Genomic DNA, 57,671 nt, shown 5'->3' with positions numbered 1-57,671 from the left:
ACACGCGCTGATGTCCGAACGGACCCGCGACGGGCTAGCCGCCGCCCGGGCACGAGGGCGCACCGGTGGGCAGAAACCAAAACTCGGTCCCCGCCAGGTCAAGCTGGCAAGGGAAATGTATGAGGAAAAGGATGCCGACGGGAAACGTGCCCATACCGTCGAGCACATCGCCCAGGAATTCAGCGTCAGCCGTCCCACCATCTACCGGCACCTGGCCAAACCATGACTCGCGGGCATGGCTCTCCGCAGCAGCGCGAGGACAAGACCGTACTTCGTGGCCTTCCAACTAACTAAGGATTTCTAACATGGTCCTTCGTTCCTTGCTCACGACTGCCGAACGCGGCCAAGTCCTTGAAATCCCCACCGGTGCCGGGGTCCTCGCTGCCCACTACACACTCAGCGAAGCAGACATGTCGTTGATTCGCCAACGACGTGCGGATGCCAACCGGTTGGGCTTTGCCATCCAGCTGTGTCTGCTTCGGCACCCGGGTATCGCGTTGGCCGACGACACCGAAGTGCCCCCTGAAATGATCGATTGGGTCGCGGCCCGCCTGGCCATCCCGGCCGAGGCCTGGGATGAATATGGGACACGTGGGGAAACGCGGCAAGAACATGGACGGGAGATTCGCGCGTACCTGGGCATGTCCGCATTCGGTATCAAGGACTTCCGTCAGATCGTGGAACACGTCGACGAGGTGGCCGCACAAACAGACAAGGGCCTCGTCTTGGTCGAAGGCGCGCGGGACTTCCTGCGCTCAAGGAAGGTTGCCTCGCCCGGGGTGGGGGTCATTGAAAGGGCCTGCGCGCAGGCCCTGACCCGGGCGAACCGGCGAATCTACGCCATCTTATGCGACCAACTCTCCCAGGAGCACCGAGGGCGTCTGGATGGTTTGTTGCTTCGCCGCACCGATAGTTCCTTGACCGAAATCGGCTGGCTGCGGCAGGCACCACTGCGACCCAACGCACGGTCGATGAACGAGCACATCGACCGACTCACGACCTGGCGTGCACTTGACCTGCCCTGGGACGCCGGCAAACTGGTGCACCGGAACAGGTTGCTGAAGTTGGCCCGCGAGGGCGCCTCGATGACCGCGGCAGATCTAGCCAAGTTCGAGCCCGGACGCCGGTACGCGACTCTGTTCGCCATGTCCGTGGAAAGTATGGCAACCGTCACCGATGAAATCATCGATCTACATGACCGAATTATTGGCCGGATCATTCGCACCGCCCGGAACAAACAAAACCAGAACACCTTGGCCTCCCGTGCAACCGTCGCAGCCATGATGCGCCTGCACTCCAAGCTCGGCGATACCCTGATCGCAGCCAAGGAGAACGGTGAAGATCCCTTCGCCGCGATCGAAACTGCGATCGGTTGGGAGTCCTTGGCTGAAAGCATCGCCCAAGCCAAGGACCTGACCCGGCCAGCCCTCGAGGACCACCTCGCGCTCGTCAGCGCCCACTTCACCACGCTGCGCCGCTACACCCCGGCATTTCTTGCCGTCCTCGACCTCCAAGCAGCCCCCGCCGCCCAAGACCTGGTGGCCGCAATCACGGTCATCCGCACAATGAATACCACCGGAGCCCGAAAGATCCCGGAGGATGCACCCACGTCGTTCATCCGGGCCAGGTGGAAGCCACTGGTGTTTACCGAGAACGGCACAGACCGTGGATTCTACGAGTTCTGCGCCCTGGCGGAACTCAAGAATGCGCTGCGCTCAGGAGACATGTGGGTCACCGGCTCCCGGCAATTCCGTGACTTCGATGACTACCTGCTGGCCGGCTCCGACTACACGGCCATGAAGAACGCCGGGGACCTTCCCCTGGTCACAGCCAATGGCGGCGAAGAATATCTCAAGAACCGTCTTGCCCTGCTTAGTGAACGGCTGCACCAAGTCAACGCCCTGGCGTCCCGTGATGAGCTGCCCGGGGTGCTGATCACGGCCAGCGGCGTGAAGATCACCCCGCTCGAGACGATCGTGCCACCACACGCCCAACCCCTGATCGATCAGGCCAGCGCCATGTTCCCGCGAATACGAATCACCGACCTTTTGATGGAAGTCGATGGCTGGACGGGCTTCACCCGCCACTTCACCAACCTCAAGTCCGGCCAACCCTCCAAGGACAAGCAGCTCCTGCTCACCGCAATCCTGGCCGACGGAATCAACCTGGGCCTGACCAAGATGTCAGAGTCATGCACCGGCGTCACCTACGCCCAGCTCGACCGCCAGCAGGCTTCCCATATCCGGGATGAAACCTACAGTGCCGCCCTGGCCGAGCTGGTCAATACCCAGCACGCACACCCATTCGGCGCGCACTGGGGCGATGGCACCACCTCTTCCTCGGACGGGCAGCGCTTCCGCGCCGGTAGCCATGCCGAATCCACCGGGCATGTGAACCCGAAATACGGGTCCGAGCCCGGACGGATGATCTACACGCATGTCTCTGACAAATATTCGCCCTTCCACAGCAAACTGATCAATGTCGGGGACCGCGACGCGACCTACGTCTTGGATGGGCTGCTGTATCACGAGTCCGATCTGGCGATCCAGGAGCACTACACCGACACTGCCGGGTTCACCGACCATCTCTTCGCCCTCATGCACCTGCTCGGATACCGGTTCGCACCCCGGATCCGCAACATCGGCGACACCCGCCTCTACACACCCACCAACGATCCGGGACTGTCGACGTTAACTCCGTTGATCGGCGGCACCATCAACACCAAAACCATCACCGCACACTGGGACGAAATCCTTCGCCTGGCCACATCCATCAAAACCGGCACCGTGACCGCCTCCCTAATGATGCGCAAACTCGGCGCCTACCCACGCCAAAATGGCCTCGCTACCGCACTGAGGGAACTGGGCAAACTGGAACGAACTCTCTTCCTGCTGGACTGGCTCCAAGATCCCGACCTGCGGCGCAAGGTCACAGCCGGGCTGAACAAGGGAGAAGCACGGAACACCCTGGCCCGTGCCGTTTTCTTCAATCGTCTGGGAGAGATCCGCGATCGATCCTTCGAGCAACAGCGCTACCGGGCCTCGGGGCTGAATCTTCTCACCGCGGCCATCGTTCTCTGGAACACGGTCTACCTCGACCGCACCATCACCACCTTGAACCAGGAGGGCAACGCCACGGACCCCGACCTGCTGCGGTTCCTCTCACCCCTGGGATGGGAACACATCAACCTCACCGGCGACTACACCTGGCCCCGCAACAACCAGATCAAACGCGGCAAATACAGACCACTACGGCGCTCGACAAAACCTTAGCGTCGGATATTTCACTTTTTCACAAGCCACCCCGTATTGACGCCGAAACGCATACCTGCAGTTTGCAAGAAGTCCTCGCTGGATTGGGCAGGCCGGGGGAGTTGGCAGCTAGCTACGCCGAAGGGGAGCATACTTCTGGGCCGTTGTGGGGAACGGGGGTAGCCGCAGCCATGATCATACTCTTGGCTTACTGGCTGTTCTTTTCCACCTTCGTCGCCGGAATGTTGGCCATTGTGGGACAAACAGGAGGGGAATTTGAGGCTCATTTCTTGTTCGTCAAAGTCCTGGCCTTCTCAGGGGACAACGGAGTGGGCATTGGCTGGAGCGGAAAAGCTGCACTATGGGTTCCTCTCATTCTTGCCGCGGCGGCCTTCATCCCCACAAGCCGGTTCTGGCGCATCTTCACACGTCGACGCTAGCTGCACCGCTTCTTGGTTTCGCCAGTCCCGGGCCGAGGAAAGCTAACCGGGCCATACCCCTGGATCCGGCAAAAAAGTAGCACCTGCAGACAAGCCATCCCACGAACTGGTGCACTGTAGTTGGGCACTGAGGGGATTAGGCTGGTGCCATGGATGCACAAGAAGTACAGCTTGACAGCTACCCGGACGGCACCGTACAGGCACGGCATTTTCGGATCGAAACGAGGCAAGTCCCGGAGCCCCATGAAGGGCAAGTGCTGGTGAGGCTGCGCAGGCTGGGCCTGAATGCCGGGCTCGCTAACAGGATTGGGGGTCCGGACACCCCCTACGGGCCAAGCATCAAAGCCGGAGACGTGCCCGCCAGTGACGGCGTGGTGGAGGTCTTGGAATCCCGCAGCGCGGCGTTTAAACCGGGCGATTTGGCGGTGCGAAAATCACCGTGGCGCAGTATTGACATTGCAGCAGAGGATGAGCTGCGCAGTATTCCAGCCCTGGGGTCCGGCATTCCGTTGGAGGCCCACCTGACAATACTTGGACATACCGGCTTCACCGCGTACACCGGAATGATGCGCTTTGGTGAGGTACAAGCGGGGGATTCGGTCTTTGTCTCCGGGGCGGCCGGCGGAGTGGGCAGCTGCGCCATGCAGTTCGCCAAAGCCGTTGGCGCCACCGTCATTGGCAGTGCGGGTTCACCCGAGAAAGTTAAGCTCTTGGGCACCTTGGGCGCCGATGCCGCTTTCAATCACCGTGACGGCGCGGTACTGGATCTGCTCAGTGCTGCGGCACCAACTGGGATCGATCTATTTTATGACAACGTTGGTGGGGAAGCGCTGGAAGCCGCGCTGGAGCACCTGCGCTTCGGTGGGCGCGCGGTGATCTGCGGTGGCGCGTCGCAATACGCGAGGGGGAGTGAAGTCAAGGGCCCCTCGAATTACCTGCGCATGGTCTACCAGCAGCTGACCATGCGCGGCTTTGACGTGACATCAAACGAGGACTTGCGCCCAGAATTCGAAGCCGAGGTTGCCACCTGGTTACGCGCAGAAAAGGTTCGCAGCGTCCACACCCTCGTCATTGGATTCGCCAAGATCCCTGAGGCGTTCGCTTCTTTGCTTACTGGCGGCAATAGCGGGCGCATGATTGTCGATTGCGATAGCTGAGAGTCTAAGACTGAGCCAACGGCGACGATCACGTAAGTGCCCATAGTTGCCGTCCAGACTCCAGCACGCCCCTGGACCTTGCCATGCAGCTAAGCTGTAGCGTTCAAAGGGTGCTCCTGCGCCGGTCTCGACCCACGAGGTGTGCATTTTTTCGATCCACCCTGTATCCACCAGTTACCGGTTCGGAAGGTGCGATTTGACGTTACTTGACATAATGTAGATTATCGGCGCAATATTGCGAGTGCTGAAATGTCGGGTTTTCCAGGTAAACCGAGCACTACCTGTGGTGAAACCATGCCTGCAGGACAACCGTGTCGTCATCCTGCACAAGATAGCCGAGGCGGCGCTCCTTGGTGATTCTCCTGGACCATGCGGTGCGAGGACCAACCTGATTCACTGAGCTCAGGCTCTTTTAAAATACCCGCATTTGACTGCTGGCGACTTTCGCTCAGGCGGCTTGCATTCGCGGGCACCTTGAGTAGGTGGACTGTCTGCTCAAGTGCGTCATATTCATCCCGAGACAAAGGGACGGCGTCACCCTTTCTCGAAGTGATTTGCACTGCCATACGGTCATTGTTGACCTGTTCAATCAGCGGGAAAAGATTCTTCCAGACTTCAGCAGCCCGTCCCGGTTACTCCCCCACGTACGCTGCCAAATGCTGGCCAGTCAGCGTCTGCCGCGAAGCCACAAGCTCAGCAGGCGTTCCCTGAAAAACTATTGATCCGCCGTCGTGCCCGGCACCGGGACCAATGTCAATAATCCAGTCAGCATGAGCCATAACGGCCTGGTGATGCTCAATGACAATGACTGATTTGCCCGAATCCACCAGACGGTCCAGCAGGCCCAACAGCTTCTGAACATCCGCTAAGTGCAGGCCTGTGGTGGGCTCGTCTAGGACGTAAATGCCGCCCTTCTCCCCCAGGTGCGTGGCCAGTTTGATGCGCTGGCGCTCACCTCCGGACAGCGTGGTCAGCGGCTGTCCCAGCGTGAGGTAGCCAAGCCCGACGTCGGACAAGCGCACCAATATCTTGTGGGCCGCAGGCAGCTTGGCATCGCCGTCGGCAAAGAATTCCGCGGCCCGGTCCACGCTCATGGACAGCACCTCGCTAATGTTCTTCCCGCCCAGGTGGAATTCCAGCACGGCAGCCTGGAAGCGGCGGCCTTCACACTCCTCGCACATGGTGGAGACGCCAGCCATCATCCCAAGATCTGTATAGATGACGCCGGCGCCGTTGCAGGTGGGGCAGGCGCCTTCAGAATTAGCACTGAACAGGGCGGGTTTGACGCCATTGACCTTGGCAAAAGCCTTGCGGATAGGCTCAAGCAGTCCCGTGTAGGTGGCGGGATTACTGCGCCGGGAGCCGCGAATGGCGCCCTGATCCACCGTCACTACGCCTTCACGCCCGGATACGGAGCCGTGAATGAGGGAGCTCTTGCCCGAGCCGGCCACTCCTGTGATCACCGTCAGAACGCCTAAGGGAATGTCTACGTCCACGTCTTTTAAGTTGTTTTCACTGGCGCCGCGGACCTCCAGCACACCACCCGCATTGCGGAAGGATGCTTTCAACCCCACCTTGTCATCCAAGTGCCGCCCGGTGATGGTGCCACTGGCGCGCAGACCTGCAAGGTCTCCTTCGTACACCACCTCTCCCCCGGAAGAACCGGCCAGCGGTCCCAGGTCAACCACATGGTCGGCAATGGCGATGGCTTCGGGCTTGTGCTCCACGACCAGCACCGTGTTGCCTTTATCGCGCAGTTGCAGCAGGAGCTTGTTCATGCGGGCGATGTCGTGCGGGTGCAGGCCGATCGTCGGCTCGTCGAAAACGTAGGTGATGTCCGTCAGGGAGGAGCCCAGGTGGCGGATCATCTTGGTGCGCTGCGCCTCTCCCCCGGACAGCGTTCCGGCGGGTCGGTCCAGGGACAGATACCCTAGGCCGATCTCCACGAAGGAATCAAGGGTCTCCCCCAGCGCCTTCAGCAGCGGGGCCACCGACGGGTCCTTGACCGAACGCACCCAAATGGCTAGGTCGCTGATCTGCAGGGCACAGGCATCGGCGATACTCACGCCGTCGATGGTGGAATTACGGGCGTGCTCCGCCAGCCGGGTGCCTGCGCATTCTGGGCAGGTGGTGAACACCACGGCACGTTCCACAAAGGCGCGAACATGCGGTTGCATGGCGTCCACGTCCTTGGACAGCATGGACTTTTGCATCTTGGGGATGAGGCCCTCGTAGGTGACGTTGATGCCCTCGGCCTTGATCTTGGTGGCCTCCTTGTGCAGGAGATCGTGGAGCTCTTTCTTCGTGAACTTTCCCAGCTTCTTGTCCATGTCAAAGAAGCCGGAGCCGGCGAAGATGCGCCCGTACCAGCCGTCCATGCTGTACCCGGGGACCAGCAGAGCGCCTTCGGACAGTGACTTGCCGGCGTCGAAAATGGCGTCTAGGTTGAAATCGTTGACCTTGCCCATGCCCTCGCAGCGCGGACACATGCCGCCGGTAATGGAGAAGCTGCGCCGCTCCTTGACCTTCTCCCCCGCCCTCTCAATCGTGACGGCGCCCGCGCCGGAAATCGAGGCAACATTAAAGGAGTAGGCCTGCGGTGAGCCGATGTGCGGCTGGGCTAGGCGGCTGAAAACGATCCGCAACATCGCGTTCGCATCCGTCACGGTGCCCACGGTGGAGCGCGGATTGGCGCCCATCCGCTCTTGATCGACGAGGATGGCGGTGGTCAGGCCCTCTAAAACATCAACGTCGGGGCGCGCCAGCGTGGGCATGAACCCCTGCACGAACGCACTGTAGGTCTCATTGATCATCCGCTGGGATTCCGCGGCGATGGTGCCGAACACCAGTGAACTTTTACCCGAACCTGACACTCCCGTGAACACCGTCAGCCGGCGCTTGGGTATCTCGATGCTCACGTTCTTGAGGTTGTTCACCCGCGCACCCCGCACCCGGATCATCTCGTGGCGATCAGCCGGATGCACGCCATGGGAGGAAGCGGTGGAGGACGTGTGCATGGATTCTCGATTCACTGGGTCAGGGTGCTTGGAATGTGCGACGGCGGCCGGCATCTTCCATTGCCGGCCCTAGTTTACATGTGGGGAGCCGGCGCTCACTTCTCCAGTCCTGCCCGGTGCAGGATGCCTGCAATCACTGCGCTTTTCGCGTTGGAGTAGACGTTCATGTCCGGCCTGTCACGACTGACCAGGATCCGCTTGGTCTCCTCATACACCCTGCGGTCCGCAGGGTCGCTGCGCAGCCTGTTCCGCAACAGCAGGTAGGCGTCGGCTGCGGGAGCGGCCGCTTCCATGACGTGGACGTGCACATCCAGAGCGGACGTACGCACCATGCGGTGACCCGGTCCCCGCACCCGCACGTTGGCGTCTTGCAACACTGCGAGGATCTTTTGCTCTTCGAACCGGTAGCGGTCAGGCCGCTTCAGATCATAGTCAACTACGGCGATTTTGCGCTGTTCCACCCCACCAATATGTTCGGTCCGGGTGACGTCGGGCTGGCGCCGGTACTCAGCCACGGCTTTCTCCCCCGTCCACCAGCGACGCCAGCTGGGCTGCGTCGCGAAGGTACGCTCCGGCGTCGTCCGCCAGTGCCGGTTTGCCCAGCTCCCGCAGGCGGATGATAGCAACGTGCAGGAGCTCATCCTAGGTGGCGCTGGAGCCGTAGGAGTCCAGCAGCAATCCGACACGCCTGCGTGCGTGGTCCATTTGCGGGGCGAAGTCGTTGTGGGAGATAACCTCGGCGGGCATCCTGACCGGTGACTGCTAGTGGGCGTCGTCGGTCAGGACGGTGTCCTGCCACACCCAGCCCACCCACCGGCCGCGGCCACGTAATCCAAATAGCGGTGCACCGGGGGCGTCCACGGGCCGGCGTTGCGCAGTACGGTGTCGCCATCGCGTTCGATGGCGAACGTGTTTCCAGGTTGCTGGGTGGGGTGGGTGATCAGGACGCGGCGGTCGTGTTCTCCACCACGAACAGCTCACAGGTGTCGTTGTAGTACTTCTTCGTAGTGCCCTTGTGCTCCATGCCAATGCGCCGGCAGACACTTTGGGAAGCCGTGTTCGCGGAGTTCGTCACGGCCACTACTCGCTCCAGACCGGAGGCAAAACCATGCTCAAGGACAGCCTCTGCCGCTTCCGAGGCGAAGCCATTGCCCCAGTGGTCGGGGTGGAAGTGCCAGCCGATCTCCACGTCCCCGGACGGTTCCGTGGGCTCCTCGCCGGACTTCGGGATGGGCTTGAGCAATAACGTGCCAACCTGCACGCCGTCATCCTTGCGAGTCACGGCCCAGATGCCGTGCACTGGATGGTCCAGGGCCTGAAAACTTTTGAGCTTCGCCACTGCCTGGGTACGGCTGTCCATGACCGTCGGCTCAGTTCCAATGAACCGCTGAACTACCCACCGGGAGTACAAGTCAAAGACAAAGTCAACATCGGTTTCTTCCCAAGGACGCAGGATAAGGCGTTCGGTACTAATAGCTTTTGTCATTAACACATTATGCACGGCTGATCGAAAACTGCTGGTGTGCTGCGGATTCATGGGTAGGCGCTTACGTAACAAAAGCCTCAGCGGCAGAGGCAGTGGCAGAGGCGCAGGCAAGCCACTTATATTATGCGCACGGCAAGAGCCCCATCATGCGCCAGTGAATAAGTGGCGCCTTCGTAGCAGACGGGCCGGCGCAGACAGAACGCCACTGCGGGACGTGGCGGTTACGCCTCCAGTAACTGACGCAATACGTACTGCAAAATACCGCCGTGGACGTAGTACGCTTCCTCGGCAGGTGTGTCGATGCGCAACCTGGTGGCGACTTCGCGGGTTTCCCCCTCTGACTCGATGCGCACCGTGACCTCGCGCGGCAACGGGTTGGCACCAGCCAAGCCCGTGATCGAGTACGTTTCAAAGCCTGTCAGGCCCAGGGACTCTGCCGTCTCGCCTTCCTTAAACTCCAGAGGCAGCACGCCCATGCCAATCAAGTTGGAGCGGTGGATACGCTCAAAGGACACGGCAATGACGGCCTTGACCCCCAGCAGCATGGTGCCCTTGGCAGCCCAGTCACGCGAGGAGCCGGATCCATAGTCAGTCCCCGCAATCACCACCAACGGCGTCCCCTCAGCCTGGAAGGTGTTGGATGCCTCGAAAATGGTCTCCGTGTCCCCGTTAGGTGAGCGCTTGGTGAATCCACCTTCGACGCCAGGCACCAGCTGGTTGCGTAGGCGAATGTTCGCAAAGGTGCCACGGATCATGACGTTGTGATTGCCACGGCGTGAGCCATAGGAGTTGAAGTCGGCCTGGGCAACACCGTTCGCCTGCAAGTACTGACCGGCAGGAGAGGACTTCTTAATGTTCCCAGCCGGGGAGATGTGGTCCGTGGTGACCGAATCCCCCAGTAGAGCCAACACCCGCGCGCCCACGATGTCCTGAACAGGTTCCGACTCCCGTCCCATGCCATCAAAGTACGGTGGCTTGCGCACATACGTGGACTCGTCAGACCAGGCGAACATGTCGCCCTCCGGCACCTCCATACCGCGCCAGTTTTCATCTCCGTGGTACACATCCGCGTAGCCGTCCGTGAACATTTGCGCCTCAAGGCTGGCGTTTACCACGGACTTGATCTCCGCCGTCGTTGGCCAGATGTCCTTCAAGAACACCGGTTCCCCCGAGGAGGAAGTTCCCAGTGGCTCCTTCAACAGGTCCACATGCATGGAGCCTGCGAGCGCGTACGCGATGACCAACGGAGGTGAGGCGAGGAAGTTCATCTTCACTTCGGGGTGGATGCGGCCTTCAAAGTTACGGTTTCCGGAGAGCACGGCGGAAACGTTCAGATCCTTGCTGTTCACGCCAGCGCTGACTTCGGGGATGAGTGGTCCGGAGTTGCCGATGCAGGTGGTGCAGCCGTATCCGACCAGGCTGAACCCAATCTTGTCCAGGTACGGGCTGAGCCCTGCCCGGTCAAGGTAGTCGGTGACGACGCGGGATCCGGGGGCCAGTGTGGTCTTCACCCACGGCTTGCGGTCCAGGCCAAGTTCCACGGCCTTTTTGGCGAGCAGCCCGGCGCCGATCATGACGGAGGGGTTGGAGGTGTTGGTGCAGGAGGTGATGGCGGCAATGACGATATCGCCGTGGTCCAGGTTGTGCTTCACCCCGTCGAGCACAATCTCAACGGGGTCGCTGGGCCATTCGAGCCCTTCCCCGGCGTCGTCCAAGTACTGGTGGGGCGGTTCATCGCGCTGGATGCGAGCGCTGATGGCCACGGGGTCGCTGGCGGGGAAGGATTCATCTCCGGCGTCGTCGAGTCCGCCTGCCATGACTGCCACTTCCTGTGACTCCCCCGCAAGCAGTCCGCGCACGGCACGTGCGGCGCTGCGCAGCGGGATCCTGTCCTGTGGGCGCTTGGGACCGGCAATGGAACTCTCCACGGTTGAGAGGTCAAGTTCCACCACCTGGCTGTAATCCGGGGTGTGTTCTGGATGGTGCCACATGCCCTGTTCCTTGGCGTAAGCCTCCACCAGCTGGATCTGGTGTTCGCTGCGGCCGGTGAGGCGCATGTAGTCAAGGGTCTCGGCGTCGATCGGGAAGATGGCGCAGGTGGAGCCGTACTCGGGGCTCATGTTGCCCAGGGTGGCACGGTTGGCCAGCGGCACATTGGCCACGCCGGGACCGAAGAACTCTACGAACTTGCCTACCACACGGGTCTTGCGCAACAGCTCGGCCACGGTGAGCACCAGGTCCGTGGCGGTGGTGCCCTCGGGCAGCTCACCGGTGAGTTTGAAACCCACCACCTGCGGGACCAGCATGCTCATGGGTTGGCCCAGCATGGCGGCCTCCGCCTCAATGCCACCCACTCCCCAGCCCAGCACGCCCAAGCCGTTCACCATGGGTGTGTGTGAGTCCGTGCCTACCAGAGTGTCCGGGTAAGCCTGCTTCACGCCGTCGCGCTCGCGGGTGAACACCACGCGGGAGAGGTATTCCAGGTTCACTTGGTGGCAGATCCCCGTATCTGGCGGCACCACCAGGAAGTCGGCGAATGACTGTTGGGCCCACCGCAGCAGCTGGTAGCGCTCCTGGTTGCGCTGGAATTCAAATTGGGAGTTCTTCGAGACAGCGTCGGGGCGGTTGAAGACATCAGCAATGACGGAGTGGTCAATGACCAGCTCGCCGGGGATCAGCGGGTTGATCTTGGCCGGGTCCCCGCCCAGCTCCGCCATGGCGTCACGCATGGCCACCAGATCCACCACGCAAGGGACGCCGGTGAAGTCCTGCATGAGTACCCGGGCCGGCGTGTACTGGATCTCCTTGCTCGCCTCGGCCCCCGGATCCCACTCCCCCACGGCACGGACCTGCTCGGCCGTGACCAGGAGCCCGTCCTCGTTGCGGAGCAGGTTCTCCAGCAGGACCTTCAAGCTGTACGGCAACCTGGCCGAGCCGGGAACCTTGTCCAAGCGGTAGATCTGGTAGCTCTCACCGTCAACGGTGAGTTCACTACGTGCATCGAAACTGTTGGAAGACATGACAATCCTCTGATCTCTGCGAGCCCTTTAAGCCACCATAGCCCTCACCCACGCAATGGCAAGGGGGTGGGCAAAGGCTTGACACAATGAGATGGTGAATAATCCACTGGAGGGCAGCAACATGAGGCATGTTTTGACCGAGGAGTACCTGCGCGAATCTATTGCCGCCGTGCTGGAATCCGCTGGGCTGCCCGAGATTGTGCAGGCAGGCCACCCCACCCTGCGTGCCCGCGCCCTTCCCTTCACGGGTCAAGTCAGTGACACGGATCTTGCCCGGCTCATCGAGATCATGCGAGCTACCATGCATGCAGCTCCAGGGGTTGGATTGGCCGCACCCCAGCTCGGCATACCGCTGCAACTAGCCGTAATCGAAGATATGTTCGAAGTCAGTGCGGAGAATGCCACCGCCCGGCAGCGCGAACCTCTAGAACCATTCACTCTCATCAACCCTCGCTACACGCCACTTGGCACGGAGTTGGCGGCCCACTACGAGGGCTGCCTGTCCATGACGGGGTGGCAGGCGGTGGTTGAGCGCCCCAGCGCTGTTGAACTGAAGTACGACGACGTGCACGGCACTGCGCAGACCCGCCAGTTTTCGGGGTGGCAGGCGCGCATAGTCCAACATGAGAGTGATCACCTCTTCGGCACCCTCTATATAGACAAGGCACACACCCGCTCGCTCGCCAGCAACGCCCAATACAGTCAGCACTGGGCCAATCCGGACATTCTTGCCGCCAGGGAGGGGCTGGGGTTCTAGGGTGGCACCCCTAAGATTGGAGCCATGGAATTCTCTGCACTGAACGCACTGCTCTGCCCCCACTGCGGAGGTGGCTTCACAGCCCCCGAAAAGTGGGAGGGCGCCCTCTGCTGCGAGCGCGGCCACAGCTTTGACATTGCACGCCAGGGATATCTGAATCTACTCACGGGCCATGGCACCAAGTTTGTTCCGGACACGGCCGCCATGGTGGCGGCCCGTGACGCTTTTCTGGACGCCGGCCACTACGGCCCTCTCGGCGACGCGCTGGCGAGTACTATCCGCCGGCTCCTGCCAGGGCCCGGGCCGCACATGATTCTGGACGCCGGCACCGGCACCGGCTGGTACCTTCAACAGATCCTGGCAGCTTTCCACCCAGAAACTGAGAATTCGCCGGCTGGGAACCAAGATCACCACTGGCCAAAGGGCGGCTGTGAGAATTCCGGCGGCGCTCGCAGCCCGTTCGCGGTGGGCATGGACATTTCAAAGTTCGCATTACGCCGGGCTGCTCGGCGTAACCCCGAAGCACTGAACATCGTGTGGGACCTGTGGCGTGCCTTGCCGCTGGGAGCCAACACGGCCGATGTGGTTCTGGTGGTCTTTGCGCCCCGCAATGCCAAAGAGTTTGCCCGCGTACTCAAACCCGGTGGCACCTTGGTGGTGGTGACCCCACTGGCAAGTCATCTTGCCGAGATCGCCCAGGAGGCGTCTCTGCTAGGAATTCAAGAAGACAAGGAAGCCGCGCTCAACCATTCCCTCGAGGCTCATTTCACCCCGGCAGGGAACTGTGAGTTAGTCGTTCCCCTGCAGCTGGGCCCGGCGGACATTGCCAATGTGGCCCTGATGGGCCCAGCCGGCCACCACCTAGAGGCCAAGGAGGCCAGTACGCACCTTGCTGGCCTGCCAGCACTGAGCGCAGCGACTGCTGCTTTCCGAATCTCCACATTTACGGCCAAGCAAAACTAAGTTCACTGGAAAGCAAAACTAATCCGCCGGCAGAGGCTCCGGCTCGGCGCCTTGTTGCCGCCGCACGTCCCGTTCTCTTTCACGACTGTGCAAAGAGGCGGATTCAGAGGCAGGGGCAGGGTCGGTTTCAGAGGCAATGTCAGGTGCAGGCGCAGGGGCAATGTCAGGTGCAGGCGCAGGGGCCGCCGCCGTCACGGCGCTGCCCGGGGTCTTGGCGTGCAGGTCAACATGGAGCCAACGCAGCGTCACCTGGGTGAGTGGCCCCACCCCTAGCGCAAACGCCGCCGTACCTGCCCCCACTACCCCGCCGAGCAGGAAGCCAATCACCACCACCGAAAACTCCAGGCCGGTCCGGATCAGCCATACTGGCTTTCCGCTCACACGAACCAGTCCCGTCATCAGCCCATCCCGCGGGCCCGGGCCTAGGCCAGCTCCTATGTACAGTGCGGTAGCAAAGGCAATAAGGCACAAGCCGGAGCTGAAGGTGAGTACCTGTAGCGCCCAGTGATGAGCCTCCGGGATCAGAAACAGGCCTACATCAGCAAAAGCCCCGACCAGAACGGCGTTGGCAATGGTACCGACCCCCGGGCGCTGCTTCAGCGGAATCCACAGCAGCAGCACCACCCCACTGATAATGATGGTGCACATGCCAAAGGAGATCTGTGTTGTACGGGATACGCCCTGGGCAAAGACATCCCACGGTGAAGCGCCTATATTGCCCCGAATCATCAACGCCATCGCCACACCGTACAAGAGCAAGCCGGCCACGAGCCGCACAAGCCGGGCAGAGAGTCTTTGAGTGGTGAGAAAAGATGCGGATGAAGAATTCATACTGCAAGTCTAGGCAAAGTGGCCTGACAAGATAGATCCAATTCAACTAATGTGGACTCATGAACACTTTTGTCACGGGTCACCGGCTAGCCCGAGAACTGGGCGAGTGGCGCGGCAACGCCCCCGCCTACCAGTCACTGGCCGAACGCATCAGGGTTCTGCTCCTTGACGGACGGTTGTCTAGTGGTGCGCGCATGCCTGCTGAGCGGGAACTGAGCCAGGCACTGGATTTGAGCCGTACCACGGTTGCGGCCGCCTACTCAAAACTCCGCGAGGACGGCTTTTTGGAGAGTGTTCGTGGTTCCGGAAGTACCCTGTGCCTGCCCGGCATGGAACGGGGCGAGCATTCTTTACACTCCGGCCTGCCTTTTGACTTCACGAAGGCAACAGCGCCCGCCTACCCAGGTCTGCAGTGCGCCTATGCATCCGCCTTGGCCGAACTTCCCAACTATCTCTCCCATGACGGTTTTGACATGGTTGGCCTACCGGATCTGCGGGAGGCCATCGCTCAACACTTCGCTGACAGGGGCCTGCCCACCTCGGCGGATCAAATCATGGTCACCATTGGGGCCCAACACGGGCTGAATCTAGTGGCCCGCACCCTGTACTCCCCCGGGGAACGGATCCTGGTTGAGCAACCCACCTACCCTCATGCACTGGATACCTTCACCTCTCTCGGCGCACGCATTCTCGCCTTCCCCGTCCGGGCGGAAAGCGGTTGGGATGTGCAGCAGGCGCTCCTGCAAATCCGTCGCGCGGCTCCCAGCATGGCCTACCTGATGCCGGACTTTCACAACCCCACAGGACTGAGCATGTCCATAGCCGAAAGGGAGTTCCTAGCAGCCGCCGCGGATAGAGAAGGAACAATTCTGGTTGTCGATGAAACCACTGCCCTGCTGGACATCAACCGCGGGCCGCTTCCCCCCATGGCGAGCTTCTCCCCCAACATCATCACGCTGGGCTCACTGGGCAAGCTCGCCTGGGGCGGACTGCGAATTGGCTGGATCAGAAGCTCCCGCGAAATGCAGGCCAGAATCCTGCGCAACCGACCCGCCGTAGACCTCGGCACCCCCATCGTGGAACAGCTTGCAGCATTGGCGCTGTTCAAGGATCTGCCGTCCATGGCTGCCAGCCGCAGCCGGGAACTTCGGCGCGGACGCGACACCCTGGTCCAACTCCTACAAGAACTGCTGCCACAGTGGAGCCTTAACATCCCCAACGGGGGCTTGTCACTATGGATCAACACCGAGACAATGTCCAGTTCCGCCCTGGCACTGGCAGCGCGCTCGCAGGGATTGGCTCTAGTATCCGGCCCGCGCTTTGGCCTCGATGGTGCATTTGAGCGGTATTTGCGGCTGCCTTTTTGCTATGAAAGCACCCAGTTACGTCACGGCGTGGCGATCCTGAGCGACATTGCCGGCCACGTCGGTTCAGAACCCTTAAGATTGCCCCAACAGGCAGTAATCTAACCGGAAACTTTCAGCTCAACGTAGTAGTGTCGTAGATACGAAATAAGCCCTAAGGGGGACCCAATGCTTGAATGGATCAATGATTTCGGCTGGATCATCTGGCTGACGGTTTTTCTGCTCCTGGCAGTGGCCGAAATGCTGACGCTGAGTCTGTACTTCATCTTGATGTCTGTCGGAGCCCTCGCCGCACTCGTGGCGTTCCTCTTCGGTGCCGAGCTGTGGCTACAGATTGTCATCTTCTGCGTTGTGGCCCTCGCCACGACAGTTCTCATCAGGCCCTTGGCCCTAAGCCATTTGCACCGCGGTCCAGCTGACCAGCTCTCCAACGTGGACCGCCTCATTGGGCGCTCTGCAGTGGTGTTGGAAGCTGTGAGTACCGGTGGTGGGCTGGTCAAGATTGGCGGAGATATTTGGAGTGCTCGTGTCCAAGGGGGCACCGAGATTCCTGTAGGCGCCACGGTTGAAGTTGCCGCCATTGATGGGGCCACAGCCGTCATCACCCACCCCAGCACCCACAAAGCGTCCGGAACGGCCGCCACAACAGCCTAAGTATTTCTACGCTGAGCGGGCCCGCAACTGCGTGAGCTGGCCGGTGTAGAGACACGTTTTTTACACAGAAAAGAGGGGATTTCATGGTAGACGGAGCCGGCACAATCGTGTGGCTATTTGTTGTTCTTGTCCTGCTGATATTCGTAGTTATTGTTCTGGTGCGTTCAGTACGCATCATTCCGCAGGCCCGCGCCGGTGTGGTGGAGCGTCTGGGTAAGTACCAGCGCACACTCAATCCTGGACTCACAGTCCTCATCCCCTTCGTGGACCGTCTGCTACCACTGCTTGATTTGCGTGAACAAGTAGTCTCTTTCCCCCCGCAGCCGGTCATCACCGAAGATAACTTGGTGGTCTCCATTGACACCGTGGTGTACTTTCAAGTCACGGATCCGCGTGCGGCAACATATGAGATTGCCAACTACATTCAGGCTGTGGAGCAGCTGACCACCACTACGTTGCGTAACGTGGTGGGTGGTTTGAACCTTGAAGAAGCACTGACTTCCCGCGACCAGATCAACGGCCAGCTCCGTGGCGTGCTCGATGAGGCCACGGGCCGCTGGGGTATCCGCGTCAGCCGTGTTGAGCTCAAGGCCATTGACCCGCCCCTGTCCATCCAGGATTCCATGGAGAAGCAGATGCGTGCAGAGCGTGACCGCCGTGCCGCGATTCTGACAGCTGAAGGAACCAAGCAGTCTGCTATTTTGACTGCTGAAGGTGAACGCCAGTCCTCCATTCTGAAGGCTGAGGGTGATGCCAAGGCAGCCATCCTGCGTGCCGACGGTGAATCTCAGGCGATCCAGAAGGTCTTTTCCGCCATTCACAAGGGCAATCCCACGCAGAAGCTGCTGGCATACCAGTACCTGCAAACACTGCCCAAGATTGCCTCCGGAACCTCCAACAAGCTGTGGATCATTCCCAGCGAAGTGGGTGAGGCCCTGAAGGGCATTGGCAACGTTCTGGGAACTACCACCCCTGACACGGACGACGCCGTCGATCCTCTCGCAGGTGCCGGGCAATAACCCAACGTACCCCTGCAAACCTCGCGCGGCCAATCACGTATAATGGGTGATTGGCCGCGCGGCGTTTGCCCGGCCGGATTTTTTGCTTCATCCCGGCAGAGCAGGAACAACTGGCGGACGTGCAGCGTTGAAACAGCAGTAATCAACTTGAGGGAGAAGTTATGAGCGATCGCAGCCTGCGTGGCATGCGCTTGGGCGCACAAAGCATGGAGACGGAATCAGGCGTGGAGCCGGCTCCCCGCCAACGTGTGGAATACCGCTGTGCAGATGGTGAGCAAGTGTTTGTCATGTTCTCAGCCGAGGCCGAGCTGCCAGCTACTTGGATGTCCAAGACCGGCAAGGAAGCCCTGCTGGTCAACGGTGAGGCACCTGACACATCCAACGAGAAGCCTGTCCGCACTCACTGGGACATGCTGCTGGAGCGCCGCACCCTTCCTGAACTGGAAGTCATCCTGGCGGACCGCCTGACCATCCTGCGCGAAAAGCGTGGGGAAAAGGTCTAGCCAACACCTGCGTTAACAGATAAGGGTGCCCCCGAGATACTCCTCGGGGGCACCCTTATCTGTTAAGGCAGGTGGGAACAACTATCACAGCGCTGCCAGGGGGCGGATTATTTGCGACCGGTCAGCTTGTTCCAGCGGGCACTCAATCCCCACTTGGTGACATTGACCATGGCTTCTTGGACAATGTTGCCGCTCATCTTGGAGGCGCCGAATTCGCGTTCCACGAACGTGATGGGAACTTCAACCACCTTCATGCCCTTTTGGCAGACACGCCACAGCATATCTACCTGGAATCCGTAACCCACTGATTCGACGGAGTTGAAGTCAAGAGCTTCCAAGGTGCCACGGCGGAAGGCCCGGTAGCCGCCCGTGACATCGCGGATGGAGATCCCCAGAATCACTCGTGAGTAGAGGCTGCCGCAGGTGGAAATCAGTTTGCGGTGCAGCGGCCAGTTGACAACCTTGCCGCCGGGGACCCAGCGAGAACCAAGCACCAAGTCTGCGCCCTGCTCAATGGCGTCCAGGAGCAGCGGTAGCTGCTCGGGCTGATGGGAGCCATCAGCATCCATTTCAACAAGCACGTCATAGCCTGCATCGAGGCCCCAGGTGAAACCGGCAAGGTATGCGGCACCGAGTCCCTCCTTACCGGCACGGTGGAGGACGTGGACCTGCGGATCATTGTCCGCATATTCCTGCGCCCATGCTCCGGTACCGTCGGGGCTGTTGTCATCGGCAACCAACACATCCGAATGTGGCACTGCGGCCCGCAGACGCGCCAGAGTCTTCGGCAGTGACTCGATCTCGTTGTAGGTGGGAATGATCGTCAGGACACGCAGCAATTGGTGCCTTTCCGTAATGATTTTTAGGTGAGGGGCACTACCTCAGCTTCCGCCCGGGCGGGCAAGTGCCATCAAGCCACAGTGGCAGACGGGTAGCGCCAAGTGTCTAGTATAGGCGAGGGCCCGGGGGAAAAGATAAGTTCACGCGCCTTCGGACCAAATGCGACGTTCACCATGGTGGCGATCGGATTTGTTTTCTACTGGCGCGTGAACTTATCCCCAAAGTGTCGGCAGAACTCAAATCCGTACCGACCGGTAACCTCCCGTGGGAGGTTCACCGCTCCCCTAAAGCTAATTCCCTATAGCTAGCCTGTCAACACGGCTCTGACCTGCGCAGACACGTATCCGTGCAGGTCAGCCCCGCGAGTCTCCAGTAATCTTTTTTACGCATTAAAAGCCCGCCTGTTACTCACTGAGGGCTACCTCCGGCCGCGGAGGCTAGAGCGCAAATCCGTCGGCAACAAACAGTTCCCGGCCCTGGTGCACCGTCTGTAGGCAACGGGGATCACTGCCCGTATCTAGCGCCGGCAGAAGTGGTGTGCGGGCTCGCGGGTCAGTGGACCAGGACTGCACGCGCTCGTCGGCCACCTGCACCATGAGTTGCTCCACATCCCAAATGGCAAAACTGGCCGGAGCGCCGGGGACCAGCTGGCCCATGAAGGGGTTCTCGTTCTTTGCCGCACGCCAACCAGCGCGAGTATGCCCAATGAAGGAGGCACGGGCTGAAATACGGGATGTTGCTTCGTGATGGTTCAGTGCTGCGCGCACACTGGCCCACGGGTTCAAAGGGCTCACTGGCGTGTCCGATCCGAAGCAGAGCGGCACCCCGGCGGCATAAAAGCGGCCCAGCGGGTTCATTTCCTTGGCTCGCTCAACACCCAGCCGGCGGGCGTACATGCCATCCACGCCTCCCCACTGTGCGTCGAAAGCCGGCTGCACTGAAACTGTGACGCAATATTTTGCCAGCGCGTCCATGGCAGCCGCATCCACCATCTCGGCGTGCTCCAGCCGGTGCCCGGCGGCCCGGACCTGGTCGATGCCCACACGCTGTGCGGCACGTTCCAGTCCCTCCACGGCGATTTCCATGGCGCCGTCGCCAATCACATGGAATCCCCCGGTCAGACCAAGCTCAGACGTTGCCGCGAAGTGGTCCCCCACTTGCTCCACGGTGAGCTGGGCGCTGCCGTAATTCCCGGGCGCATCCGCATAAGGTTGGCGTAAGAAGGCGGAGCGGGAACCGAGGGAACCGTCAATATTGATATCTCCCGCCAACCCCAGGACATCGGTGCCAAGGGTAGCGAGCAAGGCGCGGGCTTCCTCGGCGCTGGAGACAAGTTGCCCCCAATAGGGCAATACCTGCGGAAGCGCTTGTCCACCCTGTACCTGGCCAAGCGCCACGAGCGCTGCAAGGTCCTCCGGCGAGCCAACATGGGGCGCCGCCATTTCCGCCAGAGCCACATACCCATTGGCAGCTGCGTGAACCAAGGCCTTCCGCTGAGCGGACTCACGCTGTTCGGGGAACAGGTCCCGGGCGGCGTCACGCGCGGTAGCATGTGCGCCGCCGCTGACCAGGCCCTCGCCATCCCAGCCGATCATACCGGCCAGCGCGCAGCGCCGTGCCAGTGCCGGCGAAACCAGGCCCGAGTGAACATCCACCCGGGCCAAATACACTTCCCGGCCTCCTGCGGCGTTCTCCAGCTCACCGGCAAGGGGTAGCCGGGCATCAGCCCACAGCGAGTTGTCCCAGCCGTGACCCAACAAAACACCAGTGCTTGTAGGCGCGGCGTCCGCCACCAAATCCAACAGTTCGCGGGCGCTGCGTGCCCCGGAAAGGTCCACTGACGTCATCGCCAAGCCGGTCTCGGTGATGTGCGCGTGTGAATCCACAAAGCCGGGTGTCACCAAGGCTCCTGCCAAGTCCACCTCGCGCATACGTGAGTCCAGGAGCGAGGTGGCTGCGTGCTCGGATCCTACCCACGCCACCACGTCCCCATCCACCAGCATGGCTGTGGCTAGGGGGTCTGCGGAACTGTATACCGAACCGTTGCGGTACAGGGTCAATGACATGGCTACATGGTCCTTTCACAATGTCCCTGAGGGACAAAAGCAACTAAAATATTTCACTGAAAAAAATCGGGGCGCTGCACCCGTGCGATGAAGCGATGGTGGGCTGGCACACCCCCGGCTAGTTCTGCACCGGCTAGCTCTGCACCGGCTCGTTCTCGACCGTGGTGTAAGCGACAACGCCGCGGCGCACTAATGCAACGGCGGAACGGCAGGTGCTGGAAAATCCTGGCGGCGCAGCTGGCACCGAAGAGAGCTGGCCCAAGAGGTCGATGACCTGCTTGGTCCACCGCACAAAGTCACCCGCGGCCAAATCCGTGCCATTAAGGGCATCGTGCAGGCTCCGGCCCTTGGCCCACTTGTACATGGCCCAGACCAGGCCCATCTCAGGTTCGCTGGTCAGCGGCAGCTTGTGAGACTCTTCAGTAGCCTGCAGGTGCGAGAACAGCACCACCACATCTTCTACCGCCTGTTCCAAACTCACGCTAGGCATCCGCGGGCGGCTCCCCTCGGCGTCGCGCTTGGATTGGTAGACCAAGGTAGTGACGAAAGCCGCCAGTTCAGCCGCGTCAAGGTCGGCGAAGGAGCCCTTGCGCAGCGTCAGAGCAATGAGCAAGTCCTTTTCACCGTATACGCGGCGCAGACGCTGGCCATCCTCGCTGGGCACCAGATTTCCGGCCTGATCCGCTACAACAAAGCCGTAGCCTGCCAGCAGGTCAATGACCCGGTCAAAAGTGCGGGCAATCGTGTTGGTCCGGGACTGGATGGCCCGCACAATACCATCGGTCTCCTTACGCAGCTTCCACCACCGTTCAGACCAGCGGGCGTGATCTTCACGCTCGCTGCAACCGTGGCAGGGGTGGGCGCGCAGATTCCGGCGCAGCGTGGCAATGGCTTCATCGTCGCCCGCTGCCGAGCCGGTCAGATTGAAGGCGGCGGAGCGGTCCGGGAGCGCCGCCGTGGGTTGGGCCAGCTTGGCCTCCACAGCCGCCAGCAGATTGCGCCTGTCCTTGGGCACCTTGGGGTTGAACCCCTTGGCAACCCGCACTTGGCCCAGCGGCTCCACCGGACCTGCGAGCTCGTGTGCGTTCAGCCGGCGGTACTCCTTGTCCAGGCCCAGCACCCCGGGCCGGGGAACCCGTGCCTTGCCATCGGCGTCAAGCACGACGGCGTAACCCGGGTTGCGCCCGCCGGTCACCATCACCACATCGCCTGTGCGCAGGTTGGCCAGTGAGTGTGCCACGGCGTCACGGCGTTGCTTGGCCTTGGACTTGGAAGCGCCGGATTCGGGATCGGAAAGTTCGCGGCGCAGCTTGGCATATTCGTTGAAGTCACCCAGGTGGCAGGTCATGGCCTTCTCATAGCCAGCCAGTGACTCCTCCCTGGAGCGGACCTGGCGAGCCAAATCCACCACGGAACGATCTGCTTGGAACTGGGCAAAGGAGGATTCCAAAATGGTGCGGGTGCGGGTGCGGCCAAATTGGGCAATCAAGTTAATGCTCATGTTGTAAGTAGGGCGGAAACTAGAATTCAACGGATACGTCCGCTTGGATGCCAGCCCGCCCACGGCGCCCGGGTCGGTGCCGGGTTGCCACAGCACCACGGCATGGCCTTCCACGTCAATGCCGCGGCGTCCAGCACGTCCCGTCAACTGGGTGTACTCACCCGCGGTAATGGCCACGTGGGCTTCACCATTGTACTTTTCCAGTTTTTCCAGCACCACAGTGCGGGCCGGCATATTGATGCCCAGGGCCAGGGTTTCTGTTGCGAAGACGGCGCGGACCAGGCCGTGCGCAAAGAGGTCTTCCACCACTTCCTTGAAGCTGGGCAGCATGCCAGCGTGGTGGGCGGCAAGTCCGCGCAACAATCCATCACGCCAACCCCAAAAGCCCAGTACCTCCTTATCGGAATCCGGAAGTTCGGCGCAGGCATTGTCTACGCGGCGGGCAATTTCCTCCCGTTCTTCCTCCGTGGTCAGCCACATCCCGGCGGCCGCGCACTGCTGCACGGCGGCGTCACAGGCGGCTCGGGAGAAAATAAAGGTGATGGCCGGTAGCAGGTCTTGGCTCTCAAGGGCCCTGATGACTTGCGGACGTGAGGCTGCCCGAGCCCACCCCTGGGGGCTGCTGGAGCGGTTCTCACGCTCCTGGTAGGGGGTGCCCTGGTATCCGCGGCCGCGGGAACCGCTGCCGCCTCTGCGGCCATGAACCGTGTCTCTGCCCGTGCTGACCGATTCACTGCGGGCCAGTTTGAGTAGCTCGGGATTAATTTTCGGCATCTTGGCAGGTGCAGGGGCACGTTCTCCGGGGGTTCCGGGGGCGGTTTCGTCGAAGGCCACGTTCTCAGCGAAGAGGTCTACCAGATCGCGGCGCACCATCACGTGCTGCCATAGCGGAACGGGGCGGTGTTCGGAGACCACCACGGCGGTATCTCCCCGAACCGTGCCCAGCCAGGCGCCGAATTCTTCGGCGTTGGAGACGGTGGCGCTGAGGGAAATTACGGCCACTTCGCTGGGCAGGTGAATGATGACTTCCTCCCACACTGCACCGCGGAAGCGGTCGGCCAGGTAGTGAACTTCATCCATGACCACATAGGCCAACCCCGCCAGCGTGTGGGAATCGGCGTAGAGCATGTTCCGGAGCACCTCGGTGGTCATCACCACCACGGGGGCTTCTGAGTTAATGCTGGTGTCTCCGGTCAGCAGACCCACGTTCTCTGCCCCGTATTTATCGGAGAACTCCCGAAATTTTTGGTTGCTCAGGGCCTTGATGGGAGTTGTGTAGAAAGCCTTATTACCGCGCTGCAACGCCAAATGAACGGCAAATTCACCCACAATGGTTTTTCCGGCTCCGGTAGGGGCGGCAAGCAAAACACCGCGGCCGGCCTGGACGGCTCGGCACGCGGTGTCTTGAAAATCATCGAGTTCAAAATTCAGCCCCGCCTTGAAGTCACCAAGGTCAGTGTTGCTGTCTTGAACCCGCACTTTGGCTGCCAAGTAACGTTCGGAAGGGCTTGGCATGTCAGTGGAAGGCATAGTACAAGCCTACGCCAGCCGCACCGGTCAAAATATCAGAGTATTTCCAGATCCGTTGATGGTGTTGGAACATCAGCGTTCACTTCAGATTCAACGATTTTCTTGGCGGCGCGTTTGTCCCTGCGCAAGTCATTGAGCATGCACAGCCCAATGGCACCGAAGTACAGCACCAGCAAGGGTGCGGCCAAGAAGAACATACTCATCACATCAGAACCAGGAGCGGCCATCGCGGAGACAATCGTCACACCCAAAATGGTGAATCTCCAGGCCTTTAGGTACGTCCGGCCCCGAATCATGCCGATGGCGTTCAGGGCGAAAAGCAGCACCGGCACCAGGAAGGCGACACCCATGAAGAGCATCAACTGCAGGGCAAACTGCAAGTAGTCAATGGCCTTCATGATGTTGCTGCCACCCGCGGGGGTGAAGGACGTCAGGGCGCGCACAATGTTAGGCCAAATGATCCAGCCGGCAAAAATTCCGGCCAAGAACAATGGCACCGAGGCAAACATGTAGGAAAGCGTGTAGCGGCGTTCCTTCTTGGTCAACCCCGGAGTGATAAACGCCCAAAGCTGATAGATCCATACGGGTGAGGCAATAATCAAGCCAAGGATCAGCGAGATTTGAATCTTTAAATCAAAGGACGTTGTGACGCCCTCAAAGTTCAACGACGCGTTGATGTTCCGCATTTGGCTGATATCACGCAAGGGTGCCGTCAGGGCGTACATCAGTGGATCGTAGAGGATCCAGCCAATGACAACCCCAGGGAGCATGGCCAAGGCACTCTTGAAGAGGCGGTTGCGCGCTTCAATCAAGTGAGCTTTGAGAGGCATCCGCCCTTCAGGGTTGGCCTTACGCCCCTTGGTGGCACTCACCGGTTCAGCGACGGTTTCTATGACTGAGCGCCGGTACCGGTACCGGTTCCGTCGCCCTGTGCTGGGTTATTGACGATCTTGCCTTCGAAAGGCACATCAGTGCTCTGCGGCGCGGCGGGCGGAGCGGACGGAGGAGTCTCGTCCTTGCCGTCATTCTTCATTTCCTTGACCTCGGACTTGATAATCCGCATGGACTGGCCCAGGCTGCGAGCCATGCCCGGAAGTTTCGGTGCTGCGAACAGCAAGAGGACAACAATGATGATGATGGTGATAGCCCAGGGGCTCTCAAAAAGTCTTCCCACGGTAACGCCTTTCCTTTTGGTTCATCCTACGTCTTGTAAAGCTTCGATGTCGCGCAAGGATTGGAGCTGTCCGCGTTCTTTCCTGCGGGCGACGCGCCGCTGAAGGCGGGCAAAACGCCGTTCTTCTTTGGCAGCTAGGTAATCATGCTTCATTTTTTCAGGCGTTGCAAAAACTGCCGCGCCCGGAACTACATTACGCGGTTCTGTGACGTGCTGCACTTCGGCGCGTTCTAAGCTGGAGTCCCAGTTCTGGGTGACCTCGGCTGAGACGTGCGAGAAGGTGCGCATGGTTGCCATGGCTCCCTGCCAGAGTTTGAAAGCCAAAAAAGCCACAAACAGCAAGGACACGGCAAGCAGCGCTATCCATATCAAAATCCAAGACCACCAAGGCATGTTGCTTAGTCTATCCATCGCCCCTGTGAGTTTCCGGGACGGTTTCGCCAACAGCGTCATAGTGGCTGGCTGCTTCCGCCAACCATGTGGCCGTTGCTATTCGCAACGCCTCGGGTCCGGCTACGCGTGCGTGCCCGCCCAGCCGAGCCATGAGGGGCCCAATCAAGGCGGTATCGCCGACGGAGATGGCTAAACCCACCTGGTCCGGGCCGCCGTCGAACATGCGAGCATTGTAGGCAGGCGCCAGGCGTTGGGCTGTGGCAGGATCCGCTACCAGCAAGACCTGCAGGTCATGACTGCCGGGATCATAAATTCCCGCCCCCGGCTGCCATCCGGTTTGGTCCCCGAGGCCATGTTTCTGCTCCCCCGCGTCCTTGAGGATCTCGATCCGATCCACCCTAAAACTGCGGCGATCCTGCGCCTGTTGGCACCACGCCCGCACATACCAGGCGGAATCCATGGAGAACAGCCGCAGCGGTTCAATGATCCGCTCACTGAGCTCGTCCCGGGAGCCCACCAGATAGCGGATGGCGCAGGATCGGCTGTCATTGATGGCCTGCTGCAGTGCTGCCAGGTGACCCATTTCAGGCCCCAAGACCAATTCCAGCCCCACGGCGTCCGCCAGCCATGCGTCTTCGCCCGCCACATTGCGCAACGCCTCCGTGGCTTGGGCCAGGGCCGCCTCACCCCTACCCGGCACAGCCGTGAGCGCGTGCAGACCCACCAGGACAGAGCAGGCCTCCTCGTGGGAGAGCCGCAGGGGGCTGGCGAGGGTCTCGGCGTCACGGATAAATACCTGCCCGGCTTCCGTGGTCGCATCCATCAGGTCCCCGTGGAAGTAGCCGGGCTTGCCGCTGACGTTGAGCGTATCCAGATCACGCTGAAACTGCTTCTCCGTAATGGCGAATTCCGCAACAACTTCCGCCACCGAGACACCAGGGTTGGCCACCAAGTACGGGACCAGGGACAGCAGCCGCAACAGCCGGTCCGGGGTGTCCCTACGCTTGGCCTTGCCCAGTTTCAGCGGCTTGTCCCAGTGGATTGGAGCAGCTGCGCTAGCACCAGCCACTAGGCCTTTGGCTGCCGCATCCGCCGCCCGGCGCAGCTTCCCGGCCACCGCCTCACGCAGTCCGGCAGGAGCCACGACGTGTGCCTGGGCTCCCAAGGCGGCAACGTCGTCGGCCATTAATTCCGGTTCCCGGTATTCCACCCGGAGCACCTGCCAACCGGGCCGGGCCGGAGTGTCCAGCACCACTGTCCCAAGCCGGCTGCGCAGGGAATGGGCAGCACCGTCCGGGACGGCAACCTGGGCTGAGTAAGGGTCCCCCGTACCAAGGCGCTCCAACACGGTGGAAATGAAGAAGGCGGTGGGGCGGTCAAAACTTTGTCCAGTGTGGACTTTTACCTCGGAAGTGAACCGGCTCAGTCGGTAGTTGCGCTCTTCACCCTTGTCCACGTCAAAACCGGCCAGATACCACTGCCCATATTTGTTGCCCAGCCCCCATGGCTGCACAGTGCGGGTGGTGCCCTCCTCCGCTCCGCTGCGACGGTAGTCAAAACTGACCAATTTCTGTTGGCGCAACGCATCCCACAGCGGCTCGAAGGCGGGCTCGGCCGTGCGGACACGTGAGCTGACGGTGGTTTCATCCTCATACCAGCTGGTCCCGGTCCGGGTGGCGATCTTGCGCAACGCCGACTGTGCTGCTGCCCCGAAGGTAGCCTCCGACCACAAGTTCGCAGCGATCGCCAGCAGGTTCATGGCGGGCTCATCGAGGCGCAGTTGGGGCACCTGGTAATCCTTGGGGTCTATCCGGTACAGGTACTGCTCCTCAAGCTCGTTGTCATAGCTGTTCGTAGCCGAAACTCGGATGCCGAGGGCGGCCAACTGGTTTTTGTCGCGTTCAAACATTCGCTCAAAAGCCACCCCCACCTTGCTCTCTTGTGCAGCCGTGGCGCCCTCTCCCGCATAACCGTTGACATGGCTACGGATATAGGACTTGCTGTAGCCGCGGTTGGTGCCCAAGAGGGCGATCACCAGGTTCAACAGGCGTTCGGTGGCATCAATTTTTGTGGGCACCTTGTCAGCGTACTAGGCGGGTCCCGGCTTTCCGGTCAGGACTGCACCCACGTTACGAGCAAAAAATGCCGCCGCTTGACGCAAATGCCACAGTTCAAACCCTGGCATTTGCGTCAAACGACGGCATTCTTGCTGAAGCGGCGACTTAGCGAACTGCTACCAGGTCCACCACGAAGATCAGTGCTTCGTTGGGGCCAATGGCGCCGGCGGCGCCTCGCGAGCCGTAGGCCAGCTCCGAGGGGATTTCCAGACGACGGCGGCCGCCAACCTTCATGCCCAACAGGCCTTGGTCCCAGCCCTGGATGACCTGGCCAATACCGGCCTTGAAGTCCAGCGGCGTGCCGCGGCCCCAGGAGGAATCGAATTCCTCGCCGGTGGAGAAGGCGACACCCACGTAATGGGTTGAGACGGTGCTGCCGCGCACTACTTCGGTGCCGGTGCCCTCAATGATGTCTTCAATCATCAATTCGGTGGGGACAGCGTGTGCCGGGAAGTCAATTTCCGGCTTGGTGCGGTCAAAACTGCGTGCTCCAAAAGACATGGTGCTCCTTCTACATGGTTGTTTACTTCTTCGATTCAATCTTAACAACAAATACCAGCGGACCCGCCGGTTTGCCCTGGGCTGCCGCATTCTCGCCATACGCCATGGACGCGGGGATGGTCAGCAGCACTGTGGATCCAACCTTCTGGCCGGTCAAGCCCAGGGTCCAGCCCTGGATGACACCGTTGAGCGGGAATTCGCTGGCGGAGCCACGCTCATAGGCGGAATCGAAGGACTTTCCGTCCCAGGTCCAGCCGGTGTAGAACGCCGAGATGGTGTCCTTCGCCGTCAGGACCGCACCGGTGCCTTCCGTCAGAACCTCAACGGCCAAATCTGCTGGCGCGTCATTCTTGGGGATGGTGATACTGGGGACACCCTTGGCATCAAACTTGGCGGTGGGCAGCTTGCCAGCCTTGGCCAGTGCCTTGACGTCCTCACTGCTCATGACCTTGGCTGCCGGCGGGGCATCCTTGGCGGACATGACCTGGAAAACGCTCAAGCTGGCGGGCTGGGCCGGCTGCTCGGGGGCTTCATCGGTGGCTGCCACTGCCGCAGTGCCCGGGATGCCGTAGGCGATGTAGGCGCCCACCTTGGCGCTAGTGAAGGTGTTGTAGACAACAGCGAACTGATCCTTGAAGGAATCGTTCAACACGATGGAACCACCGCTGGGCTTACTGAAGGTTTCACCGAGGAGGTCACCTGTGGCGGCGTTCATGGATATTTCACGGAATTCAACGGACTGTCCGGATTTGATCTGTGCACCGTCACCAGGGGATACCAAGCGCATGGCCTCGGACGGGACACTCAGGGGCTTGTCAAAGGTTACCTTGGGGGCTTTCCCATCACCTTCGCTAACGGCCTTGACCGAGGCAAGAAGTTCGGCATTGGCCGCCGGCGCGGACGCGGAGGCATTCGCTGTTGCCTCCGGTGATGAGGAGTTGGCTTCTTGTGAACAGGCGGTCACAAGAAGCAGAAGCGGAAGAAGCAGTGCAAGAAGTCGACGCACAGAAACACTTTCGATGGCGGGATGAATCAGGTCAGGTGCCGGCGCCACGTGAAGGAAACCATGACATCAAGCAAGAAGTTCAATCGGTCACAGCACACCCATGTGATGGGTAACACCGGGCCGGGTCCAGCTTATCGTTTAAAGCTGAATGAAAGCTGTCGGTTCACTAGCTATTGCTCGTGAAGGGAGGCAATCAACTCATCAACGCGCTCGTCAACGCTCTTGAACGGGTCCTTGCACAGAATAGTCTGGTGGGATCTGTCATTGAGTTTCAAATGCACCCAGTCAACCGTGTAGTCCCGCCCGGATTCCCGGGCGGCGTTGACAAACTTGCCGCGCAGATGGGCCCGGGTGGTGGCCGGCGCCATGTCCACTGCTGCCACAATCTCCGCTTCATCCACCAGTTTAGCGGCCGCACCGCGGCGCTCGAGCATGTTGAAAAGGCCACGGTGGGGATCAATGTCGTGGTAGCGCAGATCAAGCTGCCCCACCTGCGGGGAACCCCAGGAAAGATTGTGCCGATCTGCATAGGAACCTAGCAGTTTTGCCTTGATAGCCCAGTCAATTTCGGTGTCAATAGTTGAATAATCCTCAGCCTCAATAGCATCAAGGGTCCTTTCCCACAGATCCAGAATCCGTGGGACAAGGTTGTTGTGGGCCCCGTGTGAGCGGACAAAATCGGAGACCTTCCCCAGATAGTGGCGCTGAATGTCTACAGCGGTCATGGTCCGGCCATCAGCCATCTTCAAGGGGTGGGTTCCTGTGAGGTCATGGGAGATCTCACGAATGCTGCGAATGGGGTTTTCCAACCTCATGTCAGTCATAATGGTGCCGGCCTCCACCATGCGCAGAATCAGATCCATGGTGCCCACCTTCAACATGGTGGTGGTCTCTGACATATTTGAATCCCCCACAATCACATGCAGGCGGCGAAACAGCTCTGCATCGGCGTGCGGCTCATCCCTGGTATTGATGATGGGCCGGGAACGGGTGGTAGCTGAGGAGACACCTTCCCAAATATGATCAGCCCGCTGTGAGAAGGCAAATTTCCCACCTTGTTGTGCGGGCAGCACCCTGCCCGCACCGGCGATCAGCTGCCGGGTGACAAGGAAAGGAATCAAAATATCCGCCAGGCGGTTGAACTCGCCCTTGCGGGTAATCAGATAGTTTTCATGACTACCGTACGAGTTACCTGCTGAATCAATATTATTTTTGAACAGGAAGATCTTCCCGTCATATCCCTCACGTGCCAGCTGTCCTTGGGCTTCCTGCACCAGATCGTGCAAGATCAGCTCCCCCGCACGGTCCTGGGCAATCAACTGGCCTATGCCATCACATTCAGCCGTGGCATATTCCGGATGTGAGCCCACATCCAGGTACAGCCTTGAGCCGTTGGGCAAGAAGACGTTGGAAGAGCGCCCCCAACTGACCACCTTGCGGAACAGGTAGCGGGCTACTTCTTCCGGTGAGAGGGGCTTAGCCCCGGGCGCAGAGTAAGTAACGCCAAATTCGGTTTCAATGCCAAATATCCGCCGGTCCACCGGTCTTCTCTCCTTGCAGTTGTTGAGTCAATGATGTGCAGCTTGCTGGGCAGCTTGCTGGGCAGCTTGCTGGGCGTTACGCCGGTGAGGGCGTTGGGGGTTGCTTCCCGCTCGCCAGGAGCGCTGCCACGTCAGCGGCGCCCAGGCGCCTGAAGGCCCGGTGCGAACCGCGCACCCGTGAGGCGTTGCGCTCCAGCACGGCAACCTCCAGCGTTGTGGCATCAAGTAAGTGGATGCGCCCGGTCTCGGACGCGCCGGTGGAGATGCGGGGCGCTGCCAGGGCGGTTACAGCCCAGTGCAGTGCTTGGGCCAGTAACGCCCCGGGCACCCACAACCGTTCAAGGGTGGACTGCACGGCATCGGCCTGCCCGCCCATCGCCAGAAAGCCGGCCTCATCAGAAATGGAGCCGTCAAAATTGAGCCGAAAGATGTGATCCCCTGCTTCGGAGACACCCACCTCGGCCACGGCCAGCTCCACTTCAAAGGGTTTCTGCTCGGCGGTGAAGACGGTGCCCAGGCTTTGGGCGTAGACACTGGCCAGCCCGCGGGCCGTCACATCCACCCGGTCATAGGAATAGCCGCGCACATCCGCGTAGCGCACCCCCGCTTGGCGCAGGCTCTCAAATTCGTTGTATTTCCCTACCGCGGCGAAGGCAATCCTGTCATAAATCTCACCGATCTTGTGCAGCGTCGGTGAAGGGTTTTCGGCCACAAGTGCCATGCCATCGCGGTAGCTGAGCACCACAACGGATTTGCCCCGGGCAATGCCCTTGCGGGCAAAATCGGCCCGGTCCTTCATGACTTGTTCAGGTGATACATAGAATTGCTGCGACATCTCAGGCCTCCCTGCGTTCGATGCTGCGGTGCGTCACAATCCCGGCCACGGCGGCGGCCAATGCCTCCTGGGAAACCCGGGTGGCGCCGTCGTTCTTCACGGTATAGACCACGGGCCACAACGCCCTGATGAGATCCGGCCCACCCGTGGCGCTGTCATCATCGGCAGCGTCAATGAGCGCCTCCACGGCAACAGCCACAGCGTCCTCCTCGGATAGCTCCGGGCGCCACAGCTTCTTTAGGGCGCCGCGGGCAAACACCGAGCCGGAACCCACGCTGTGGTGTTCAAGTTCCTCGTAGCGGCCACCGGTGACGTCGTAGGAGAACAAGCGTCCAGTGGCTGCTCCGTATTCAATCCCGGCAAAGAGTGGCACCACCGAAAGTCCCTGCAGCGCCATGGGCAGGTTGGCCCGTACCATGGCCCCGAGGCGGTTGGCTTTGCCCTCGAGACTAAGCCGCGTTCCCTCAATTTTTTCGTAATGCTCCAATTCCACCTGGAAGAGGCGCACCATATCAATGGCGATCCCGGCCGTCCCGGCAATGCCCAGCACCGAATATTTATCAGCGGGGAACACTTTTTCAATGTGGCGGCTGGCGATCATGGTGCCCATCGTGGCCCGGCGGTCGCCCGCCATGAGCACCCCACCAGCAAATGTCAACGCCACAATGGTGGTGCCGTGCGGGGTTGCAGGCATGGAGCCAGCGGGCAGATCGCGCCCAAAGGGCAATAGTCCGGGATTGTTCCGGCTCACAAAATCAAGGAACGACGACGAGGAGCCCTCACCTTCCAGCGGGGGGAAACCGCTGTGCCGGGTGCCCGCCATGGCCGCTACTGGCCACCTTTTTGGACAAAGCCGCGCACAAATTCCTCGGCGTTGACTTCTAACACCCCATCTATCTCATCCAGCAGGTCATCCAAACCGGAAGTGGCTACCTGGGCTGCTGCCGAATCCGGGGCCGGGGTTGGTACGGGAAGCTCGTCGACGTGTTCTTCCTCGGCACGGGAGGAGACGTTTTTCTGTTCCTGAGAAGCCATGATGCATCCTTCGTAACTGATTGCTCGGAGCCTGATAGTACTAGCTGTTACCATCCTGCCACGGACCCGCCGGGTTTGCGTGTAGTGGGCGGGCCGTGGTGCACCCAAGCCAGCGTGTGGGCTAGTTTCCGCCGGCTAACAATGCGGCGAGGAAATCTGGCAGTTCCGTGTGGGTGCGAAACAGATCACCCGTCAGCGCCTCCGTCCCGCGCAGTGGCTCCTTGGTGGAGACCCGCTGCAGGCTGCGCTGCTGTGGGAGTTCAAAGATCACCGAGTCCCAACTGGCACCCACAACGTGCGGGCCAAAGTTCTGAATGCAGCGGCCCCGGAAATAGGCCCGAGTGTCTGTGGGCGGTTGCAGAACTGCGGCGGCAATTGATTCATCGCTGACCATCCGCTCGATCCGGCCATGCGCTAAGAGCTTGTAGTACAGTCCCTTTTCAGGGCGGATATCAGACCATTGCAGGTCTATCAGACCCAGCCGGGGATCATCCCAGTCCATGGTGTCGCGGAGACGATATTGCTGAAGCAGGTTAAGCTTGGCCACCCATTCCAACTGTCCGGCCAGGGACATGGGGTCCTCCCCCAGCGCCGTGAGAACCTCTTCCCATTTGGCCAGGACCTGCGCGCTGTGTCCGTCACCGGTCTCTGGGTGGCTGGAGCCGTTGGTGGCGCAGTGCTCCTTGGCGGCGTGTAAGTAGCGCCACTGCACTTCCAGGGCGCTGACCAGCTCACCATTGTTCAGTAGATGGAGTTCTTTGAGTTCCCAATCGTGGCTGACGGCCTGCAGAGTTGCTACGGGGTCGGCAAATTCAATCATTGGTGCCGATCCGTGTTCAATCATGTCCAGGACCAGGGCGGTGGTGCCGAACTTGAGAAAATTCGATACTTGACACAAGTTGGCGTCACCAATAATGACGTGCAGGCGCCGGTACTTAGTGGCCGTGGCGTGTGGCTCGTCACGGGTATTGATGATGGGGCGCCGAATGGTGGTCTCCAGCCCCACTTCCGCTTCGAAGAAGTCCGCGCGCTGGCTCAGTTGAAAGCCAAGGCCCGAGCCGTCCTGCCCCCGGCCCACACGGCCAGCTCCGCACATGAGTGCGCGAGTGACGAAAAATGCTGTTAAGCCGCTCACAATGTCCTTGAAGGGGACACTGCGTGGCATCAAATAATTTTCGTGGCTGCCGTACGAGACGGATTTATTATCCGTATTGTTTTTGTACAGATTAATGCCCGGCATGCCGGGCGTGGCGGCAATTCTGCGCACAGCGGCCAGCGCCACCAAGTCTCCGGCAGCGTCCCAGCGCACGGCATCCAACGGGTTGGAGACTTCCGGTGAAGAGTACTCCGGGTGCGCATGATCCACGTACAACCGCGCCCCGTTGCCCAGCACCATGTTCATCATGGGCGCCCCCGTGTTCCACCCGTGATCACCTACATCCCCGCCCTCCAAAGCGATTTGGGCTGCCGTGAGAATCGGTTCGCTATCCGTGAGCTGACTGGGGTCCGCTGCGGCCCGGGGCATGGACCAGCCCCTGGCATCCGCGAGCGGGTCCTCGTCCGTATAGTCCCAACGGGTTTCCCCGCCAGCAGACGCCCGGTGACTGGTTTCGCGTGAGTAAGCATGGACCACTTGGGCGGAAAGCCACGTGGCATTGAACTCCTGGGTGCCGGGAGCATGGATGCCATATTCCGTCTCGGCACCCATGACACGGACGGCACTCACAGGTACTGCCCCGTGTTTGGCAGGGTTTCCAGGGTCCGGCCAGGCACTTGGCCTTCCTTGCTCTGGACGATGGTGCGGATGTAGGTGATCCGCTCACCCTTCTTCCCGGAAATTCTTGCCCAATCGTCAGGGTTGGTGGTGTTGGGCATATCCTCATGCTCACGGAACTCATCCACCACCGCGCGCAGCATATGTTCAATCCGGATGCCCTTCTCACCACTGGTCAGCAGGTCCTTGATGGCATATTTCTTGGCCCTGTCCACCACGTTCTGAATCACCGCACCGGAGTTGAAGTCCTTGAAGTACAGCATTTCAGTATCACCGTTGGCATAGGTCACCTCAAGGAATTCATTGCCCTTGTCCGTGGCGTACATGGCCTCAACCGTGCGCTGAACCATTGCGTCAACGGTTTCTTGGAGGCTGCCGTGGTTCGCTGAAACGTCATCGGCGTGGAACGGCAAGGATGTGGTGACATATTTAGTAAAAATATCCGCCGCAGACTCTGCGTCCGGGCGCTGAATTTTGACCTTGACGTCAAGACGGCCGGGACGCAGGATGGCTGGATCAATCATGTCTTCCCGGTTGGAGGCGCCAATGACAATCACGTTATCCAGGCGTTCAACGCCGTCGATCTCGCTGAGCAGCTGGGGCACAATGGTGGTTTCCACATCGGAAGAAACCCCCGTACCGCGGGTACGGAACAGTGAATCCATCTCGTCAAAGAACACCACCACGGCGCTGCCGTCGGAGGCCTTTTCGCGGGCCCGGCTAAAGATCAGCCGGATCTGGCGCTCGGTCTCCCCCACATATTTATCCAGCAGTTCAGGTCCCTTGATGTTGAGGAAGTAGCTTTTCTGATCCTTAACACCTGAGCGTTCCCGCGCCCGCTTGGCCAGTGAATTGGCCACAGCCTTGGCAATGAGCGTCTTTCCGCAGCCGGGCGGGCCGTAGAGAAGAATGCCCTTGGGCGCTTTGAGCCCGTGTTCGCGGTAGAGGTCAGGATGCAGGAAGGGAAGTTCCACGGCATCACGTATTTGCTCGATCTGGGAGGCAAGCCCACCAATGTCCGCATAGGAAATATCCGGCACTTCCTCCAGTATCAAGTTCTCCACTTCGGAGCGCGGGATCTTTTCCAGAGCGTAGCCGGTGCGCGCATCCATGGTGAGCGCGTCCCCCACTCTGACGGCGCCATGCAAGGTACCAGCGAGCCGCAGCACCCGTTCATCATCGGAGCGGCCAATGACCAAGGCGCGGTCCGTGCCCAACAATTCCTTCACGGTGACAAGTTCCCCAACATCGGTGCACCCCAGCGCCGCAATCACGGTGAACGCCTCATTAAGCAGCACTTCTTGCCCCACGGAGAGCTCGTTCATGCGCAGCAGCGGGCTCATGCCTACCCGCATCTTGCGCCCTGAGGCATATACGTCAATGCTTTCCGAGGTCACCGCGGTGCTGGCTCCGCTGGTGGGCGTGGCCCGGTTCAAGGCCACAATGGTGCCGAAACTGTAGGGCGGCTCACCGTCACGCTCCAGGGCCGAACGCAGTTTCTGGATTTCAGACTTGGCTGTTTCCAGTACCGCCACAAGCTTGGAGTTATTGGCTGTGGCCGAGGCCAACGCCCGGTCAAGGTTGCGGGCCTTGTCCCGGAGCACATTGAGTTGACGCTCCAGGAGCGCTTGTTGGCCTGGACCGATCGAATAGGCCGAGCCGTGAGAGCCGGGCGCGGGGGGAACCGCAGTAGGCGTGGTGCCATCGTGCGGATCTTCGGGTGTGGAGTGCGTTGAGTCGTTCATGACCTTGTGTCCTTCCGCAGCGTATCCCGCCGCAGCCGTGGCTAACCGGTAGTGCCGAGCATACTGCTACTGCTCGCCGAAACCGTCCTGGCGGGTTTCTGTTTCTTGTGACTGCTCTTGATTACGCTTGGTCTGCACAGTGGAAGAGGCGTCACGTGCGGCGCGGCGCAGCTTCTTGTCCGAGACGGACCGTTCGCCCACAGCCGCAGGTGTCCAGGCGTCGAGGTCCTCCTGCGCAAAATCGGTTTTCGACGCGCGGCGCTTCGGGGACATTCCCGTCACACCATCAGCGAGCCGGCGCGTGACCATGAGGAAACCGGTGTGAGCCACCATGCGGTGGTCCGGGCGGACGGCCAAGCCCTCAAGGTGCCAGCCGCGCACCATTGATTCCCAAGCGTCAGGCTCGGTAAACCGGCCATCTGCCCTAATGGCTTCGGCCGTGCGGGAGAGCTGAGTCACGGTGGCAACATAGTTGATCCAGACGCCGCCGGGCGCCAACACTGTGGCTACCGCGTCGAGGCATTCCCACGGTGCCAGCATGTCCAAAACAACCCTGTCAATGCTGCCGGGAGCTTCCTGTGCCACCACCTGGTCTTGGAAGTCTCCGAGGGAAATCTTCCAGGCCGGGTGGGGGCCGCCAAAAATGGTTTCCACGTTGCCGCGGGCAATATCTGCAAATTCTTCACGGCGTTCAAAAGAGTGCAAATAGCCGTTGTCTCCCACGGCTCGAAGTAGCGAGATGGACAGCGCGCCGGATCCCACACCTGCCTCAACTACACGAGCACCCGGGTAGATATCTCCCATGGTGATGATCTGTCCGGCATCCTTGGGGTACACCACTGCCGCACCGCGGGGCATGGAAAGCACAAAGTCAGAGAGCAGGGGGCGCAGTGCCTGGTATTGCTGGCCCACGTTGCTTTCTACCATGGATCCCTCGGGAGAGCCGATCAGCAGATCATGATTCAAAAAGCCCTTGTGCGTATGGTACGCCGTTCCGGGTGTCAGGGTGATGGTGTTCATGCGGCCGCGCTCGTCAGTCAGCTGTACACGCTCCCCGGGGCGGAAAGTACCGCGGCGGGCAGCCGCACCGTGCGGCGCCTGGCCGGCATCTTGAGCTGTTGGGTCTTGCTTCATCTAAATGGATCCTCACGTTTGGTTCTCAAAGTTCAGCGTTTGCAGCCCGCGCCTGGCGGGCCGGAAAAATAGTGGAAAAGCTGGAAAAGCTGGAAAAGCTGGAAAAGGTGGAAGAGCTCGAAGGGGTTTCAGGCTGGCGAGGTTTATGGCTGGCGAGTTTTGCCGGCCCTCACGCAGTGCCCTTGCCGGTCATGGCGGCAACAACCTTCGCCTGGCTCAGCAGGCCGGTGACTTTCCCCTCCAGGTTAATGACCGCATATTCCTTATCCGGAAGTTGGGCCAGGTAGGAGACAAGCTCCACGCCTGAGGCCGCCTCCGGAACGTAGGCTCCCTTGGACAGGGTCCTTGCCACCGCGCTGGCCGGGGTGAGCAGCGCAGCCTGTGGCGGGACATGGGCCAAAGCAAATTCGTCAACCACTGCCGTAGGACGGCCGTCACGGCCAAAGAGAACTATGGGCTCTTGAGGAAACTGTCCACGAAGCGTCCAGAGCTGGGCCACGGTGCATTCAAGGGAAGCGCTCACCGCGGGTGCGGCCAGGGCGCCAGCAGTGATGGCGGGCAGGCGCAGGCGCATATTTGCCCCCTTGATGGAGGCAGAAGCTCCCATCCACAGGAAACCCGCCAGCAAGATCACAATGAATGACGTTGTCAGTTGCGGCTGCGCACCCTGCAGATACGGCACTACCAACACCACGGCAACAATCAACACCACAATGATGCGCCCGGCCCAACCAGCCGCCACGGTACCCTTTTCCTGGCTGCCTGTGGATTTCCACACGATTGACTCCACGAGCCTGCCACCGTCCAGCGGCAAGCCGGGCAAAATGTTGAACAGACCAATCAGCAGGTTCGCCCAAATGAAAATATTGGCCAAGAGGAAAGCAATGGACCCTCCCAGGGTGACTTGCTCAGTCGAGAGCGGCACGGGCAGCGCAGTCTTGACAAGCCAGCCCAGCCCCGCCAACACAAAATTAGCAACGGGCCCTGAAAACGCTACTACCAAGGCCTTGCCAGGAGTGGCCTTGCTGAAATCGAATTCGGTGTGGCCACCCCAGAGATTCAAAACTATTTTGTGGGTTTGCCAGCCGTACATCTTTGCCGCCACGGCATGGGCCAACTCGTGAATAAAAACAGATAAGAGCAACAGCAGCGCGTAGGCAAAAGCAACCGGATAGGCCCAGCCGCCAAACCCGGCTTGTAGCTGCGGGCCAAAGATCAAGACAGTAATGGTGGCGATGAGGAACCAGGAGTTGGCCAAGATGATGGGTGTTCCCTTGACGGAGCCCAGCACCATTCCTTCACGCCGTTGCTTCACACTGCCGGTGGAACCGTTCACAAAGCAGCCCCGGCCGAGGTTGCGTCACCAGCGAGAGAAGCTGCATGTGCGGCGAGAACTGCCTGGACGTCGTCGTGGCTCTTTCCCGCAAGCGTATCCCAGGTGGTGCGGCGGGCATCTTCACCCAACGGAACGGCATTGGGGATGGCGATGGTGGCCATCCCTGACGCAATGGCCGAGGCGACTCCCGGAACGGAATCCTCCAGAGCCGCACAGTGGGCCAGGGTCAGGCCGGGATCGCTGCGCTGCAGTTCTTTCACAGCCAGCAGATACGGTTCGGGATGCGGTTTGCCATGCGTGACTTCATCGCCGGTGATCAGGAATTCAAAATATTCCTCGCCCAGAGCGGCCACCACTTCCGCCGCCATATGACGTTCGCTCATGGTCACGAGGGCGCAGCGCACGCCCCGGCCATGCAGTTCAGCCAGCAATTCCCGAGCGCCCGGGCGCCACGGAAGTTCTCTGCGCAGCCCGGCCACCACGGAGTTGGAGAGGTAGTCGATGATCTCGCGCTCGGAAAGGTCCACACCGGCACCCTGGAGTACCTTGGCGGTGGAATCCAACGCATTGCCAACCAGGGCGTGAGCCATTTCCTCATCCCAATACCCGCCATGGGCCGTCACCAGCTCGATTTCAGCGGCAATCCAATAAGGTTCGGTGTCTACCAAGGTCCCGTCCATGTCCCACAGGACGGCTTTAAGCACCAGAGCGGCGGAAGTCTCGTGAAGGTTCATGGCAGAAGTGGGTGAAAGCATGCCCCTAGTCTACGTGGCAGGACGTGAAGAGCCGCTTTTCCACAGCCGCGCGTGGTGGGTGATGCCGCAAACAGCTTCGGCCCGTAGGCTGGGCAGGTGAGCAGATTCAATGATGAGCAAGCCAAGCAACCGGCAGCGTTCCTGAGAGCGGCAGCCGGCGGGCAGCGCGTTACCGTCCTGCTGGCCGCCTTCGAGGGCTGGAACGACGCCGGTGATGCGGCCAGCGATGCCCTGAAGTACCTCCACCACCTGTGGGATGCCAAACGGGTGGGTTCGATTGAACCGGATGAATACTATGATTTCCAATTCACCAGGCCTGAAGTTCGTCTGACGTCCACCGGCGGACACAAAATCAAGTGGCCCGTCACCAAGATCGCCAAAGCTTCCGTGCCCGGGTCTTCTCTTGATGTGGTCCTGGTGCACGGGATTGAACCGTCCTACCGTTGGCGCGCTTACACGGCGGAATTACTGGCCAAGGCCGGCGAACTGAACGTTGACTACGTGGTGCTGGTAGGAGCCCTACTGGCAGATGTTCCCCACTCCCGCCCCATCCCCGTCACAGCAACGTGCGACGACGAACAGCTCGCCACCAGCTTGAACCTTGAACCGTCCCAATATGAGGGCCCCATAGGAATTGTGGGTGTGCTCAACGAGGTGGCCCTTCTGGCTGGGCTGCCCACCGTTTCCCTGTGGGCAGCCGTACCTCACTATGTGGCCCAGGCGCCCTCCCCCAAGGCGGAACTGGCCCTGCTCAATAAAATTGAGGATTACCTGGGGGTTTCCCTTCCCACCGCCGAGCTGGCCGAGGATGCCAGCGCCTGGGAACGCGGCGTCAATGATCTGGCCACAGAAGACGCGGAAATTGCCGCCTACGTCCAGCAGCTCGAAGAGGCCAAGGACACTGCGGAACTCCCCGAAGCCACCGGGGAGTCCATCGCCCAGGAATTCGAACGCTATCTGCGCCGGCGTGGTAACGAGCAGCAGTAGCGCTCCATTAGCTGCCGGCGCTGTGCAACGGTCTTTAGAGTTCGATCCCCAGCAGAGCCTCGAGCGTGTCGGAGACCAGATCGGCATCACGGTCTGATGCTTTACTCGCGTCGCTGACTGTGGATAGTTCTGCCCAGGCATCCACGGCTGCCAGTGCCCGCGGCGCATCCAGGTCTTGTGAGAGGGCTGCTCGCAGCTCGGCGAGCAGCACCTTTGCGGAGCCTTCGGCGGCCCGAGGTGCTGCCTTGCGCCAGCGGTCCAAACGGTCTTGCGCGGCTTCCAACAGTTCCTGAGTCCAGAACCAGTCGCTTCGGTAGTGGTGGGCCAGGATGGCCAGCCGGATTGCGGCTGGGTCTACCCCGTCGGCACGAAGTTGCGAGACGAGGACCAGGTTGCCCAGCGACTTGCTCATTTTCTCGCCGTCTAAACCGACCATGGCGGTATGCACGTAATGTGAGGCCATGGGCGTGTGGCTCAGTGCGTAGGCGTGACCGGCACCCATTTCATGGTGCGGGAAGATGAGATCACTGCCGCCACCTTGCACGGTGAAGGGCTTGGGTAGGAAGCGTTGGGCAATGACGGTGCATTCAATGTGCCAGCCCGGCCGTCCGGCACCCAGGGAGGAACCATTCCATGAGGGTTCGCCGTCCCGGGCTACCCGCCACAGCAGCGCATCGAGCGGGTGGCGCTTGCCAAGGCGGGCGGGGTCCCCACCGCGTTCGGCAAAGACTGGGAGCATTTGTTCTTGACTGAGGCCCGAAACCTGACCCAGCCACCACGGCGATTCGGGTTCGGCAAGTTTTTGTGCCGATGAGGCGCCTTCCACGGAGAAGTAAATATCGCCGTCGGGCTCTCCTGCACTGCCCTCAACAGCGTAGGCAAGCCCCTGTGCCACCAGGTCTTCAATCTCTGGGACGATCCATTCAATGGATTCGACGGCACCAATGTAGTGCTCCGGTGCCAGAACATTCAGAGCCTCCATGTCAGCATGGAACAGCTCCGTCTGGGATACTGCCAGCTCACGCCAGTCAACGCCGTCGCGGTTGGCCCGTTCCAGTAACGGATCATCAATATCCGTAACGTTCTGAACGTAGTTGACTGTGCGGTCGGCATCACGCCAGGCCCTGTTCAACAAGTCAAAGGCCACATAAGTTGCGGCATGGCCCATATGGGTGGCGTCGTAAGGGGTAATGCCGCAAACGTAGATGCTGGCCGGACCGGTATCTGCCAGAGTAACTACGCGTTGGCGTGTGGTCTCATGCAGGGAAAGGGCTGGCATGACGCCGGGCAACTGAGGCAGGGCGTGGGTCTTCCAAGTTTTCACAGGCACCAGCATATAGCTCGCAACTTACAAACAACACGAAGCTTGCTGTGAACTACCCCGGCGGCTTCCCAAAACTGTCAGGATGTTAGGGGGTAATGACGTTGGTACCTAGGAGGATAAACAACAGCAAACCCAACCCAATACGGTACCAAACAAAGGGCCGGAAGCTTTTGGTTGAGATGTACTTGAGGAACCAGCCAATGATGAGATATCCCACAACGAACGCAATGACCGTAGCGAGGATTGTTTCGCCTATGCCAAAAGGGCCCGCCGCACCCTCATGCTTACCGAAAATCTTGTACAGCTCATAGAAGCCGCTGCCAAAGACTGCGGGAATGGCCAGCAAAAATGCGTAACGCGCCGCCGCCTCGCGGGTGTATCCCATGAGCAGGCCTGCCGTGATGGTGCCGCCTGAGCGCGAAACCCCGGGAATCAGGGCCAGCGCCTGGGCAAAGCCGTACAGGATGCCGTGCTTGTAGCTCAGATCCTTGAGCCCACGTTTCTGGCTGGCCACGTGGTCAGCTACCGCCAGAAACAGGCCAAAGACTATGAGGGTGGTGGCAACCAGCCACAAGTTTCGCAGCGTGGATTCAATATGGCTTTGAAACACCACACCCAAAATTGCAATGGGGAGGCTGCCAATAATGACCAACCAGCCCATGCGGACGTCAGGATCGGTGCGCGGCACCCGCCCCCGCAGCGAACCCCACCAGGCTTTGATGATGCGCACGATGTCGCGCCAGAAGTACAGCAACACTGCAGTTTCCGTGCCCAACTGGCTGACAGCCGTAAAGGCCGCCCCAGGATCGGCGTCGGAGGGCAGGAATTTGCCAACAACAAAGAGGTGGGCGCTTGAGGAAATCGGGAGGAATTCAGTCAGGCCCTGGACAAGGCCTAAGAAGGCAGCTTCAAACCAGTTCACGGGTTTTAGCCTAGAGCATGTGCGGGGCCGTGGCGGCCAAGGGGCGCCGGGCCGGGCAATTCACACAGCTAATTCACCGTAAGCTTGCAGCTATGGAACAACGATTCATGGGCACCAGCGGACTGCGCGTTTCTGCCCTGACACTGGGCACAATGACCTGGGGAAATGAAACCAGCGCTGATACGGCACGGGCACAACTACGCGATTTCATCGACGCCGGGGGCACCACGCTGGACACTGCCGTCAGTTATGTTGAGGGGCGCAGTGAGGCAATTCTGGGCGAGTTGCTCGGCGATGTAGTCCCGCGCAGCGATGTTGTCCTGGTCTCCAAGGCAGGCATTAGCCACCGCAATGACAGACGTATGGTGGATACCTCACGCCGTGCAATGCTGGCCGGACTGGATGCCTCATTGGCGCGGTTGGGCACGGACCACCTGGATTTGTGGTTGGCGCACGTGTGGGATGAGAACGTTCCGTTGGAAGAGACGCTTGGCGCCCTGGAATTTGCTGTCAGCAGCGGACGTGTCCGCTATGCGGGAGTGTCCAACTACAACGGCTGGCAGCTGGCACGCGCCGCGTCCCTATCCGAGGCCACAATAGTGGCCAACCAGGTGGAGTACTCCCTGGTGGCGAGGGAGGCAGAAGCGGAAATCATTCCCGCAGCAGAGCACGTGGGCGCAGGGCTCTTGTGCTGGGCTCCACTGGGACGCGGTGTCCTGAGCGGAAAGTACCGTGGCCAGATTCCAGCTGACTCACGCGGAGCCAGCAGCACCATGGCCAGCTACGTGGAAAAGTATTTGGAAGGCCGCCCGGTTTGGATCACTGACGCGCTGGTGACGGCCGCTCAAGGATTGGGCCGCTCACCCGTTGATGTGGCGCTGGCCTGGCTCCTCGAGCACCACGCCGTTGCCTCCGCCGTGGTTGGCCCGCGCACACAAGAACAACTCCAGGACATTCTGAGCTCGTCACTGGATCAGCTGCCCGAACAAATAGTAAGTGTCCTCTGTGAAGTTTCCCGGCAGGATTAACGGGTGCTTGCCCCCGGTCAGCTGTACTAAAGTCAGCCGCTCCCAATCCAGCCGCACTAAAGTCAGCCGAATAAGGCTCTAGTCGCTGATGGGACCGTTCTGCGCTGAGTCCGAACCGTTGTCGCTGTTGTCACTGGTACCGTCGCCGTCGAAATCATCGTCGTCAAATTCGCCGTCATCGCCGTCTTCGCCGTAGATCACAAGGGGCGTCACTTCATCGAAGGCGTCGAAGAGAGCTTCTTCGTAGGCTTCAAAGGCGTCAATAATGCCTAGGAACGTTGCTTCAACAATGGGATCTTCCTCCCCGCGGCGAGCTGATGCAGCCACCAAGTGTTCTTCCAAGGCTGTGGTCAGTGCACTAAGTGCTGTGCGGGGATCGATGCTCATGCGTTTGACGGTACCAGTGAGTTAGGGAACTTGAAAGTCCTTATTCCGGGTGGAGGCCTTCCTCTGAGCGCGGCAAAGGGTAGCTTGGGATATACAAGCTGCCGTCACGGCCCAGAGGAAGGTCTGTTCATGCGTGAAAATCTCAAGAGAGCCCCTGCCGGGCGCGGGGCTCCCCTGCATCATTACGAATACCTCGAGATAACGCTAACCCCGGGTGAATCAGTCCCCGGCGCTTACCAGCGCCTGCGTGAACATGCAGAATATGGCCAGTGGGAATTGGCGCGCAGCACCTTGTACATGGGTGGACAGCGTAAATACGTGATGCGCCGCAAGGTGTTGAGGGTGGAACGGACCCTCAACATTTATTAAGCACGCACCACCCTTGCAACGGCTGCAAGCATTCCCTGCGCTCAATTTCTGAGCTGCACTAGGCACTGATGAACTGCACCAGCCTCTGAATTGCCGGTTTCTAGTCCTCCACCGGTCCCAGCCAGGCGTTGGCGATGGTGCTGTGGGCGGATTCATCGTCAGAGGGGTGGAACATTCCCGCCAAAACATCCCGGTACAGCCGGCCCAGTTCATTGCCGGCAAAGTAGCTGTTACCACCACTGACACGGATCATTAGATCCACCACAGTGCGCGCGGTTTCCGTGGCACGGATTTTCAGCCCCACCATTTTTGGGAACCATTGGCTGCCGTGATTGACTAACTGGTCCACGTCGCGGGCCACAGATTCCAGCTGCGGATACAGCCCGTCCATCGCCAAGGCTGCGTCAGCAATGCGCCAGCGAATATCGGGATCTTGCGCGTAGCTCTTGCCCGTTTTCTTGGACCGGCGTTTGTGTACCGTCTGCACACCGATCGCCAGCGCCCGCTCCCCCAGCCCCGTGTAGACGGCGGCCAGCAATGTTTCAAAGCAGGCGAAGATGGAAAAGATCAGCGGGTCAGCGTTGGGCCCCACAGGCAGTTTCCTGAACACGCGGTCCGCCGGGGCGGTGGCACCCTCAAGCACCGTGGTGCACGATTGGCTGGCTCGCATGCCCAGCGTGTTCCAGTCATCCTTGATGCTGTAGCCGGGTGTTTCCCGCGTGATGAAGGCGTGCACCAGCACCGGCGCTTCTCCCGTTTCATCCTTGCCGAAGATGCCTAGACGGGTCCAGGCCGGGGAGAGCGAGGTGAAGATTTTGGTCCCCGTGAAGGAATAACTGCCATCGCTCAGAGGTGCGGCCACCGTATTGGAATCAAAAAGCACCGAATCGTTGCCGGCTTCCGAGTTGCCAAAGGCAAACACCTCCCCGGCCACGGCCTCCTCCAGCACATAGCGGAGTGAGTTATCCCCACGCTCGTGTAGAAGGTGGGCGACGCCGGTCCACACCAAGTGCATGTTGATCGCCAAAGCGGTGGCCGGGGCCGCCGTCGCCAATCTGCGTTGCGCGGCCGCCGCCGCTTCCAAGCCAAAGCCGAGTCCGCCGTCGGACTCCGCGGCAAACATGCGCAGATAACCCTGCGCTTTCAGCTCAACCAAGTCCTCATGAAAGAACTCATTACGCTCGTCGTACCCTTTGGCGCGGTCACGGAAGCGCTCCAGTAAATCGTCCGGCAGTAGTTCGTGCAGCTGCGTACTCATGGTGATCTTTCTTAGTAGGTGCTGAGTAAACGGTCTAGGACGCGGGCGCCGAATTTCAAAGAATCGACGGGGACGCGCTCATCCACTCCGTGGAACATGCCGGTGAAATCCAGTTCCGGGGGCAGTTGTAGCGGGGCGAAGCCATAACCGGTGATCCCCAGGCGGCTCAGCGACTTGTTATCAGTGCCGCCGGAGAGCGTGTACGGCAGGACCGTGGAGCCCGGGTCTTCAGCGTGAAGGGAGTCAATCATGGCGTCCACAAGGTTGCCGGCGAACGGTGTTTCGAGCGAGACATCATTGTGGATAGTGGAAATATCGATCCCCTCTCCTGCCAGTTCGCGCACAATTTCCAGAACCTGTTCGTGTTGGCCCGGCAGGGTCCGGATGTCAATCATGGCTTCGGCTGTGCCGGGTATCACATTGGCCTTGTAACCTCCGGAAAGAAATGTGGGGTTGGCAGTATTTTGTAAGGTTGCGCCCACAAAGCGTGAAACAGTACCCAACTGGCTTAGTAAGGTGTCCGGGTTTGATTCATCAAATTCAATGCCTGTCAGCTCCGAGACGCCCTCAAGGAATGCGCGGGTGGTGTCGGTGTACTCGATGGGCCAGGTGTAATCACCAATCCGGGTGACGGCACGGGCCAACCGGGTCACCGCGTTGTCCGTATTGATGTGGGAGCCGTGCCCTGCCCTGCCGTGGGCGGTCAGACGCAGCCAGGCCAGACCCTTTTCCGCCGTTTGCAGCAGGTACGCGCGCTGACCATTGATCTCCGTAGAGAAGCCGCCCACCTCGGAGATTGCTTCCGTGGCGCCCTCAAAGAGGTCCGGACGGTTGTCAACGGACCAGCGGGCCCCGTAAGTGCCGCCAGCTTCCTCATCGGCAAAGAACGCAAAGACAATGTCACGCTTGGGTTTGCGGCCTTCACGGCCCATAGACCGCATGACGGAAAGGATCATGGCGTCCATGTCCTTCATGTCTACGGCACCCCGACCCCAGATCAGCCCGTCCCGCTGTTCACCACCAAAAGGGTCCACACTCCAATCCGCGGCCAGTGCCGGAACCACATCCAAGTGCCCGTGCACCACAAGTGCCGGAAGGGACGAGTCCTCTCCTTCAATTCGGGTGACCACATTGGCACGCCCGGGTGAGGACTCATACAACTCCGGTGCGAGTCCGGCCTCGGAGATGAGCACCGCGGTATGCTCGGCAATGGCCCGCTCCCCCGGACCTTCATTGTCGGCGTAGTTACTGGTGTCGAAGCGAATGAGATCGGCACAGATGCCTGCAACTTCATCCTCGGGCCTGACGGTATTCACGGCATAACTCCTCTGACTGGTGCGTTTGATCCAGCCTACCTTTTGTGACGTTTCTAGCTCCCGGCGTGCCCCAAAACCGTAGGGCAGGACTCGATTGTTGTTTCTGGCAAAAGTCGTGCTATTGTTTTCATCGCTGCTGCAGGGAACAACGATTCAAACGAGAGTAAGAATCAGATTCCTGCGATCACCTGCGCGGGTGGCGGAATGGCAGACGCGCTAGCTTGAGGTGCTAGTCCTGGAAACGGGGTGAGGGTTCAAGTCCCTTTCCGCGCACTGACAGACTCCCTGGGAACCACGGTTCTCAGGGAGTCTTTTTGTTTGCCCAAAAACAGGGTCAGTAGCCAACTACCCAGAGAAGGTAGCTATGTGCCGAACGTCACCATGCTGAAGTTGGGTGGCATCACTGGCATCACTGGCTTCCCTGCTGTGGCTTTCATAGTTTTTGCTTTCATCCTTTTTACTTTCATGCTTTCAATGTCAGTGCCTCTCGCTAGAGTCCCAGGTAAGGAAGCGTCCACCGTTTCCTGGACCGCAGGCACACCAGGTACTCACGGCCCAACACCAGGGCAAAAGCCCCAGCACAAGGAGCCTCCTCATGAAAACGGAACAGGAACCGGGCCGCAAGGCGGAGAAAACCCTCAAACTCATCACCAAGTTGCTCGCCAAGGCCGCCAACACGCCCTTCCCCGCCGAAGCCCAGGCTTTTCAAGAACATGCCGAACGGCTCATGGTCCGCTACGGAATAGAGCAGGCCACGATCGATGCAGAAGCCGGAAAGTCAGGCAAGCCACAAGAGCTCATGGTGGAAGAGCGGGTGGAATTTTCTGGCCAGTACCGGGTGGGTCAGGCGCGCGGTTTCACCATGATCGCCTTGGCGTTTAATACTGTCCGGGTCCTGCAGGCCACTGGTAGCAGTAAAAAAGTCCTTTACCTGATCGGAGCCGAATCCGATGTGGCGCAGATTGTGCGGCTCTTGGTTTCGTTACGACTGCAAGTGGAATCAGCCATGACGAACTGGTGGATCTCATATCTGAACAAGGACTTCCTGAGCGCCCATGAAAAGACTCTGGAGCGCAGGCAATTTCAACTGGGTTTTCTTATGACAGTTGCTGGCAGGATTGAGTCCATTTACAGTGCCGAGGTAGCAACGGACGGCTCCGGCAATGAACTGGTACTGAGCAGCCGCCGTGACCGTGCAGATGAGCATGTCAGCGTGTTGTACCCGGCGATTCGCCCGGCACGCCGCCACACCATGTCAATGGGCTCCCCCAGCGCCCATTCAGCAGGCAGTTACGCGGGCACCTTGGCAAGAGTCAACAGCTCCGTAGGTGCGCCCGGCCGCCGCACTTTAGAAAGCTGAAAAGATAGGCTAGCCACGACATTCATCAGGCAGCAGAAGGCAACCACCCATGGCGCACTGTAGCTCAGCTCGGATTGCCGGGTTCGTTGCGTCCGTAGCTGCCGTGGCTCTGGCCCTCACACCGCCTCTTGTCCCACGCCAGGCACTCTTTCAAGGATTCCTGGCGGTTTGAGCTTTTAGGCTGGCGTATCGTGCTGCGTCCTAGCTGTGGCGAACCGAGGATACCTTCCAGCAGCGGCGGGCCCAGCAGGCTGGCCACACTACTCAGGCTTCAGACGCCACGCACGCTGCCACCTCCGTACTCACTGCTCAGGCAGCTGCCCTTGCTGCGGTGACCCTGCAGGTGGCCTTTGACATGTTCATGGGAGAGGCTGTTCCAGCCCGTCACTGTCACAATTTTGGTGAGGTGGCGGTCCAGGCCTGGAATGGGGTCTCCCCCAGTGGCCTGGACCAGTCCGCCGTCGAGCGGATTCAGGGGATCATTGCAGCCTACCCGTATCAGGAGCCAACAAGCCTTTAGTCAGCTGTTACGGTGCCGCTGAAGAAGCGTCTGGTGCTGCGGGCGTTCCATGCGGTGAACTCCGAGCCCAGCCAGAGACCATCCTCAGATTCTCGGTCAAGGACCTCTAAGGCGACGGTGGCAGGCAAGAAGATGGGCGAGTCAAAGCTGATGTCCCAGCTGAAGGAATGCGGTTTGGAACTCGGAACCGTGGCCAGAACGCGGGACGCGGCGTACATGCCATGGGCTATGGAGCGCCGCAGGCCCAGCGCCTTGGCCGTCAGTACGCTCAGGTGGATCGGGTTGAAATCGCCCGATACCGCTGCATAGGCACGCCCCGTATCAACGCCCAGGCGCCACTCTGCGGTGGGTGCTGGCGGCACAAAGTCCTCCCGCATGGGAGCGGCCGTCGGCTTGTCCAGCCCAGGCAGGAAAACACCCTTGGCCAGGTACGTGGAAATTCCCCGCCACAACAATTCCGTACCGTCCGCAGTGTGGATTTCACTCACGAGCTGCACCTGAGTACCGCTTCGGTGACCGCTCAGATCCCGCGCCCAGGCCCGGACGGTCAACTTATCCGTGAAGAGCACGGGAGCCAGCTGTTCCACCTGATTGCGCAGGTGAATCATTCCCAATAGTGGCAGCGGAAAGTCTTCCTGGACCATGACGGACATGGCCACGGGAAACACCAGTGCGTGCAAATAGCCGGAGGGCAACACATCACGGGCCGGCTCTCCCATCAGGTGGGCAAACTCTGTGACCTTGGCAAGGTTGGCCTGCACACCGCGGACTTCCACAGCGCGAGACGGCAACGCCACAACGGGTTGGGCCCGGAGCAGCTTGGATTTAGCCGCAGCAGCAGCAGCATTGATGTAAAGCTTGGACAGCGATGGCATCTCTGTCAACAACGTTTCCTCGCTCATTGCCCCACCAAGTTCTGCCCGCACACCCTCAGCACATTCGCCGTGACACCGGCAGCGTTGGGCTGCGCAAAGAAGGCGATCGCTTCGGCAACATCACCGGGTTTGCCGCCCTGTTGAAGGCTGTTCAGGCGCCGGGCAACTTCCCGTGTGGCGAAGGGAATCTTCGCCGTCATCTCCGTTTCAATGAATCCAGGTGCGACGGCGTTCACCGTACCTCCGCGTTCGGCCAACAACGGCGCAGTAGACCAGACCATGCCCATAACCCCTGCCTTCGACGCCGCATAGTTGCTTTGACCCCGGTTCCCGGCAATACCGCTGGTGGAGGCAACGCTGATGATCCGTGAATTGTTACCAAACGCCGGGCTGGCGAGGAACACCTCGTTCATGCGCAGTTGCGAGGCAATATTTACGGCGATGACGGAGTCCCATTTGGCACCATCCATATTGGCCAACAACTTATCCCGGGTGATTCCGGCGTTGTGCACCACAATGTCCAGGCGCCCGTAGCGGGAGATGGCGTGTTCTAAGATGCGCTCCCCGGCGTCAGCACTAGTGATATCCAGCTGCAGTGCCGTGCCATGGATCTCATTGGCAACCGCTGCCAGGTGATCTCCAGCTGCTGGCACATCGACGACGAAAACGGTTGCACCGTCGCGGGCAAGTGTCCGCGCAATTGCTGCGCCAATGCCCCGGGCCGCGCCCGTGACCACCGCAACGGATCCGGTCAGTGGTTTGGTCCAATCCGGTTCGGTGACGGATCCTGCGCAGGATGCAGTGAGGAACTGTCCATCAACGAATGCCGAGCGGCCCGAAAGGAAGAAACGCAGCGCCGACATGGCACTGGGTGCGTCCGCTGCAATACCGTTTGCCAGCACAATCCCATTGGCTGTGGCCCCGGCACGCAGTTCCTTGGCCAGTGAGCGCACAATTCCGTCCACCCCGTTGCGTGCCGCGGCAACTGCGGGGGTGTCTGTGCTGGAAGCCTGCCGGGAGATGCTGACCACCCGGGCGTTCCGGTTCAGGCCACGCAAGGCCGCGGCGACGCTGAGCATGGGCGCGGAAAGTTGCTCAGGATGCCCCAGCTCGTCCAAGACCACCACGATGGCGCCCAACTTTTCCTTGGGCGCGGTGTGCCGGCGAACATCTTGGTGCCAGCTAAGCAACACTGTTGCAACGGCGTCGGCCCCTGCTCCTTGGCCAACAACCAGAATGGGGCCCTCAACCAGCGGGGCAAGAGGCGAATACCGCCGCAGGATGGCCGGCTGCGGCAAACCCAAACGCTTTGCCAGATCCTTACCCAGGCCACGGCTGACAAACTCTGTGTACTTGTCTGAATTTTGCTGCGGTCGCGAAGTCTTATTGTGCGGGTTCATGGAATTAGCGCCCTTCCATGATGATGACAACGCTTTGGCCGCCGGCGGCGCAGACCGATATCAAGCCGCGGGCCGGGCGGCCATCCACCTGACCGCGTTCATGGAGCATCTTAGCCAGCGAGGCAACCAAGCGCCCCCCTGTGGCGGCGAAGGGATGACCCGCAGCCAGCGAGGACCCGTTGACGTTGAGCTTGGTCCGGTCAATGGAACCAAAGGCATCATCTAAGCCCAGACGGGTTTTGCTAAACTCCTCGTCCTCCCACGCTGCCAGTGTGGAAAGGACAGTACCGGCGAAGGCCTCATGAATTTCAAAGTAGTCGAAGTCGGCTAGCGTCAATCCGTTGCGGGCCAGCAGGCGCGGGACCGCGAACGCGGGAGCCATGAGCAGCCCGTCCTTGCCGTGGACAAAGTCGACTGCCGCCGCCTCGCCGTCAACGATGTCAGCCAGAATGGGCAGATCGCGTGCGGTGGCCCATTCCTCGGAGGCCAGCAGCACAGTTGCGGCACCGTCAGTCAGCGGGGTGGAGTTCCCTGCCGTCATGGTCGCGGCATCCCCGAGGGACTTGCCGAAGGCCGGCTTGAGCTTGGCCAGCTTCTCCATGCTGGTATCGGCGCGCAGGTTGGAGTCACGGTTCAGTCCGCGGAAGGGCGTGATGAGGTCATCGAAGAAGTGGTTGTCATAGGCTGCCGCAAGGTTCTTGTGACTGGCAAGGGCGAGCTCATCCTGGGCCTCGCGGCTGATCTTCCACTGTGCCGTGGTGAGTGCCTGATGCTCACCCATGGAAAGTCCCGTGCGCGGTTCACCAGTGGAGGGTGCATCCGGGGAGAGATCCTTGGGCCGGATGCGGCTGATGATCTTGGCCTTCTGCCCCATGGTCTTGGCACGGTTCAGATCAAGCAGGATGGCACGTAGACCTTCGCTGACGGCGATGGGTGCATCCGAGGCAGAGTCCACCCCGCCGGCAATGGCGGAATCAATCTGACCCAACTTGATCTTGTTGGAAAGTCCAATCACGGCTTCCATTCCTGTGGCGCAGGCCTGCTGGAGATCATAGGCAGGGGTGGTTGCAGATAGTGCGGAACCCAGTACGGCTTCCCGGGTGAGGTTGAAGTCTCGTGAATGTTTCAGTACTGCGCCGGCGGCAACTTCACCAATTTCCTCGTCAGCCAGACCAAACCGGGCCACCAAACCATCTAGGGCAGCTGTCAGCATGTCCTGGTTAGAGGAATGCGAGTATGCGCCGCCCGAACGTGCGAAGGGAATTCGATTGCCACCAACAACTACTGCTTTACGCAGGGCAGCACGGGACGTGGGGGCAGAGGCCACCTTTGCTCCATGCTTCGTGTCAACGGAATGCTGATTCTCTGCTGCTGAGTGGTTTGTCATGAGGCTCTCTTCTACGGGGACACCGATTGTTACTGATACTCAGCGTACCTGATACGCTGAGTATCGTGAACTCGTTACAGCAAGAGCCAACAGCATCCTCCCACTCCTCCTCGCCTTCTTCCTTGGCCTGCTCCGCGGACTCCTCCTTGCCCGGACCTGCCAAGGCCGCTGACGCCTCCCTCGACGGGCGTTCGGTGCGATGGGAATCCCACCGTGAGGAACGCCGTCGTTCCTTGATTCAGGCAACCCGCCGGGCCATCCACAGGCTGGGGGCAGACGCCTCCATGGAGGAGATAGCCGTCACGGCAGGAACGTCAAAGTCTGTTTTCTACCGCTACTTTGGCGATAAGTCAGGGTTGCGCCACGCTGTGGGAGCCGTAGTGATCCGGCAGATGCAGCAAACCATTGCCGCGGCCCGCCAAGGTGCAAGCTCCCCCCGCGAAGGGGTGACCGCAATGATTTCCGCCTACCTTCAAATGGCGCAGACCTCCCCCAACGTCTACTTCTTTGCCACGCTTCCAGACGATGGTGAAGCCCGGCCCTCTGGTGAGTTGACGGGGTTCTTTGACAGCGTCACGGCCATGATCACCGAGCCGATGGGGCATCTGCTGGGCGATCCCAACTCCCCGCTGGTGGATTACTGGCCCCAAGCAGCCATAGGCATGGTGCGCACGGCAGGGGAATTGTGGCTCCAGACCCCGGATCTTGACAACAAGCCAGATTTCACAACCATGGCTGGGCAAATTTCGGCCTGGCTGTTCGACGGCGTGGGGCAGCTTGTCCCCCTCACGCCCCCTCACCGTTCAACAACAGCAGCAGAAGGAAAATCATGACGCAGACAATGAATCCGCTTTCGCCCGCAGCCAACAACAGCGACGCTGGCGTCGATGTTGCCGCGCTGGGTGAACTACTCCTAGGCAAGTGGGCCGATGTTCGTCTTGCAGCCCGCGCCTTGGCAGGGAACCCGGAACTCCACAAGATTGAGGGGCTCACTCACACCGAGCACCGCAAACGGGTCTTCCAACAGCTAGGCATTTTGGTGCAACAAAACGGCGTCCACCGTGCTTTCCCCACCCGTCTTGGCGGTAGCGATGACCATGGCGGCAATGTTGCCGGCTTTGAGGAACTCGTCATTGCCGACCCGTCCCTGCAAATCAAGGGCGGCGTCCAGTGGGGCCTCTTCGGCTCCGCAGTACTGCACTTGGGTAATCAGGAGCACCAGGACAAATGGCTGCCTGGCATCATGAATCTGGACATCCCCGGCTCTTTCGCCATGACGGAGATTGGGCACGGCTCCGATGTAGCCTCCATCGCAACCACTGCCACCTATGATGCCTCGAGCCAGGAGTTCGTCATCAACACGCCGTTCGCCGCTGCGTGGAAGGAGTACATCGGAAACGCGGCCGTAGACGGTATTGCTGCCGTGGTGTTTGCCCAGCTCATCACCAAGGGCGTCAACCACGGAGTGCATGCGTTCTACGTTGACCTGCGCGACCCCAAAACCAAGGAGTTCCTACCCGGAATACAGGGCCGTGATGACAACATCAAGGGCGGGCTAAACGGCATTGACAACGGGCGGCTCGCTTTCGACAACGTTCACATCCCCCGCACCAACCTGCTCAACCGCTATGGCGATGTGGCCCCCGATGGCAGCTACAGCTCCCCCATCGCAAGCCCCGGCCGGCGCTTCTTTACCATGCTGGGCACCTTGGTCCAGGGCCGTGTTTCTCTCAACGGTGCAGCCGTTGCTGCTTCCAAAGTTGCCTTGAAGATCGCCATTCAGTACGCCACTGAACGCCGTCAATTCAACGCAGCCTCAGACACTGAAGAAGTAGTGCTGCTGGATTACCAGCGCCACCAGCGCCGACTATTGCCACTGCTGGCAACTACGTACGCGGCCGCGTTCGCCCATGAGGATCTTCTGGTGAAGTTCAATGATGTTTTCTCCGGTGCGCATGACACCGACGAAGACCGGCAGGATCTGGAGACTCTCGCGGCCGCCTACAAATCACTGACCACCTGGCACGCCTTGGAGACGCTGCAGGAATGCCGCGAGGCCTGCGGTGGCGCTGGCTTTATGGCGGAAAACCGATTTACCTCGTTGCGGGCAGACCTTGATGTTTACGCCACTTTTGAAGGCGATAACACGGTACTTCTGCAGTTGGTGGCCAAGCGCCTTCTGGCTGACTACAGCAAGGAGTTCCGTAACCTGGACTTCGGCGTTCTTGCTCGTTTCGTGGCTGGAGCGGCCGCTGATCTGACCCTTAACAAGACAGGCCTGCGTCAGGTGGCGCAGTTTGTTTCTGACACGGGTTCCGCTCAAAAGTCGGCCAAGGCGCTAAAAGATGCCGGTACACAGCACCAGATGCTGGCTGACCGGGTGCAGACCATGGTGGCCGAAGTTGCTGGAGCTTTGAAGGAAGCTGCGAAGCAGCCGAAGGATAAGGGTGCACAGATATTCAATGACCACCAGAATGATCTCATTGAAGCTGCCCGGGCCCATGCTGAACTGTTGCAGTGGGAATCGTTCACGGCAGCACTTGGCAGGATTTCTGATCCGGGAACCAAGCGGGTTATGACGCGCCTGCGGGACCTTTTTGGCCTGTCCTTGATTGAAAAGCACCTGGACTGGTACTTGATGAACGGCCGAATTTCCATGTTGCGCGCCCGCACCCTTGCCCCTTATATTAACCGAGTGCTTAGCAAGTTGCGGCCGCATGCACTGGATCTGGTGGATGCCTTCGGCTACGGTCCAGAACACCTGCGCGCCACCATCGCCACGGGAATTGAGCGTGAGCGCCAAGATGAAGCTCGCGACTACTACCGTAAGCTGCGTGCCAGCTCAGATGGTCCTATAGATGAGAAGATTTTGATCCAGCGGGCAAAGACTGCCGCCAAGAAGTAGTTGTCTGTGACGTATGGCGGCGGGTTGATTCCGCCGCCGTACGTCTTGCTGGGGTTAGTTTTGTTTGGGGCGTGCCCTAACAGCCGACGCCGTGGGGGTTGACAATGCAATCGTCGGCGTAGAGGTGGGTTTCGGCACGCCAGACAGTGAGCGGCAGTGCTGGGGAGGCGATGTTTCCCTGGCCGGGGATGGGTAGTTCCGGGCCACCATTGACCGAGTAGCTGCCATTAAAGTGTGTTGTGAGTCCGATTGTCAGCCGTCCAGTTTCGGTGTAGACGTGGCTGGTTTGTGTTTGTTCACCGATGCGGTCGGCATGTAGTGGCGCCCCATGGATGGGCGTCGGGCCCCAAGTTGTACCATCGCCGTAATCCCAGGTGTAGCCCGCAGGCGTAGCAGTAATGGTGACGTTTTGGCCCAGCATGCTCAGGTTGAATGTCTGCGTTTTCGCCGCAGCCCAAACGTTAGTTTCCTTCCCGCGGAGGGTATGAGGGCCGGGCTGGCTGCCGAATTCTGCCGCGGCTATTGGGGTTCGCTGAAATTCGTGAGCGATCTGGCCTGCAATCTCGGCAAGTAAATCCCTCGGCTTTTCGCCAAAGATGCACACAGGACCAGAATGAAATGCCCATACTTTCTGGGCAGCATTCTTTAATGTCGAATACCAATAGACCACGGTTCCAGGCTCTCCACCATCGCCGCCGCCACATTCTGGCATTACGGCAGCACATTCCGGAAACACTGCGGAATCGCCTGAGGTACAAGCAACCCGGGCCTCGTAGAGAAAGGGATCTGCTGGACCTGCCGACGGAGTCTGCTCCAAATAGTCTCCACCTCCGGACGGGTTCCATCCCTCGGTGACGAGATCTGAATCGTCCCAGTTCGGAATGTCAATCTCACCCAATGCCAGCCCAATTGGCGGCTGAAGAACAATCGAGATTATCAACATTGCTTGTTGTGAAGTCGCTAGGAAACGTTTCATGATCACTGTTTTGCAACCGCTTCGGCTGTCTGGGCTTGCCAGTGGTTGTCTATAAATCTTGCGACCACGATGTTGGCCCGCGCGCCACCTTGAGGGCGCTCACTCCGCAGAATCTTGTTTGCATCATAGGCCCGAACCTGCGCCTGCTGAATCATGAGGATGACTTGGTAGGTCCCGTCGGGTGTCTGCTCGAAAGACGCCGTTGACTGATGCACTGTCATCCGACCACCAGCAATCCAGCCTCCACTCTCATACAATTCCGCGATCGGTTGATTGACAAATATGCAGGGCTTACAAGCGGGTTCAGTAATTTCCATCATCGGTCCAGAACCGCCAGTCTCATAGACATAACCAAGGGTTGAGTACCAGTATTCAGCAAAGGCAATCAGCCCGTCTTTGGTAAACTCTGTGGCCTTGTCAGGCAAAACTGGGACAGGTACGTTTTCGGCAGGACCTTTGTCCGTAGCGGGTTTGTAGACAGCTGGAGTCGGTGCTGGTTCCGAGGTGATGGCCGGTTGGCTGCCGACAACAGTGGGCGCCCCTGGTGAGCTGGTTGCCATTTCTTTCGGTGCTGATGAGCAACCAACCAAGATCAATATGCTTATTACTGACAGCCCCAGAATGGCTCGACGCCCGCCCGGACGTCCACCTTCAGTGTGGCGCATCGCCTGCCCCCAAGTCTGCTGCCTGACAGCGGCTTCCCCGTTGAAGTCGTTGCGGTTGGCTTGGTTCCAAAATACAGTGCAGCCGCCTGACACGCCACCACGTTATCCACAGCCCAGCTATTGAACTGTTCTGGGCGCCCTCTACTCTGGCTGACAGACTCCAATTCGGTAGTCAGTGGTCCGCTTTCCGGATCTCGACGGCCGTGGTGGCGGTGTTGTTTCCTCCACAGGGGTGTTGGTGATGTGG

Annotated in this window: 50 protein-coding genes, 1 tRNA gene and 1 pseudogene (1 of these 52 running past the window's edge); 17 read left to right on the top strand and 35 right to left on the bottom strand. The window is 60.1% G+C overall.

All coding sequences use genetic code 11. The features are described from left to right. From CVS29_RS13155 to CVS29_RS13140, 4 genes are all read left to right on the top strand, one after another. A protein-coding gene (locus CVS29_RS13155) for a recombinase family protein (protein WP_110106785.1) crosses the window boundary here: on the top strand, positions 1 to 226 show its final stretch. Its footprint begins 347 nt before the window's first position; only the last 226 of its 573 coding nucleotides appear in the window; the start codon falls outside the window, past its left edge; the stop codon is at positions 224 to 226. 79 nt (positions 227 to 305) lie between these two features. Further along, positions 306 to 3,272, top strand: a complete 2,967-nt coding sequence (locus tag CVS29_RS13150) for a Tn3 family transposase (protein WP_110106784.1) — start codon at positions 306 to 308, stop codon at positions 3,270 to 3,272. Positions 3,273 to 3,334: 62 nt separating this feature from the next. After that, on the top strand, positions 3,335 to 3,691 hold the full coding sequence (locus CVS29_RS13145) for a hypothetical protein (protein WP_170120977.1): 357 nt from the start codon (positions 3,335 to 3,337) through the stop codon (positions 3,689 to 3,691). Positions 3,692 to 3,840: 149 nt separating this feature from the next. Next, entirely contained in the window at positions 3,841 to 4,848 is a 1,008-nt protein-coding gene (locus CVS29_RS13140) for an MDR family NADP-dependent oxidoreductase (RefSeq protein ID WP_110106782.1), read from the top strand. A gap of 277 nt (positions 4,849 to 5,125) precedes the next feature. On the opposite strand, the gene CVS29_RS19265 is transcribed toward CVS29_RS13140, so the two are convergent. The 6 genes and pseudogenes from CVS29_RS19265 to acnA form a co-directional block, all read right to left on the bottom strand. Further along, positions 5,126 to 5,245 (bottom strand): type II toxin-antitoxin system YoeB family toxin, encoded by a 120-nt coding sequence (locus CVS29_RS19265; RefSeq protein ID WP_373366681.1) that lies wholly within the window; start codon positions 5,243 to 5,245, stop codon positions 5,126 to 5,128. A gap of 43 nt (positions 5,246 to 5,288) precedes the next feature. Next, positions 5,289 to 5,453, bottom strand: a pseudogene (locus CVS29_RS19260) (type II toxin-antitoxin system Phd/YefM family antitoxin); the annotation flags it as partial. Positions 5,454 to 5,480: 27 nt separating this feature from the next. Next, the gene (locus CVS29_RS13125; protein WP_110106879.1) at positions 5,481 to 7,865 is read right to left on the bottom strand and encodes an ATP-binding cassette domain-containing protein; all 2,385 of its coding nucleotides are present in this window, start codon (positions 7,863 to 7,865) and stop codon (positions 5,481 to 5,483) included. A gap of 95 nt (positions 7,866 to 7,960) precedes the next feature. After that, positions 7,961 to 8,380 (bottom strand): GrpB family protein, encoded by a 420-nt coding sequence (locus tag CVS29_RS13120; protein WP_245932238.1) that lies wholly within the window; start codon positions 8,378 to 8,380, stop codon positions 7,961 to 7,963. Between the two features lie 425 nt (positions 8,381 to 8,805). Next, a complete protein-coding gene (locus CVS29_RS13110; protein WP_110106778.1) occupies positions 8,806 to 9,351 on the bottom strand; it encodes a GNAT family N-acetyltransferase in 546 nt (181 codons plus the stop codon). Between the two features lie 221 nt (positions 9,352 to 9,572). Then, on the bottom strand, positions 9,573 to 12,371 hold the full coding sequence (gene acnA, locus CVS29_RS13105; protein WP_110106777.1) for an aconitate hydratase: 2,799 nt from the start codon (positions 12,369 to 12,371) through the stop codon (positions 9,573 to 9,575). Between the two features lie 91 nt (positions 12,372 to 12,462). On the opposite strand from acnA, the gene CVS29_RS13100 reads away from it, so the two are divergent. After that, the gene (locus CVS29_RS13100; RefSeq protein WP_110106776.1) at positions 12,463 to 13,128 is read left to right on the top strand and encodes a peptide deformylase; all 666 of its coding nucleotides are present in this window, start codon (positions 12,463 to 12,465) and stop codon (positions 13,126 to 13,128) included. 24 nt (positions 13,129 to 13,152) lie between these two features. Then, positions 13,153 to 14,091 carry a putative RNA methyltransferase gene (locus CVS29_RS13095; RefSeq protein WP_110106775.1) on the top strand — a complete coding sequence of 313 codons (939 nt, stop codon included), beginning with the start codon at positions 13,153 to 13,155 and terminating at the stop codon, positions 14,089 to 14,091. Between the two features lie 18 nt (positions 14,092 to 14,109). Here CVS29_RS13095 and yczE read toward each other — a convergent pair whose 3' ends face one another. Next, the gene (gene yczE, locus CVS29_RS13090) at positions 14,110 to 14,922 is read right to left on the bottom strand and encodes a membrane protein YczE (protein ID WP_179442391.1); all 813 of its coding nucleotides are present in this window, start codon (positions 14,920 to 14,922) and stop codon (positions 14,110 to 14,112) included. A gap of 59 nt (positions 14,923 to 14,981) precedes the next feature. Between yczE and yczR the strand changes: the two genes are divergently transcribed. The 4 genes from yczR to CVS29_RS13070 all read left to right on the top strand — a co-directional run bounded on the left by yczR (position 14,982) and on the right by CVS29_RS13070 (position 18,462). Next, positions 14,982 to 16,391: a MocR-like transcription factor YczR gene (yczR, locus tag CVS29_RS13085; RefSeq protein ID WP_110106774.1), complete on the top strand. Its 1,410-nt coding sequence runs from the start codon at positions 14,982 to 14,984 to the stop codon at positions 16,389 to 16,391. Positions 16,392 to 16,454: 63 nt separating this feature from the next. Continuing rightward, positions 16,455 to 16,940 (top strand): NfeD family protein, encoded by a 486-nt coding sequence (locus CVS29_RS13080; RefSeq protein ID WP_110106773.1) that lies wholly within the window; start codon positions 16,455 to 16,457, stop codon positions 16,938 to 16,940. 83 nt (positions 16,941 to 17,023) lie between these two features. After that, on the top strand, positions 17,024 to 17,959 hold the full coding sequence (locus tag CVS29_RS13075; RefSeq protein ID WP_110106772.1) for an SPFH domain-containing protein: 936 nt from the start codon (positions 17,024 to 17,026) through the stop codon (positions 17,957 to 17,959). A gap of 161 nt (positions 17,960 to 18,120) precedes the next feature. Further along, entirely contained in the window at positions 18,121 to 18,462 is a 342-nt protein-coding gene (locus CVS29_RS13070) for an RNA polymerase-binding protein RbpA (RefSeq protein WP_110106771.1), read from the top strand. A 107-nt stretch (positions 18,463 to 18,569) separates the two neighbouring features. Here the strand turns inward: CVS29_RS13070 and CVS29_RS13065 are convergent, their stop codons facing one another. The 18 genes from CVS29_RS13065 to CVS29_RS12980 form a co-directional block, all read right to left on the bottom strand. Beyond that, positions 18,570 to 19,298, bottom strand: a complete 729-nt coding sequence (locus CVS29_RS13065) for a polyprenol monophosphomannose synthase (RefSeq protein ID WP_110106878.1) — start codon at positions 19,296 to 19,298, stop codon at positions 18,570 to 18,572. A 441-nt stretch (positions 19,299 to 19,739) separates the two neighbouring features. After that, on the bottom strand, positions 19,740 to 21,368 hold the full coding sequence (locus CVS29_RS13060) for an amidohydrolase (RefSeq protein ID WP_110106770.1): 1,629 nt from the start codon (positions 21,366 to 21,368) through the stop codon (positions 19,740 to 19,742). A gap of 133 nt (positions 21,369 to 21,501) precedes the next feature. Continuing rightward, a complete protein-coding gene (locus CVS29_RS13055; protein ID WP_110106769.1) occupies positions 21,502 to 24,399 on the bottom strand; it encodes a DEAD/DEAH box helicase in 2,898 nt (965 codons plus the stop codon). A gap of 35 nt (positions 24,400 to 24,434) precedes the next feature. Continuing rightward, positions 24,435 to 25,271 carry a twin-arginine translocase subunit TatC gene (tatC, locus tag CVS29_RS13050; protein WP_245932237.1) on the bottom strand — a complete coding sequence of 279 codons (837 nt, stop codon included), beginning with the start codon at positions 25,269 to 25,271 and terminating at the stop codon, positions 24,435 to 24,437. Between the two features lie 17 nt (positions 25,272 to 25,288). Then, positions 25,289 to 25,573 (bottom strand): Sec-independent protein translocase subunit TatA, encoded by a 285-nt coding sequence (tatA, locus tag CVS29_RS13045; RefSeq protein ID WP_110106768.1) that lies wholly within the window; start codon positions 25,571 to 25,573, stop codon positions 25,289 to 25,291. Positions 25,574 to 25,594: 21 nt separating this feature from the next. Then, positions 25,595 to 25,921 carry a hypothetical protein gene (locus CVS29_RS13040; protein ID WP_245932236.1) on the bottom strand — a complete coding sequence of 109 codons (327 nt, stop codon included), beginning with the start codon at positions 25,919 to 25,921 and terminating at the stop codon, positions 25,595 to 25,597. 55 nt (positions 25,922 to 25,976) lie between these two features. Beyond that, positions 25,977 to 28,043: a helix-turn-helix transcriptional regulator gene (locus tag CVS29_RS13035; RefSeq protein WP_110106766.1), complete on the bottom strand. Its 2,067-nt coding sequence runs from the start codon at positions 28,041 to 28,043 to the stop codon at positions 25,977 to 25,979. A gap of 145 nt (positions 28,044 to 28,188) precedes the next feature. After that, entirely contained in the window at positions 28,189 to 28,584 is a 396-nt protein-coding gene (locus CVS29_RS13030) for an FKBP-type peptidyl-prolyl cis-trans isomerase (protein WP_110106765.1), read from the bottom strand. 22 nt (positions 28,585 to 28,606) lie between these two features. Next, positions 28,607 to 29,590, bottom strand: coding sequence for an FKBP-type peptidyl-prolyl cis-trans isomerase (locus CVS29_RS13025; RefSeq protein WP_146213050.1), 984 nt, complete (start codon positions 29,588 to 29,590; stop codon positions 28,607 to 28,609). 170 nt (positions 29,591 to 29,760) lie between these two features. After that, entirely contained in the window at positions 29,761 to 31,131 is a 1,371-nt protein-coding gene (gene pafA / locus CVS29_RS13020; protein ID WP_110106763.1) for a Pup--protein ligase, read from the bottom strand. 76 nt (positions 31,132 to 31,207) lie between these two features. Then, positions 31,208 to 31,966: a proteasome subunit alpha gene (gene prcA / locus CVS29_RS13015; protein WP_110106762.1), complete on the bottom strand. Its 759-nt coding sequence runs from the start codon at positions 31,964 to 31,966 to the stop codon at positions 31,208 to 31,210. Position 31,967: 1 nt separating this feature from the next. Next, a complete protein-coding gene (prcB, locus tag CVS29_RS13010; RefSeq protein WP_110106761.1) occupies positions 31,968 to 32,789 on the bottom strand; it encodes a proteasome subunit beta in 822 nt (273 codons plus the stop codon). Positions 32,790 to 32,794: 5 nt separating this feature from the next. Then, on the bottom strand, positions 32,795 to 33,001 hold the full coding sequence (locus CVS29_RS13005) for a ubiquitin-like protein Pup (RefSeq protein WP_110106760.1): 207 nt from the start codon (positions 32,999 to 33,001) through the stop codon (positions 32,795 to 32,797). A gap of 121 nt (positions 33,002 to 33,122) precedes the next feature. Further along, entirely contained in the window at positions 33,123 to 34,709 is a 1,587-nt protein-coding gene (gene dop / locus CVS29_RS13000) for a depupylase/deamidase Dop (RefSeq protein ID WP_110106876.1), read from the bottom strand. A 14-nt stretch (positions 34,710 to 34,723) separates the two neighbouring features. Then, positions 34,724 to 36,520 (bottom strand): proteasome ATPase, encoded by a 1,797-nt coding sequence (arc, locus tag CVS29_RS12995; RefSeq protein WP_110106759.1) that lies wholly within the window; start codon positions 36,518 to 36,520, stop codon positions 34,724 to 34,726. A 66-nt stretch (positions 36,521 to 36,586) separates the two neighbouring features. Further along, positions 36,587 to 37,654, bottom strand: coding sequence for a tRNA (adenine-N1)-methyltransferase (locus CVS29_RS12990; RefSeq protein ID WP_110106758.1), 1,068 nt, complete (start codon positions 37,652 to 37,654; stop codon positions 36,587 to 36,589). A gap of 169 nt (positions 37,655 to 37,823) precedes the next feature. After that, on the bottom strand, positions 37,824 to 38,990 hold the full coding sequence (locus tag CVS29_RS12985) for a site-2 protease family protein (protein ID WP_245932235.1): 1,167 nt from the start codon (positions 38,988 to 38,990) through the stop codon (positions 37,824 to 37,826). After that, complete coding sequence (locus CVS29_RS12980; RefSeq protein ID WP_110106757.1) at positions 38,987 to 39,745, bottom strand: HAD family hydrolase; 759 nt, start codon at positions 39,743 to 39,745, stop codon at positions 38,987 to 38,989. The genes CVS29_RS12985 and CVS29_RS12980 overlap by 4 nt, the downstream gene beginning before the upstream one ends. Positions 39,746 to 39,841: 96 nt before the next feature. Here CVS29_RS12980 and CVS29_RS12975 point away from each other — a divergent pair, with 96 nt between their 5' ends. After that, positions 39,842 to 40,732, top strand: a complete 891-nt coding sequence (locus CVS29_RS12975; protein ID WP_110106756.1) for a PAC2 family protein — start codon at positions 39,842 to 39,844, stop codon at positions 40,730 to 40,732. Between the two features lie 34 nt (positions 40,733 to 40,766). On the opposite strand, the gene mshC is transcribed toward CVS29_RS12975, so the two are convergent. Both mshC and CVS29_RS12965 read right to left on the bottom strand, forming a co-directional pair. Next, on the bottom strand, positions 40,767 to 42,056 hold the full coding sequence (gene mshC, locus CVS29_RS12970) for a cysteine--1-D-myo-inosityl 2-amino-2-deoxy-alpha-D-glucopyranoside ligase (protein WP_110106874.1): 1,290 nt from the start codon (positions 42,054 to 42,056) through the stop codon (positions 40,767 to 40,769). Positions 42,057 to 42,141: 85 nt separating this feature from the next. After that, a complete protein-coding gene (locus CVS29_RS12965) occupies positions 42,142 to 42,978 on the bottom strand; it encodes an undecaprenyl-diphosphate phosphatase (protein ID WP_110106755.1) in 837 nt (278 codons plus the stop codon). Between the two features lie 92 nt (positions 42,979 to 43,070). On the opposite strand from CVS29_RS12965, the gene CVS29_RS12960 reads away from it, so the two are divergent. After that, on the top strand, positions 43,071 to 44,006 hold the full coding sequence (locus CVS29_RS12960) for an aldo/keto reductase (RefSeq protein WP_110106873.1): 936 nt from the start codon (positions 43,071 to 43,073) through the stop codon (positions 44,004 to 44,006). Between the two features lie 78 nt (positions 44,007 to 44,084). On the opposite strand, the gene CVS29_RS12955 is transcribed toward CVS29_RS12960, so the two are convergent. Continuing rightward, positions 44,085 to 44,393 carry a hypothetical protein gene (locus CVS29_RS12955; protein ID WP_110106754.1) on the bottom strand — a complete coding sequence of 103 codons (309 nt, stop codon included), beginning with the start codon at positions 44,391 to 44,393 and terminating at the stop codon, positions 44,085 to 44,087. Positions 44,394 to 44,522: 129 nt separating this feature from the next. Between CVS29_RS12955 and CVS29_RS12950 the strand changes: the two genes are divergently transcribed. Next, positions 44,523 to 44,762 (top strand): DUF5703 family protein, encoded by a 240-nt coding sequence (locus CVS29_RS12950; RefSeq protein WP_110106753.1) that lies wholly within the window; start codon positions 44,523 to 44,525, stop codon positions 44,760 to 44,762. A gap of 100 nt (positions 44,763 to 44,862) precedes the next feature. On the opposite strand, the gene CVS29_RS12945 is transcribed toward CVS29_RS12950, so the two are convergent. Together CVS29_RS12945 and CVS29_RS12940 are read right to left on the bottom strand one after the other, a co-directional pair. Next, complete coding sequence (locus tag CVS29_RS12945; RefSeq protein ID WP_110106752.1) at positions 44,863 to 46,020, bottom strand: acyl-CoA dehydrogenase family protein; 1,158 nt, start codon at positions 46,018 to 46,020, stop codon at positions 44,863 to 44,865. 11 nt (positions 46,021 to 46,031) lie between these two features. Next, complete coding sequence (locus tag CVS29_RS12940) at positions 46,032 to 47,336, bottom strand: M20/M25/M40 family metallo-hydrolase (RefSeq protein ID WP_110106751.1); 1,305 nt, start codon at positions 47,334 to 47,336, stop codon at positions 46,032 to 46,034. Between the two features lie 190 nt (positions 47,337 to 47,526). Here CVS29_RS12940 and CVS29_RS12935 point away from each other — a divergent pair. Both CVS29_RS12935 and CVS29_RS12930 read left to right on the top strand, forming a co-directional pair. Next, positions 47,527 to 47,609, top strand: a tRNA-Leu gene (locus CVS29_RS12935). A 322-nt stretch (positions 47,610 to 47,931) separates the two neighbouring features. Beyond that, on the top strand, positions 47,932 to 48,696 hold the full coding sequence (locus CVS29_RS12930) for a DUF2786 domain-containing protein (RefSeq protein ID WP_110106750.1): 765 nt from the start codon (positions 47,932 to 47,934) through the stop codon (positions 48,694 to 48,696). 516 nt (positions 48,697 to 49,212) lie between these two features. Here the strand turns inward: CVS29_RS12930 and CVS29_RS12920 are convergent. From CVS29_RS12920 to CVS29_RS12910, 3 genes are read right to left on the bottom strand one after another with little or no spacing between them, the layout of a single operon-like run. After that, positions 49,213 to 50,118, bottom strand: coding sequence for a MaoC family dehydratase (locus CVS29_RS12920; protein ID WP_110106748.1), 906 nt, complete (start codon positions 50,116 to 50,118; stop codon positions 49,213 to 49,215). Next, entirely contained in the window at positions 50,115 to 51,491 is a 1,377-nt protein-coding gene (locus CVS29_RS12915; protein WP_110106747.1) for a 3-oxoacyl-ACP reductase, read from the bottom strand. Before CVS29_RS12915 ends, CVS29_RS12920 begins: the two co-directional genes overlap by 4 nt. A gap of 4 nt (positions 51,492 to 51,495) precedes the next feature. Next, positions 51,496 to 52,878, bottom strand: a complete 1,383-nt coding sequence (locus tag CVS29_RS12910) for an acetyl-CoA C-acetyltransferase (RefSeq protein ID WP_110106746.1) — start codon at positions 52,876 to 52,878, stop codon at positions 51,496 to 51,498. A 65-nt stretch (positions 52,879 to 52,943) separates the two neighbouring features. Here CVS29_RS12910 and CVS29_RS12905 point away from each other — a divergent pair, with 65 nt between their 5' ends. Together CVS29_RS12905 and CVS29_RS12900 are read left to right on the top strand one after the other, a co-directional pair. Continuing rightward, positions 52,944 to 53,711, top strand: coding sequence for a TetR/AcrR family transcriptional regulator (locus CVS29_RS12905; protein WP_110106745.1), 768 nt, complete (start codon positions 52,944 to 52,946; stop codon positions 53,709 to 53,711). After that, positions 53,708 to 55,783, top strand: a complete 2,076-nt coding sequence (locus CVS29_RS12900) for an acyl-CoA dehydrogenase family protein (RefSeq protein ID WP_110106744.1) — start codon at positions 53,708 to 53,710, stop codon at positions 55,781 to 55,783. The genes CVS29_RS12905 and CVS29_RS12900 overlap by 4 nt, the downstream gene beginning before the upstream one ends. 76 nt (positions 55,784 to 55,859) lie before the next feature. Here CVS29_RS12900 and CVS29_RS18920 read toward each other — a convergent pair whose 3' ends face one another. Then, positions 55,860 to 56,759: a PKD domain-containing protein gene (locus tag CVS29_RS18920; RefSeq protein WP_218867998.1), complete on the bottom strand. Its 900-nt coding sequence runs from the start codon at positions 56,757 to 56,759 to the stop codon at positions 55,860 to 55,862. 2 nt (positions 56,760 to 56,761) lie between these two features. Next, positions 56,762 to 57,517 carry a DUF6318 family protein gene (locus CVS29_RS12890; protein WP_146213049.1) on the bottom strand — a complete coding sequence of 252 codons (756 nt, stop codon included), beginning with the start codon at positions 57,515 to 57,517 and terminating at the stop codon, positions 56,762 to 56,764. Between the last annotated feature and the right edge of the window lie 154 nt (positions 57,518 to 57,671).

The organism is Arthrobacter psychrochitiniphilus, assembly GCF_003185915.1.
GTDB lineage: Bacteria > Actinomycetota > Actinomycetes > Actinomycetales > Micrococcaceae > Specibacter > Specibacter psychrochitiniphilus.
Note: the sequence above shows the minus strand (reverse complement) of the source record. Positions and strands in the feature narration are given on the sequence as shown.

Coding starts and splice junctions, on each gene's coding strand:
- CVS29_RS13150 (WP_110106784.1), top strand. CDS start 306: ATGGTCCTTCGTTCCTTGCTCACGACTGCCGAACGCGGCCAAGTCCTT.
- CVS29_RS13140 (WP_110106782.1), top strand. CDS start 3,841: ATGGATGCACAAGAAGTACAGCTTGACAGCTACCCGGACGGCACCGTA.
- CVS29_RS13125 (WP_110106879.1), bottom strand. CDS start 7,865: ATGCACACGTCCTCCACCGCTTCCTCCCATGGCGTGCATCCGGCTGAT.
- CVS29_RS13110 (WP_110106778.1), bottom strand. CDS start 9,351: ATGACAAAAGCTATTAGTACCGAACGCCTTATCCTGCGTCCTTGGGAA.
- acnA (WP_110106777.1), bottom strand. CDS start 12,371: ATGTCTTCCAACAGTTTCGATGCACGTAGTGAACTCACCGTTGACGGT.
- CVS29_RS13100 (WP_110106776.1), top strand. CDS start 12,463: ATGGTGAATAATCCACTGGAGGGCAGCAACATGAGGCATGTTTTGACC.
- CVS29_RS13095 (WP_110106775.1), top strand. CDS start 13,153: ATGGAATTCTCTGCACTGAACGCACTGCTCTGCCCCCACTGCGGAGGT.
- yczE (WP_179442391.1), bottom strand. CDS start 14,922: ATGAATTCTTCATCCGCATCTTTTCTCACCACTCAAAGACTCTCTGCC.
- yczR (WP_110106774.1), top strand. CDS start 14,982: ATGAACACTTTTGTCACGGGTCACCGGCTAGCCCGAGAACTGGGCGAG.
- CVS29_RS13080 (WP_110106773.1), top strand. CDS start 16,455: ATGCTTGAATGGATCAATGATTTCGGCTGGATCATCTGGCTGACGGTT.
- CVS29_RS13075 (WP_110106772.1), top strand. CDS start 17,024: ATGGTAGACGGAGCCGGCACAATCGTGTGGCTATTTGTTGTTCTTGTC.
- CVS29_RS13070 (WP_110106771.1), top strand. CDS start 18,121: ATGAGCGATCGCAGCCTGCGTGGCATGCGCTTGGGCGCACAAAGCATG.
- CVS29_RS13060 (WP_110106770.1), bottom strand. CDS start 21,368: ATGTCATTGACCCTGTACCGCAACGGTTCGGTATACAGTTCCGCAGAC.
- CVS29_RS13055 (WP_110106769.1), bottom strand. CDS start 24,399: ATGCCTTCCACTGACATGCCAAGCCCTTCCGAACGTTACTTGGCAGCC.
- CVS29_RS13030 (WP_110106765.1), bottom strand. CDS start 28,584: ATGTCTTTTGGAGCACGCAGTTTTGACCGCACCAAGCCGGAAATTGAC.
- prcA (WP_110106762.1), bottom strand. CDS start 31,966: ATGTCGCAGCAATTCTATGTATCACCTGAACAAGTCATGAAGGACCGG.
- prcB (WP_110106761.1), bottom strand. CDS start 32,789: ATGGCGGGCACCCGGCACAGCGGTTTCCCCCCGCTGGAAGGTGAGGGC.
- CVS29_RS13005 (WP_110106760.1), bottom strand. CDS start 33,001: ATGGCTTCTCAGGAACAGAAAAACGTCTCCTCCCGTGCCGAGGAAGAA.
- dop (WP_110106876.1), bottom strand. CDS start 34,709: ATGGGTGCCGAGACGGAATATGGCATCCATGCTCCCGGCACCCAGGAG.
- arc (WP_110106759.1), bottom strand. CDS start 36,520: ATGAACGACTCAACGCACTCCACACCCGAAGATCCGCACGATGGCACC.
- CVS29_RS12990 (WP_110106758.1), bottom strand. CDS start 37,654: ATGAAGCAAGACCCAACAGCTCAAGATGCCGGCCAGGCGCCGCACGGT.
- CVS29_RS12980 (WP_110106757.1), bottom strand. CDS start 39,745: ATGCTTTCACCCACTTCTGCCATGAACCTTCACGAGACTTCCGCCGCT.
- CVS29_RS12960 (WP_110106873.1), top strand. CDS start 43,071: ATGGAACAACGATTCATGGGCACCAGCGGACTGCGCGTTTCTGCCCTG.
- CVS29_RS12955 (WP_110106754.1), bottom strand. CDS start 44,393: ATGAGCATCGATCCCCGCACAGCACTTAGTGCACTGACCACAGCCTTG.
- CVS29_RS12950 (WP_110106753.1), top strand. CDS start 44,523: ATGCGTGAAAATCTCAAGAGAGCCCCTGCCGGGCGCGGGGCTCCCCTG.
- CVS29_RS12945 (WP_110106752.1), bottom strand. CDS start 46,020: ATGAGTACGCAGCTGCACGAACTACTGCCGGACGATTTACTGGAGCGC.
- CVS29_RS12930 (WP_110106750.1), top strand. CDS start 47,932: ATGAAAACGGAACAGGAACCGGGCCGCAAGGCGGAGAAAACCCTCAAA.
- CVS29_RS12920 (WP_110106748.1), bottom strand. CDS start 50,118: ATGAGCGAGGAAACGTTGTTGACAGAGATGCCATCGCTGTCCAAGCTT.
- CVS29_RS12915 (WP_110106747.1), bottom strand. CDS start 51,491: ATGAACCCGCACAATAAGACTTCGCGACCGCAGCAAAATTCAGACAAG.
- CVS29_RS12910 (WP_110106746.1), bottom strand. CDS start 52,878: ATGACAAACCACTCAGCAGCAGAGAATCAGCATTCCGTTGACACGAAG.
- CVS29_RS12900 (WP_110106744.1), top strand. CDS start 53,708: ATGACGCAGACAATGAATCCGCTTTCGCCCGCAGCCAACAACAGCGAC.
- CVS29_RS18920 (WP_218867998.1), bottom strand. CDS start 56,759: ATGAAACGTTTCCTAGCGACTTCACAACAAGCAATGTTGATAATCTCG.